The sequence below is a fragment of the Paraburkholderia sp. SIMBA_027 genome (assembly GCF_046535315.1).
GTDB lineage: Bacteria > Pseudomonadota > Gammaproteobacteria > Burkholderiales > Burkholderiaceae > Paraburkholderia > Paraburkholderia tropica.
This window is the reverse complement of the sequence record NZ_JAWRWY010000005.1, coordinates 342972-399750: the sequence shown is the minus strand read 5'-3', so window position 1 is coordinate 399750 and position 56779 is coordinate 342972. Positions and strand designations below refer to the sequence as shown.

54 protein-coding genes and 2 tRNA genes (2 of these 56 only partly in view) are annotated in these 56779 nt (G+C 65.1%); 36 read left to right on the top strand and 20 right to left on the bottom strand.

Going from position 1 to position 56779, the window contains the following annotated elements; translation table 11 throughout:
• Positions 1–347 carry the 3' portion of a hypothetical protein gene (locus SB764_RS12200; RefSeq protein ID WP_156773617.1) on the top strand. The gene continues 10 nt to the left of window position 1, outside the view, so only the last 347 of its 357 coding nucleotides appear in the window; its start codon lies beyond the left edge, outside the window; the stop codon is at positions 345–347.
• Positions 348–447: 100 nt separating this feature from the next.
• On the opposite strand, the gene SB764_RS12195 is transcribed toward SB764_RS12200, so the two are convergent.
• The 4 genes from SB764_RS12195 to SB764_RS12180 all read right to left on the bottom strand — a co-directional run bounded on the left by SB764_RS12195 (position 448) and on the right by SB764_RS12180 (position 4824).
• Positions 448–1566: an ABC transporter ATP-binding protein gene (locus tag SB764_RS12195; protein ID WP_065058155.1), complete on the bottom strand. Its 1119-nt coding sequence runs from the start codon at positions 1564–1566 to the stop codon at positions 448–450.
• An 81-nt stretch (positions 1567–1647) separates the two neighbouring features.
• The gene (locus tag SB764_RS12190; RefSeq protein ID WP_173816816.1) at positions 1648–2505 is read right to left on the bottom strand and encodes a carbohydrate ABC transporter permease; all 858 of its coding nucleotides are present in this window, start codon (positions 2503–2505) and stop codon (positions 1648–1650) included.
• Positions 2495–3436 (bottom strand): carbohydrate ABC transporter permease, encoded by a 942-nt coding sequence (locus SB764_RS12185; RefSeq protein ID WP_065058153.1) that lies wholly within the window; start codon positions 3434–3436, stop codon positions 2495–2497. The genes SB764_RS12190 and SB764_RS12185 overlap by 11 nt, the downstream gene beginning before the upstream one ends.
• Before the next feature lie 140 nt (positions 3437–3576).
• Complete coding sequence (locus SB764_RS12180) at positions 3577–4824, bottom strand: ABC transporter substrate-binding protein (protein ID WP_065058152.1); 1248 nt, start codon at positions 4822–4824, stop codon at positions 3577–3579.
• A gap of 622 nt (positions 4825–5446) precedes the next feature.
• On the opposite strand from SB764_RS12180, the gene zwf reads away from it, so the two are divergent.
• The 3 genes from zwf to SB764_RS12165 all read left to right on the top strand — a co-directional run bounded on the left by zwf (position 5447) and on the right by SB764_RS12165 (position 9632).
• Positions 5447–6913, top strand: coding sequence for a glucose-6-phosphate dehydrogenase (zwf, locus tag SB764_RS12175; RefSeq protein ID WP_065058151.1), 1467 nt, complete (start codon positions 5447–5449; stop codon positions 6911–6913).
• Between the two features lie 120 nt (positions 6914–7033).
• Positions 7034–7735: a 6-phosphogluconolactonase gene (gene pgl, locus SB764_RS12170; RefSeq protein WP_065058150.1), complete on the top strand. Its 702-nt coding sequence runs from the start codon at positions 7034–7036 to the stop codon at positions 7733–7735.
• Entirely contained in the window at positions 7716–9632 is a 1917-nt protein-coding gene (locus SB764_RS12165; protein ID WP_065058149.1) for a bifunctional transcriptional regulator/glucokinase, read from the top strand. The genes pgl and SB764_RS12165 overlap by 20 nt, the downstream gene beginning before the upstream one ends.
• 249 nt (positions 9633–9881) lie before the next feature.
• On the opposite strand, the gene SB764_RS12160 is transcribed toward SB764_RS12165, so the two are convergent.
• Positions 9882–11105: a Bcr/CflA family multidrug efflux MFS transporter gene (locus SB764_RS12160; RefSeq protein WP_065058148.1), complete on the bottom strand. Its 1224-nt coding sequence runs from the start codon at positions 11103–11105 to the stop codon at positions 9882–9884.
• A gap of 400 nt (positions 11106–11505) precedes the next feature.
• On the opposite strand from SB764_RS12160, the gene SB764_RS12155 reads away from it, so the two are divergent.
• From SB764_RS12155 to SB764_RS12135, 5 genes are all read left to right on the top strand, one after another.
• Entirely contained in the window at positions 11506–12156 is a 651-nt protein-coding gene (locus SB764_RS12155; RefSeq protein WP_410863658.1) for a hypothetical protein, read from the top strand.
• A 253-nt stretch (positions 12157–12409) separates the two neighbouring features.
• Positions 12410–13705: a glutamate-1-semialdehyde 2,1-aminomutase gene (gene hemL / locus SB764_RS12150; RefSeq protein WP_410863657.1), complete on the top strand. Its 1296-nt coding sequence runs from the start codon at positions 12410–12412 to the stop codon at positions 13703–13705.
• Between the two features lie 122 nt (positions 13706–13827).
• Positions 13828–14997: a bifunctional diaminohydroxyphosphoribosylaminopyrimidine deaminase/5-amino-6-(5-phosphoribosylamino)uracil reductase RibD gene (gene ribD / locus SB764_RS12145; protein ID WP_410863655.1), complete on the top strand. Its 1170-nt coding sequence runs from the start codon at positions 13828–13830 to the stop codon at positions 14995–14997.
• A 41-nt stretch (positions 14998–15038) separates the two neighbouring features.
• Positions 15039–15671: a riboflavin synthase gene (locus SB764_RS12140; RefSeq protein ID WP_065058145.1), complete on the top strand. Its 633-nt coding sequence runs from the start codon at positions 15039–15041 to the stop codon at positions 15669–15671.
• Between the two features lie 475 nt (positions 15672–16146).
• The gene (locus SB764_RS12135; protein WP_065058144.1) at positions 16147–17976 is read left to right on the top strand and encodes an ABC transporter ATP-binding protein; all 1830 of its coding nucleotides are present in this window, start codon (positions 16147–16149) and stop codon (positions 17974–17976) included.
• 46 nt (positions 17977–18022) lie between these two features.
• On the opposite strand, the gene SB764_RS12130 is transcribed toward SB764_RS12135, so the two are convergent.
• Together SB764_RS12130 and SB764_RS12125 are read right to left on the bottom strand one after the other, a co-directional pair.
• Positions 18023–18331, bottom strand: coding sequence for a HigA family addiction module antitoxin (locus tag SB764_RS12130; RefSeq protein WP_065058143.1), 309 nt, complete (start codon positions 18329–18331; stop codon positions 18023–18025).
• An 11-nt stretch (positions 18332–18342) separates the two neighbouring features.
• The gene (locus SB764_RS12125) at positions 18343–18624 is read right to left on the bottom strand and encodes a type II toxin-antitoxin system RelE/ParE family toxin (protein WP_065058142.1); all 282 of its coding nucleotides are present in this window, start codon (positions 18622–18624) and stop codon (positions 18343–18345) included.
• A gap of 245 nt (positions 18625–18869) precedes the next feature.
• Here SB764_RS12125 and ribBA point away from each other — a divergent pair, with 245 nt between their 5' ends.
• The 4 genes from ribBA to SB764_RS12105 all read left to right on the top strand — a co-directional run bounded on the left by ribBA (position 18870) and on the right by SB764_RS12105 (position 22321).
• Entirely contained in the window at positions 18870–20030 is a 1161-nt protein-coding gene (gene ribBA / locus SB764_RS12120; protein ID WP_065058141.1) for a bifunctional 3,4-dihydroxy-2-butanone-4-phosphate synthase/GTP cyclohydrolase II, read from the top strand.
• A gap of 56 nt (positions 20031–20086) precedes the next feature.
• Positions 20087–20599, top strand: coding sequence for a 6,7-dimethyl-8-ribityllumazine synthase (gene ribH / locus SB764_RS12115; protein ID WP_065058140.1), 513 nt, complete (start codon positions 20087–20089; stop codon positions 20597–20599).
• Entirely contained in the window at positions 20596–21030 is a 435-nt protein-coding gene (gene nusB / locus SB764_RS12110; RefSeq protein WP_065058139.1) for a transcription antitermination factor NusB, read from the top strand. The genes ribH and nusB overlap by 4 nt, the downstream gene beginning before the upstream one ends.
• 97 nt (positions 21031–21127) lie before the next feature.
• Entirely contained in the window at positions 21128–22321 is a 1194-nt protein-coding gene (locus SB764_RS12105; protein ID WP_065058138.1) for a pyridoxal phosphate-dependent aminotransferase, read from the top strand.
• A 135-nt stretch (positions 22322–22456) separates the two neighbouring features.
• Here SB764_RS12105 and SB764_RS12100 read toward each other — a convergent pair whose 3' ends face one another.
• A complete protein-coding gene (locus SB764_RS12100) occupies positions 22457–23674 on the bottom strand; it encodes a transglycosylase SLT domain-containing protein (protein ID WP_065058137.1) in 1218 nt (405 codons plus the stop codon).
• 558 nt (positions 23675–24232) lie between these two features.
• Here SB764_RS12100 and SB764_RS12095 point away from each other — a divergent pair.
• The 3 genes from SB764_RS12095 to SB764_RS12085 all read left to right on the top strand — a co-directional run bounded on the left by SB764_RS12095 (position 24233) and on the right by SB764_RS12085 (position 28329).
• The gene (locus SB764_RS12095; RefSeq protein WP_410863652.1) at positions 24233–25810 is read left to right on the top strand and encodes a UbiD family decarboxylase; all 1578 of its coding nucleotides are present in this window, start codon (positions 24233–24235) and stop codon (positions 25808–25810) included.
• A gap of 255 nt (positions 25811–26065) precedes the next feature.
• On the top strand, positions 26066–27538 hold the full coding sequence (locus tag SB764_RS12090) for an NAD-dependent succinate-semialdehyde dehydrogenase (protein ID WP_074983997.1): 1473 nt from the start codon (positions 26066–26068) through the stop codon (positions 27536–27538).
• 122 nt (positions 27539–27660) lie between these two features.
• Entirely contained in the window at positions 27661–28329 is a 669-nt protein-coding gene (locus SB764_RS12085; protein ID WP_065058301.1) for a LysE family translocator, read from the top strand.
• A gap of 131 nt (positions 28330–28460) precedes the next feature.
• On the opposite strand, the gene SB764_RS12080 is transcribed toward SB764_RS12085, so the two are convergent.
• Positions 28461–28778: a hypothetical protein gene (locus SB764_RS12080; RefSeq protein WP_074983998.1), complete on the bottom strand. Its 318-nt coding sequence runs from the start codon at positions 28776–28778 to the stop codon at positions 28461–28463.
• Between the two features lie 1136 nt (positions 28779–29914).
• Here SB764_RS12080 and SB764_RS12075 point away from each other — a divergent pair.
• From SB764_RS12075 to trmB, 9 genes are all read left to right on the top strand, one after another.
• On the top strand, positions 29915–30235 hold the full coding sequence (locus tag SB764_RS12075) for an EthD family reductase (RefSeq protein WP_065058134.1): 321 nt from the start codon (positions 29915–29917) through the stop codon (positions 30233–30235).
• Positions 30236–30314: 79 nt separating this feature from the next.
• Positions 30315–30878 carry a YggT family protein gene (locus SB764_RS12070; RefSeq protein WP_065058133.1) on the top strand — a complete coding sequence of 188 codons (564 nt, stop codon included), beginning with the start codon at positions 30315–30317 and terminating at the stop codon, positions 30876–30878.
• Positions 30879–30956: 78 nt separating this feature from the next.
• Positions 30957–31031 (top strand) — tRNA-Gly (locus tag SB764_RS12065).
• A gap of 33 nt (positions 31032–31064) precedes the next feature.
• A complete protein-coding gene (locus SB764_RS12060) occupies positions 31065–31577 on the top strand; it encodes an Arm DNA-binding domain-containing protein (protein ID WP_410863649.1) in 513 nt (170 codons plus the stop codon).
• Positions 31475–32578, top strand: coding sequence for a hypothetical protein (locus SB764_RS12055; RefSeq protein WP_410863648.1), 1104 nt, complete (start codon positions 31475–31477; stop codon positions 32576–32578). The genes SB764_RS12060 and SB764_RS12055 overlap by 103 nt, the downstream gene beginning before the upstream one ends.
• Positions 32520–33065, top strand: coding sequence for a hypothetical protein (locus SB764_RS12050; RefSeq protein ID WP_410863646.1), 546 nt, complete (start codon positions 32520–32522; stop codon positions 33063–33065). The genes SB764_RS12055 and SB764_RS12050 overlap by 59 nt, the downstream gene beginning before the upstream one ends.
• A 37-nt stretch (positions 33066–33102) precedes the next feature.
• Positions 33103–33879: an HNH endonuclease gene (locus tag SB764_RS12045; protein ID WP_321890743.1), complete on the top strand. Its 777-nt coding sequence runs from the start codon at positions 33103–33105 to the stop codon at positions 33877–33879.
• 669 nt (positions 33880–34548) lie between these two features.
• Positions 34549–34755: a hypothetical protein gene (locus tag SB764_RS12040; protein WP_074984000.1), complete on the top strand. Its 207-nt coding sequence runs from the start codon at positions 34549–34551 to the stop codon at positions 34753–34755.
• 326 nt (positions 34756–35081) lie between these two features.
• Positions 35082–35945: a tRNA (guanosine(46)-N7)-methyltransferase TrmB gene (gene trmB, locus SB764_RS12035; RefSeq protein WP_410863643.1), complete on the top strand. Its 864-nt coding sequence runs from the start codon at positions 35082–35084 to the stop codon at positions 35943–35945.
• An 81-nt stretch (positions 35946–36026) separates the two neighbouring features.
• Here trmB and SB764_RS12030 read toward each other — a convergent pair whose 3' ends face one another.
• From SB764_RS12030 to SB764_RS12020, 3 genes are all read right to left on the bottom strand, one after another.
• The gene (locus SB764_RS12030; protein ID WP_074984001.1) at positions 36027–36926 is read right to left on the bottom strand and encodes an undecaprenyl-diphosphate phosphatase; all 900 of its coding nucleotides are present in this window, start codon (positions 36924–36926) and stop codon (positions 36027–36029) included.
• 92 nt (positions 36927–37018) lie between these two features.
• Positions 37019–37636 carry a DUF1439 domain-containing protein gene (locus SB764_RS12025; protein WP_065058130.1) on the bottom strand — a complete coding sequence of 206 codons (618 nt, stop codon included), beginning with the start codon at positions 37634–37636 and terminating at the stop codon, positions 37019–37021.
• An 82-nt stretch (positions 37637–37718) separates the two neighbouring features.
• Positions 37719–38015 (bottom strand): YkgJ family cysteine cluster protein, encoded by a 297-nt coding sequence (locus SB764_RS12020; protein WP_065058129.1) that lies wholly within the window; start codon positions 38013–38015, stop codon positions 37719–37721.
• 202 nt (positions 38016–38217) lie between these two features.
• Here SB764_RS12020 and hemN point away from each other — a divergent pair, with 202 nt between their 5' ends.
• Together hemN and SB764_RS12010 are read left to right on the top strand one after the other, a co-directional pair.
• Positions 38218–39603, top strand: coding sequence for an oxygen-independent coproporphyrinogen III oxidase (gene hemN / locus SB764_RS12015; protein WP_065058128.1), 1386 nt, complete (start codon positions 38218–38220; stop codon positions 39601–39603).
• 113 nt (positions 39604–39716) lie between these two features.
• A tRNA-Leu gene (locus SB764_RS12010) sits at positions 39717–39801 on the top strand.
• A gap of 57 nt (positions 39802–39858) precedes the next feature.
• Here SB764_RS12010 and poxB read toward each other — a convergent pair.
• Positions 39859–41577 carry a ubiquinone-dependent pyruvate dehydrogenase gene (gene poxB, locus SB764_RS12005; RefSeq protein ID WP_074984007.1) on the bottom strand — a complete coding sequence of 573 codons (1719 nt, stop codon included), beginning with the start codon at positions 41575–41577 and terminating at the stop codon, positions 39859–39861.
• A gap of 317 nt (positions 41578–41894) precedes the next feature.
• Between poxB and SB764_RS12000 the strand changes: the two genes are divergently transcribed.
• Positions 41895–42602 (top strand): pseudouridine synthase, encoded by a 708-nt coding sequence (locus SB764_RS12000; protein WP_410863640.1) that lies wholly within the window; start codon positions 41895–41897, stop codon positions 42600–42602.
• 155 nt (positions 42603–42757) lie between these two features.
• On the top strand, positions 42758–42946 hold the full coding sequence (locus tag SB764_RS11995; RefSeq protein ID WP_065058126.1) for a hypothetical protein: 189 nt from the start codon (positions 42758–42760) through the stop codon (positions 42944–42946).
• 31 nt (positions 42947–42977) lie between these two features.
• On the opposite strand, the gene SB764_RS11990 is transcribed toward SB764_RS11995, so the two are convergent.
• Positions 42978–43967 carry an NAD-dependent epimerase/dehydratase family protein gene (locus SB764_RS11990; RefSeq protein WP_110327948.1) on the bottom strand — a complete coding sequence of 330 codons (990 nt, stop codon included), beginning with the start codon at positions 43965–43967 and terminating at the stop codon, positions 42978–42980.
• A 92-nt stretch (positions 43968–44059) separates the two neighbouring features.
• Here SB764_RS11990 and SB764_RS11985 point away from each other — a divergent pair, with 92 nt between their 5' ends.
• From SB764_RS11985 to SB764_RS11975, 3 genes are all read left to right on the top strand, one after another.
• Positions 44060–45091 carry a CDP-6-deoxy-delta-3,4-glucoseen reductase gene (locus SB764_RS11985; protein ID WP_321905072.1) on the top strand — a complete coding sequence of 344 codons (1032 nt, stop codon included), beginning with the start codon at positions 44060–44062 and terminating at the stop codon, positions 45089–45091.
• Positions 45092–45477: 386 nt separating this feature from the next.
• On the top strand, positions 45478–46662 hold the full coding sequence (locus SB764_RS11980; protein ID WP_065058123.1) for an acetylornithine transaminase: 1185 nt from the start codon (positions 45478–45480) through the stop codon (positions 46660–46662).
• 30 nt (positions 46663–46692) lie between these two features.
• The gene (locus tag SB764_RS11975; protein ID WP_065058122.1) at positions 46693–47163 is read left to right on the top strand and encodes a GNAT family acetyltransferase; all 471 of its coding nucleotides are present in this window, start codon (positions 46693–46695) and stop codon (positions 47161–47163) included.
• Between the two features lie 122 nt (positions 47164–47285).
• On the opposite strand, the gene SB764_RS11970 is transcribed toward SB764_RS11975, so the two are convergent.
• The 6 genes from SB764_RS11970 to SB764_RS11945 form a co-directional block, all read right to left on the bottom strand.
• A complete protein-coding gene (locus SB764_RS11970; RefSeq protein WP_065058121.1) occupies positions 47286–48002 on the bottom strand; it encodes an ABC transporter ATP-binding protein in 717 nt (238 codons plus the stop codon).
• Positions 48002–48778, bottom strand: a complete 777-nt coding sequence (locus SB764_RS11965; protein WP_065058120.1) for an ABC transporter ATP-binding protein — start codon at positions 48776–48778, stop codon at positions 48002–48004. The genes SB764_RS11970 and SB764_RS11965 overlap by 1 nt, the downstream gene beginning before the upstream one ends.
• A gap of 24 nt (positions 48779–48802) precedes the next feature.
• The gene (locus tag SB764_RS11960; protein WP_065058119.1) at positions 48803–49972 is read right to left on the bottom strand and encodes an ABC transporter permease subunit; all 1170 of its coding nucleotides are present in this window, start codon (positions 49970–49972) and stop codon (positions 48803–48805) included.
• 16 nt (positions 49973–49988) lie between these two features.
• Complete coding sequence (locus SB764_RS11955; protein ID WP_065058118.1) at positions 49989–50939, bottom strand: branched-chain amino acid ABC transporter permease; 951 nt, start codon at positions 50937–50939, stop codon at positions 49989–49991.
• A 1214-nt stretch (positions 50940–52153) separates the two neighbouring features.
• Positions 52154–53134: a 4-hydroxy-3-methylbut-2-enyl diphosphate reductase gene (gene ispH, locus SB764_RS11950; protein ID WP_065058117.1), complete on the bottom strand. Its 981-nt coding sequence runs from the start codon at positions 53132–53134 to the stop codon at positions 52154–52156.
• A 5-nt stretch (positions 53135–53139) separates the two neighbouring features.
• The gene (locus SB764_RS11945; protein ID WP_065058298.1) at positions 53140–53595 is read right to left on the bottom strand and encodes a peptidylprolyl isomerase; all 456 of its coding nucleotides are present in this window, start codon (positions 53593–53595) and stop codon (positions 53140–53142) included.
• Positions 53596–53739: 144 nt separating this feature from the next.
• On the opposite strand from SB764_RS11945, the gene radC reads away from it, so the two are divergent.
• From radC to nadB, 4 genes are all read left to right on the top strand, one after another.
• Entirely contained in the window at positions 53740–54447 is a 708-nt protein-coding gene (gene radC, locus SB764_RS11940; protein WP_231957440.1) for a RadC family protein, read from the top strand.
• Positions 54448–54805: 358 nt separating this feature from the next.
• Complete coding sequence (gene rpmB, locus SB764_RS11935; protein WP_027794135.1) at positions 54806–55039, top strand: 50S ribosomal protein L28; 234 nt, start codon at positions 54806–54808, stop codon at positions 55037–55039.
• A gap of 10 nt (positions 55040–55049) precedes the next feature.
• The gene (gene rpmG, locus SB764_RS11930; RefSeq protein ID WP_027817504.1) at positions 55050–55217 is read left to right on the top strand and encodes a 50S ribosomal protein L33; all 168 of its coding nucleotides are present in this window, start codon (positions 55050–55052) and stop codon (positions 55215–55217) included.
• Positions 55218–55467: 250 nt separating this feature from the next.
• A protein-coding gene (gene nadB, locus SB764_RS11925; RefSeq protein ID WP_065058116.1) for an L-aspartate oxidase crosses the window boundary here: on the top strand, positions 55468–56779 show its 5' portion. The gene runs 290 nt beyond the window's last position; 1312 of the gene's 1602 nt are visible here — the first part of the coding sequence; it begins with the start codon at positions 55468–55470; its stop codon lies off the right edge, out of view.

Here is a 56779-nt window from a genome sequence, read left to right as displayed (position 1 = left end):
TTTTCCTGGGATACCTGAGAGAGTTTGGCGCCTTCGACACGTTGATGGCTGCCATCTGGGTCTTCGCGCGCGTCATGGGGCGCATCGCCGACTTCGACAAGGCCATCCGGCTGCGCACGCGGCTGCAGCGCACGCTCGCGAGCGCCGACTCGCCCGCGAACGCCGAACTCGTCACGCTGCTCGCGCAACTCGCCGAACTCGAAGGCGCCTACACGCTTTCCAAGGCCACCGGCCGCAAGCTTCGGCAAATCGCGCAAAGCCATCGCGCTTACACCGCGCGACTCAGCGAAGCACTGCCCAGCACGTTTCATGAAATCGTCGAACGGCCGTTTATCGTGACCAGCTAGCCATCCAAAGAAAAAAGCCTCACGCGCATGCCACGCGTGAGGCTTTGTATCGGCGCTGCGGTAATGCTGTAATCGCAGCGCCCCCGGCCAGCCGTATCGCTTAAGCGATACGCTCTTCCGTCTTCGGGTCGAACAGCACCGCCTTCGAAACGTCGAACAGCAGGTCCATGTTATTGAGCGGCTGCGGATTCGCACCCGGGTGCACGCGGCTCACCACGCGCTTGCCGTTCACCTGCGCGAACACCAGCGTGTCCGGGCCGGTCGGCTCGATCACGTCCACCTTCACGGTGTGGCGTTGCAGTTCGTGACCGTGACCGTCGTGCGAGCTGCGCGCGTCGGTAATACGCTCCGGGCGCAGGCCCAGCACCACTTCCTGGCCAATGTAGCTACGCAGCTTGTTCGCTTCGAACGGCAGGTTCAGCACGTTGCGCGCCACGCCCGTATCGAGTTCGAGGCCCACGCCCGAGCCCTGCTCCACCAGCTTGCCGTTGATGAAGTTCATCGGCGGCGCGCCGATGAAGCCGGCCACGAACAGGTTCGAAGGCGAATCGTAGATGTCCTGCGGCGCGCCGAACTGCTGAACGATGCCGTCCTTCATCACCGCAATGCGGTCGCCGAGCGTCATGGCTTCGATCTGATCGTGCGTCACGTAGACGATCGTCTTGCCCACGCGCTGGTGCAGCAGCTTGATTTCCGAACGCATCTCGATACGCAGCTTGGCGTCGAGGTTCGACAGCGGCTCGTCGAACAGGAACATGATCGGGTCGCGCGCCAGTGCACGGCCCATCGCCACGCGCTGACGCTGGCCGCCCGAGAGCTGGCCCGGCTTGCGGTCGAGCAGATGCTGGATCTGCAGCATGTTCGACACGCGGTCGACGATCTGTGTCTGCTCGGCCTTCGGCACCTTGCGGATGTTCAGGCCGAACGAGATGTTCTCGCGCACCGTCATCGACGGATAGAGCGCGTACGACTGGAACACCATCGCAATGTCGCGATCCTTCGGCGAGAGGTTGTTCACCACCTTGCCGTCCATGCAGATCTCGCCCTTGGTCACGGTTTCGAGACCCGCGATCATGTTGAGCAGCGTCGATTTCCCGCAGCCCGAGCCGCCGACCAGAATCAGGAACTGGCCGTCTTCGATATCGATATTCACGCCCTTGAGGACGGGCACCCCGTTCGGGTAGGTCTTGTAGACGTCGCGAATGGAAAGGCTTGCCATGCTATGAATCCTTTTGATCACTGCGCGCTATCGCGCATGAGACCAGGGCCGGCGCCATCGCGCCCGCCCTGACCGACAGGTTTAACCCTTCACCGCGCCCGCCGTGAGACCGCGCACGAAGTAGCGGCCGGCGATCACGTAGACGAGCAGCGTGGGCAGCGCGGCGATGATCGCACCGGCCATGTCGACGTTGTATTCCTTCACGCCCGTGGAGGTGTTCACGAGATTGTTCAGCGCCACCGTGATCGGCATCGAATCGACGCCCGAGAACACGATACCGAACAGGAAGTCGTTCCAGATCTGCGTGAATTGCCAGATCAGGCACACCATGAAGATCGGCAGCGACAGCGGCATCATGATGCGCGTGAAAATCATGAAGAAACCGGCGCCGTCGATGCGCGCGGCCTTCACGAGTTCGGCCGGCACGCTCACGTAGAAGTTGCGGAAGAACATCGTGGTGAACGCGATGCCGTACACGACGTGCACCAGCACCAGCCCGCCGATCGTGTTCGACAGGCCGAAGAAGCCTTCGAGACGCGCCATCGGCAGCAGGATCGCCTGGAACGGAATGAAGCAGCCGACCAGCAGCATGGTGAACAGCGCGTCGGCGCCGCGAAAGCGCCAGTGCGTGAGCACGTAGCCGTTGAACGCCCCGATGATCGACGAGATCAGCACGGCCGGAATCACCATCTTCACGGAGTTCATGAAGAACGGCTGCATGCCGTCGCAACGCACGCCCGTGCAGGCCTCGCTCCACGCCTTGACCCACGGCGCGAAGGTCGGGCTGGTCGGCAGCGTCAGCATGTTGCCCGTGTGGATCTGGTCGAGCGACTTGAACGACGTCGACAGCATCACGTACAGCGGGAACAGGAAGTACAACGCGAACAGGATCAGCGCCGCGTACACGAACACGCGGCTCAGCTTCATCTTAGGCTGCATTGCGCGTGCTCCTCGATTCCAGATACATCAGCGGCACGAGCACGGCCACGACGGTGGCGAGCATCATCATCGACGAGGCTGCGCCTACGCCGAGTTGCCCGCGGTTGAACGAAAACGTGTACATGAAGATGGCCGGCAGCGACGACGACGTGCCCGGACCGCCCGCGGTCAGCGCGACGACGAGGTCGAACGTCTTGATCGTGATGTGACACAGGATCAGCAGCACCGAGAAGAACACCGGACGCATGCTCGGAATCACGATCCTGCGATAGATCGTGGGCAGCGTCGCGCCATCCACCTGGGCGGCCTTGAAGATTTCGCTGTCGACGCCGCGCAGGCCCGCGAGGAACAGCGCCATGCAAAAGCCCGTCGATTGCCAGACCGCGGCCACGACGATACAGAAGATGGCCTTGTCCGGGTCGTTGAGCCAGTCGAGCTGGAAGCTCGTCCAGCCCCACTGGTGCAGCACCTGCTGCAGACCCATGTCGGGATTGAAGATCCACTGCCATGCCGTGCCCGTCACGATGTACGAGAGCGCCATCGGATAGAGGAACACCGCGCGCAGCGCGCCTTCCTGGCGGATCTGCTGATCGAGCAGGATGGCGAGGAACAGGCCGAGTGCGACGCAGATGGCGATGAACGGAATGCCGAACCACGCGAGGTTCTGCGCCGATGTCCACCAGACGTCGTTGGCGAACAGTTCGCGGTAGCGTTCGAGGCCCGCGAAGTCGTAGCGCGGCATCAGTCGCGAATTCGACAGCGACAGATAGCCGGTGATCAGAATGAAGCCGTAGACGAAAACGATGCTGATCAGAATGCTGGGCGAAAGCACCAGCTTCGGGATCCAGCGGTCTGCGAGCGCCGCCATCGGCGACGCGCGGCGGGTAGCAGGCGTGGCCGCCTTGCCGTTGCCGCTAAGAGAAGCAGTCACTGCGCAACTCCTGTTACGGTGCGAAAGCGCGCGGGCTTTCACACGATGATGGGGTTCGGGCTGAACCGTCATGTCCAGGGTGTGCCACGCGGGCACACCCTGCTTGCTTCAGGACAGCCAGATGCGGCTGTCGTGCGCCTTTACTTCGTCTTCGCAGCCTTCGCGAGCGCTTCCACCGCGCTCTTCGAATCCTGGTTCGAGTTCATGAACTTCGTGACGACGTCGGTGATCGCGCCGGCCGTTGCGTCGGCTTGCGCCATGCCGTGTGCGAGCGACGGCACGTAGCCGCCGGCCTTGATGGCCGTCTGCTCATCCGCGTACGACTGCTTGCCGCAATCGTCGAACTTGCTCATATCCACGCCCAGACGGACCGGAATCGAACCCTTGTACAGGCTGAACTGCTCCTGGAACGCCGGGCTCATGATGGTCTTCGCGAGCGCGAGCTGGCCCGGCGTCGCCGCCTTCTGGCCCTTCTGCTGGAAGAACACGAACGAGTCGACGTTGAAGGTGTAGGCCTTCGAGGTGCCCGGCACCGGTGCGCAGATGTAGTCCGCGCCCGGCTTCTTGTTCGCGTTCGCGAACTCGCCCTTGGCCCAGTCGCCCATGAACTGCATGCCGGCCTTGCCGTTGATGACCATCGCCGTGGCGAGGTTCCAGTCGCGGCCCGTGCGGCCGTTATCCATGTACGACTCGATCTTGCGGACCGTGTCGAACACGCCGACCATCTGCGCCGACGTCAGCGTCTTCTGGTCCAGATCGACGATGGCCTTCTTGTAGAAGTCCGCGCCTTGCGAGAGAACCACGTCTTCCCACAGCGTCAGGTCTTGCCACGGCTGGCCGCCGGCTGCGACCGGCTGGATGCCCGCTGCCTTCAGCTTGTCGGCGACGGCGAAGAATTCCGGCCAGGTCGTCGGAGCCTTGGCGCCGACCTTGTCGAGCGCGGCCTTGTTGATCCACACCCAGTTCACGCGGTGCACCGAGAACGGTGCGGCGACATAGTGGCCGTCCGCGTGCATGATCTTGTCGATCTGCGGCGGCAGGTTGGCCTTCCAGTCACCCGCGACCGAGTCGATCGGGGCGAGCACGCCCTGTTCCGCCCATTCCTGGATCAGCGGGCCCTTGATCTGGGCCGCGCTCGGCGCGTTACCCGAAATCACCTGGGTCTTCAGCGCGGTCATCGCAGCTGCGCCCGCGCCGCCGGCCACCGCGAAGTCCTTCCACGTGTAGCCCTGCTTCTGCATGTCGTCCTTGAGCACGCCGACGGCCTTCGACTCGCCGCCCGACGTCCACCAGTGCAGCACTTCGATCGACTCGGCCGCCTGTGCCGTAGCCACGCCGCCCATCAGACCTGCGGCGCACAGGGCGCCCATGATCGCTCGGAATTTCATTGCTTATCTCCTCCAGACACCTGAACAAAAAACGGTTGGCCCCTGATGTCGCCAGGGTGCGTGTGGTTCAAACAGGCTTAAAACAGGCAAAACACGGGACGGACGGGCGCCGGAGTACCGCGCGCGCGTATTGTCTTTAGATGCGCGCGGGCCGCGGGCCGGTGTCCGGCCGCTGGACGCTCAAGAGATGAGTGGTTCGGATTGCAAAGACTGTCTCCTCTTTTGATTTTCACCGGCCGCGTCGCAGGGTTGGCGTGCGCGGCCAGTCGAGGCGCCGCACGCGTCACGCGGCCGAACATCCCACGGCCAGGCGTCTGTTGCCGCGCCCGGCTCGTACATGGACGAATCCATTGTCCGTTAACATGAGGGACGTTCCGTCCGCCCGCGAAAAACTGCTGTGCAAAACCACCGCAAACGCGCCGCAAACCCACATCGCGCCGCGCTTCCCAGCACTTTTTTCATCGAATGAACGTTACCTCTTGATTTGGATTGTAGTTAAACTACAATTCAGTGTCAAAAAAAATTTTATCGGACTACGGCCGCTCGACGGAGCCCGCCCGGCATGCCGCCGGCGCCCGCTTCACCCTTGTTCCGCGGCCCCCTCTGGACTGTGACGGAGACTATGCAATTCCCTACCGATTCGGGTTTCACGTTCGTGCTCTTCGGCGCCACCGGCGACCTGGCGATGCGCAAGATCCTGCCGGCGCTGTTCGAGGCGCACCGCTCGGGCATGCTCGGCGAGTCGGGCAAGATCGTGGGCGTCGCGCGCCATGAGGACGACCGCGCCCACTACCTTCAGTGGGTCGAGGAACACGTCAAGCCGCACGTCTCGAAGAACGGTCTGGACGAAGCCGCGTGGGCGAGCTTTCTCGAACGCATCGCCTACGTAAAGCTCGACCTCTCGCGCGCCGAAGACTTCACGCATCTGCGCGACGGCATCGCCGCGCTGCCCGGCATCCGCGTGTTCTATCTGGCCACGGGCCCGTCGCTGTTCGTGCCGATCTGCCGCGCGCTCGCCGCCGTGGGCCTGAACGAAAACGCGCGCATCGTGCTGGAAAAGCCGCTCGGTTACGACCTGAAGTCGTCGAATGCGATTAACGACGCGGTCGGCGAAATCTTCGCGGAAGAACAGATCTATCGCATCGACCACTATCTCGGCAAGGAGCCGGTGCAGAACCTGCTCGCGCTGCGTTTCGGCAATGCGCTGTTCGAACCGCTGTGGCGCCGCGAATGGGTCGAGAGCATCCAGATCACGATCGCCGAGGAACTGGGCGTGGAAGCGCGCGGCGACTTCTACGACAACACCGGCGCGCTGCGCGACATGGTGCAGAACCACTTGTTGCAGCTGCTTTCGATCGTTGCGATGGAGCCGCCGCATTCGATGGATTCCGACTCGGTGCGCGACGAAAAGCTGCGCGTGTTGCGCGCGCTCAAGCCCATCGATCCGAACGAGATCCAGAAGATGGCCGTGCGCGGCCAATATCACGCGGGGGTCATCCGCGGCACGCCGGTGCCGGCCTACGCGACCGAAAAAGGCGTGAAGCCCGACAGCCACACGGAAACCTTCGTGGCGCTCAAGGTCGAGATCGAAAACTGGCGCTGGGCGGGCGTGCCCTTCTTCCTGCGCACCGGCAAGCGTCTGGCCGACCGCGTCGCGGAGATCGTCGTGAACTTCCGCCCCGTGCCGCATTCGGCGCTCGGTCCCACGGCGCTGCGCCCCGGTTCGAACCGCCTCGTGATCCGCCTGCAGCCGAACGAAACGATCCGTCTGTACTGCCTCGCCAAGCAGCCCGGCGAAGGCATGAATCTCGCGAGCGTGCATCTGGATCTCGCGTTCGACCAGTTCTTCCGCGAAGGTCAGATGGAGGCGTATCAGCGTTTGCTGCTCGACGTGATCAACGGGCGCCTCGCGCTGTTCGTGCGCCGCGACGAGCAGGAAGCCGCATGGAAATGGGTCGAGCCGATCCTCAACGAGTGGACCGCGTCCACGCGCGCGCCCAAGCCGTACGCGGCGGGCACGTGGGGACCGGCGGCCGCGAGCGCGATGCTGGCGCAGCACGGCACCTGCTGGCTCGAGGAAGAGAATTGAGGCGAGTGAATTGAGGCAAGAGAATCGACGCGCGCGGCGCGGCCTTGCCGGGCCACGCGCAGGCAGGAACGCACAGATGAATGACCCCGCAGACCTACAAAAAAGCAGCCTGGAGGAGAAGTGATCGAGCTTCACGTATTCGACGACCCGCGCGTCCAATCCGACGCGCTGGCGCGAGCCGTGGGCGACGCGCTACATGCGTCGCTCAGCGCTCTGCAAGCGTCGCCCGGCACCGGTGCGCGCCGGGCGACGCTCGCTGTCTCGGGCGGCACGAGTCCGCGTCCGTTTCTCGAGACCCTGTCGACGCATCGCTTCGACTGGTCGCACATCGACGTCACGCTCGTGGACGACCGCTGGGTGCCGGAAACCGATTCGGCCAGTAACGCGCGCCTCGCGCACGAAACCCTGCTGAAGAACGAAGCCGCCAGCGCGCGCTTCCTGCCGCTCGTCGACGTGTCGCAGGATCTCGACGCGCACGTGGCCGCGCTCAACGCCGATCCGCACCGCCTGCTGCCCAACGTCGCCGTGCTCGGCATGGGCGAGGACGGCCACACGGCCTCGATCTTCGCCGACGCGCCCGAGTGGCACGAAGCCATCACCACGGCGCGCCCGTTCGTGGCGGTGCATCCGCAGGCCGCACCGCACGCGCGCATCTCGTGGTCGATGCAGGCGCTGCGCCAGGTGGACCGCCTGTTCCTGCTGATCGCGGGACAGCGCAAACTCGACGTGCTGCAGCAAGCAGCCGCGACAGAACAGAAAAACGCCATTTCGAAACTGGCGAACGACAAGGGAGTGAGACTCGATGTCTACTGGTGCGCCTAACAAATCCGCCCCTGGCGCGGGCCAGCACGCCGACGGAGCGCGGCTGCTCGCCGATATCGGCGGAACCAACGCGCGCTTCGCGCTGGAAACGGCTCCGGGCGAGATCGGCCAGGTGCGCGTCTATCCGTGCGCGCAGTATCCGGGCGTCGCCGAGGTCATCCAGCAATATCTGAAGGACACGAAGATCGGCCGCGTGAATCATGCGGCCATCGCCATCGCGAATCCGGTCGACGGCGACCAGGTGCGCATGACCAATCACGACTGGACCTTCTCGATCGAAGCCACCCGCCGCGCGCTCGGCTTCGACACGCTGCTGGTCGTGAACGACTTCACCGCGCTCGCGATGGCGCTGCCGGGTCTGACCGACGCGCAGCGCGTGCAGGTCGGCGGCGGCCAGCGTCGTCAGAACAGCGTGATTGGCCTGCTCGGTCCGGGCACGGGCCTCGGCGTCTCGGGCCTGATTCCCGCCGACGACCGCTGGATCGCGCTCGGCAGCGAAGGCGGTCACGCGAGCTTTTCGCCGCAGGACGAGCGCGAAGATGTCGTGCTGCAGTTCGCGCGCAAGAAGTGGCCGCACGTGTCGTTCGAACGCGTGTGCGCGGGTCCCGGCATCGAGCTGATCTATCGTGCGCTCGCCGCGCGCGACAAGAAGAAAGTCGCCGCCGAACTCAACACGGCGGACGTCGTCACGCGCGCGCTCGAAGGCGACGAACTCGCGCTCGAAACGGTCGAGTGCTTCTGCGGCATTCTCGGCAGCTTCGCGGGCAACATCGCGATGACGCTGGGCTCGCTCGGCGGCATCTATATCGGCGGCGGCGTGGTGCCGCGTCTGGGCGAGCTGTTCATGCGCTCGTCGTTCCGCCAGCGCTTCGAGGCGAAGGGGCGTTTCGACACCTATCTCGCGAACGTGCCTACTTATGTGATCACGGCGGAATACCCGGCGTTTCTGGGCGTTTCCGCGATTCTCGCCGAGCAGTTGTCGAATCGCGCGGGCGGCGGCTCGTCGGCCGTGTTCGAGCGCATCCGCCAGATGCGCGACGCGCTCACGCCGGCCGAGCGCCGCGTGGCCGATCTCGCGCTGAATCATCCGCGCTCGATCATCAACGATCCGATCGTCGATATCGCGCGCAAGGCCGACGTGAGCCAGCCGACCGTGATCCGCTTCTGCCGCTCGCTGGGCTGCCAGGGTCTGTCCGATTTCAAGCTCAAGCTCGCGACCGGTCTGACCGGCACGATTCCGGTGAGCCACAGCCAGGTGCATCTGGGCGATACGGCGACGGACTTCGGCGCGAAGGTGCTCGACAACACCGTCTCGGCGATCCTGCAACTGCGCGAGCATCTGAATTTCGAGCACGTCGAACAGGCCATTTCACTGCTCAACGGCGCGCGCCGCATCGAGTTTTACGGGCTCGGCAACTCGCACATCGTCGCGCAGGACGCGCACTACAAGTTCTTCCGCTTCGGCATCCCGACCATTGCGTACGGCGATCTGTACATGCAGGCGGCGTCGGCGGCGCTGCTCGGCAAGGGCGACGTGATCGTGGCCGTGTCGAAGTCGGGGCGCGCACCCGAACTGCTGCGCGTGCTCGACGTAGCGATGCAGGCCGGCGCGAAGGTGATCGCGATCACGTCGAGCAATACGCCGCTCGCCAAGCGCGCGACCGTGGCGCTCGAAACCGATCACATCGAGATGCGCGAGTCGCAGCTTTCGATGATCTCGCGCATCCTGCATCTGCTGATGATCGACATTCTCGCGGTGGGCGTGGCGATTCGCCGTGCCTCGCCCGATAACGAAGTCAGCAGCACGGTGGCGCAGGCGCGCGAACACGCGGACGACGATGCGTCGGCGGTGCTCGACTGGCTCAGTCACGGGGCCTCGTCGTCGCCGCGCGAGTAATCGGCGCGGCCGGCGTGAATCGCGCACGCGCGCAGTGACGCGTAACAGTGACGTGCCACAGTGACGGGTAGCGAGCGCGATCGAAACAAAACGGGACGTCCATGGACGTCCCGTTTTGTTTTGCGGCTGTCTTACTTTCGAGCTTTTCGCAGCTTTCCGGCTTTCCACCTCTCCGGCACGCTCACACGCGCCCGGTCCGCAGACGCAGGGGCGGTTAGTTGCGATTGTCCAACCTGATCGGCAACACGATCACTCCGCCGCCACACCCGGCGCAGGATGCGCGTGCCACTTCACGACGAGGCGGCGTCCGACCCACGTCAGCGCGCCGCACACGCCGATCGTGCAACCCATGCCGAACGGCGACACGCCCGGAAACCAGCCGACCACCGCGCTCGCCAGCGCGCCGAGCCCGAGCTGCGCCGCGCCGAACACGGCAGCCGCCGCGCCCGCGTTCTGCGGATAGCGGTACATCAGATCGGTCGCGCAGTTCGCGCCGAGCAAACCCACCACGCTGACCACGAAGAACAGGCCGGTCACGATCGACCACAGCCCGCCCCACCCCGTCACGCACATCAGCGTGACGAAGAACGACGCGACGACGCTCACCATCGACGCGATCGACACCATGCGCAGCGTGCCCATGCGACCGATGAACCGCGTGTTGAGGAAGTTGCCGAGCATGATGCCGAACACGTTCACGCCGAAGAACAGGCCGTAGTGCTGCGGCGAAACGTGGAAGTACTCGATATAGACGAAGGGCGTCGCCGAGATATAGGTGAACATCGACGCGAACGCCATGCCACCGCACAGCATGTGCCCCCAGACGAGCGGATCGCGCAGCAGACGTCCGTATGCCGCGAACGAGCGCAGCACGGCGGCGCTTTCGCGCTTCTCGGGCGGCCAGGTTTCGGGCACGCGCAGCCACGCGGCCACCGCGCAGACCACGCCGAACAGCGTCAGCGCGACGAACACCACGCGCCAGCCGCCGATCAGCAGCAACTGTCCGCCGATGAGCGGCGCGAGCAGCGGCCCGACCGACGTGACGATGGCGACCATCGAAAGCACCTTGGCGGCGTCCGACGGCGCGTGGGCGTCGCGGGCGATCGCGCGCGCCAGCACCGAGGCCGCGCCCGCGCCGAGCGCCTGCAGGAAGCGCACGATGGTCAGCGAGCCGATCGAGAACGAGAGCCAGCACGCGACGCTCGCGAGCGTGAAGAGCGCGATGCCGCCGAGTAGCACGGGGCGGCGGCCGTAGGCGTCGGAGACCGGGCCGTACAGCAGCATGCCGATCGAGAAACCGGCCATGAAACTCGTGAGCGTGGCCGCCGCGGCGGAGGCCGTCACGCCGAACGACTGCGCGATGGCGGGCAGGCTCGGCAGGTACATGTCGGTGGCGAGCGGGCCGCAGGCGGCGAGCGCGCCGAGCAACAGGATCAACCGGCCATCGGGCCGGCTTCGCGTGGAATGGGACATGGGATCTGGCTGAAGCGGACCGCGCGCGTGGGCGCGGTTTCGGTGTCATGGGCCGCGAGGTCCGACGTCGGCGCCGCGGCGGAGCACGCACGGGGCATGCGCTGAACGACGCGAAATCGACGTAAAAAACGGACGAATCAAACAGCGACGGAGCCGAAGCATTGTAACCGAGCCGCCATTCGCGGCCCTTTCCGTGACTTTCGCGCGCCTTTCGTTCGCTTGCCTCGCGCCCGCTTGCTCGCGCTTTTCCGCCGATTGCCGTGCGCGATATCGCGGCCACGCCGCGCGAGCTTGCGCTAAGCTGCGCGCTTTGCGGGCGGCGCGGCGCCTGTCGTTGCCATGACATCGACGCTCGCCACGCCGTCCGCGTCCGCATGCTGTCTTTCTCTCGTCGCCGTCTATGACTGCCTTTCTGCTGATCTGGAGCCCCAAAAAGTGGCCCTGGCCCGAACTGCCCGACTTCGCGAGCCGCGTGCAGGCGGGCGAGGCCGTCGCCGATACCTGGGGCTGCGGCTTCGCGCGCGGCATCCGGCCCGGCGACCGCGTGTTCCTGCACCGCGTCGCGAGCGAGCCGCGCGGACTGTTCGGTTCGGGCTACGTGACGCGCGCGCCCTACGAGGTGCCCGATCCGGCGTACAAGCGCGGTTACCGGCTGTGCATCGACTTCGTCTATGACTGGCTCGTCGATGCCCAAGAGCAGGTGGCGATCGGGCGCGACGCGCTGCGCGTGCATCCGTTTTCCGTGCAGACGTGGGATGCGCAAAGTTCGGGCACGGTCATCAAGCCGGTCGCCGAGGGACCGCTCGAAAAGCGCTGGGCCGAGCTGACCGGCAAACGGCCGATGCCCCCGGCGGCCATCGCGGCGATGCACGCGTATGAGGCCGCACAAGCAGCGACGCAAGCAGCGATGCAATCAGCGACGCAAAAACCGGCGCGCCTGACGGCGGCGAACGAGCGCCGCGCCGAATTGACGCAATCCGCCGCGCCACGCACCCGCTCACGCCAGCCCCGCGCGCCCCGCACCACGCCGCGCCGCACGCCTTCGCGCTAGCGTTCCGCCGCGCGCCAGGCGCTGCCGCGCAGTGCCGCCAAGCCCCGCGCAGTCGCGCCCGCGCCACCCCGGCACCGGTTCTGGCCCCCGGCCCGTTCGGCGCGACTCCGGTACAATTTCGGGAGAACCGCCCCCTCGCCCGCGCCGCGCGTGACGCATGCCACGCCCGCGACGCCGCCGGGGTCCGTCGACGACGCGCGAGACCACCCGGCCGCGCGATCCGCGCTCTACCACTCTCGCAGGTCCAGCACCCATGTCCAACACCACGAACCAGGCTCTCTTCGAACGCGCCCAGCGCACCATTCCGGGCGGCGTGAACTCGCCCGTGCGCGCATTCCGCTCGGTCGGCGGCACGCCGCGCTTCGTCGAGCGCGCACAAGGCGCGTATTTCTGGGATGCCGAAGGCAAGCGCTACATCGACTACATCGGTTCGTGGGGTCCGATGATCGTCGGCCACGTGCATCAGGAAGTGCTCGAAGCCGTGCAGCGCGTGCTCGCCAACGGCTTCTCGTTCGGCGCGCCGACCGAAGCCGAGATCGAGATCGCCGAGGAAATCTGCAAGATCGTGCCGTCGATGGAACAGGTGCGCATGGTGTCGAGCGGCACGGAAGCGACCATGAGCGCGCTGCGTCTCGCACGCGGCTTCACGAAGCGCGACCGCATCGTCAAGTTCGAAGGCTGCTACCACGGCCACGCCGACAGCCTGCTCGTGAAAGCCGGCTCGGGCCTGCTGACGTTCGGCAACCCGACGTCGGCGGGCGTGCCGGTCGATACCGCGAAGCACACCACCGTACTCGAATACAACAACGTCGCCGCGCTCGAAGAAGCGTTCAAGGCGTTCGGCGACGAGATCGCGGCCGTGATCATCGAGCCGGTCGCGGGCAACATGAACCTCGTGAAGGCCACGCCGGAGTTCATCCACACGCTGCGCGCCCTGACGGCGAAGCACGGCAGCGTGCTGATTTTCGACGAAGTGATGTGCGGTTTCCGCGTCGGTCTGCGCGGCGCGCAGGCGCTCTACGGCGTGGAAGCCGACCTCGTCTGTCTGGGCAAGGTCATCGGCGGCGGCATGCCGGCGGCGGCGTTCGGCGGTCGTCGCGAAATCATGGATCACCTCGCGCCCAACGGCACCGTCTACCAGGCGGGCACGCTCTCGGGCAACCCGATCGCCGTCGCGGCGGGCCTGAAGACGCTGCAACTGATTCAGGCGCCCGGCTTCTACGAAGACCTGAGCGCGAAGACCGCGCGTCTCGCGCAAGGTCTCACGCAGGCCGCGCGCGAAGCGAACGTGCCGTTCGTCGCCGATTCCGTGGGCGCCATGTTCGGCCTCTATTTCGCCGAGAAGGTGCCCGGCAGCTTCGCCGAAGTCACGAAGAGCGACGTCGCGCGCTTCAACCGCTTCTTCCATCAGATGCTGGACGCGGGCGTGTACTTCGCGCCGTCGGCGTACGAAGCGGGCTTCGTGTCGAGTGTGCACGACGACGCGATCCTCGACGAAACGATTGCCGCCGCGCGCCGCGCCTTCGCCGCCGAAGCCGCGGCGAAGTAAGCGCCGCGCACGCGCCGACGCATAGGCCGACACACTAGCCGACGCACAAGCGACCACCCAGCCGAAGGCGGGGCGCACGCCCCGCCCGTCCAACCGACCGCCGCCGCGGAGAAAGCACGACGATGTTCTCGCAAGCCGATTTCGTCCACATGGAACGCGCGCTCGCCCTCGCGACGCGCGGCCTTTACACCACCGATCCGAACCCGCGCGTCGGCTGCGTGCTGGTCAAGGACGGCGCGGTGATCGGCGAAGGATTCACGCAGCCCGCCGGTTTCGATCACGCCGAAATCCAGGCGATGAAGGACGCCCGCACGCGCGGCCACGATCTGCGCGGCGCGACCGCCTATGTGACGCTCGAACCGTGCAGTCATTTCGGCCGCACGCCGCCGTGCGCGAATGCGCTGATCGAAGCGAAAGTCGCGCGCGTGATCGCGGCGATGGAAGATCCGAATCCGCTCGTGTCCGGGCGCGGCCTCTCGATCCTGCGCGACGCGGGCATCGACGTGCGCTGCGGCCTGCTCGCGAAGGAAGCGCGCGAGCTGAACATCGGCTTCGTCTCGCGCATGACGCGCAAGCGTCCGTGGGTGCGCATGAAAGTGGCCGCGACGCTCGACGGCCGCACCGGTCTGCCCTCGGGCGAAAGCCAGTGGATCACGGGCGAAGCCGCGCGCGCCGACGGTCACGCCTGGCGCGCGCGCGCCTCGGCCATTCTCACGGGCATCGGCACCGTGAAGGAAGACGATCCGCGCATGACCGTGCGCGCGATCGACACGCCGCGCCAGCCCAAACGCGTGCTGATCGACAGCCGCCTCGACGCCTCGCCGCTCTCGCAGATCTTCGTGGGCGCGCCCACGCTCGTGTTCTGCTCGAAGCTCGACGCCGCCACCGAGGAACGCGCCGACGCGTTGCGCGCGCGCGGCGCGGAAATCGTCGCGCTCGGCAACGAGCACGGCAAGGTCGATCTGCCCGCGATGCTCACGGAACTCGCAGCGCGCGGCGTCAACGAGCTGCACGTGGAAGCGGGCTACAAGCTCAACGGATCGCTGCTGCGCGAAGGTTGCGTCGACGAACTGCTCGTCTATCTCGCGCCCTCGCTGCTCGGCACGCAGTCGCTCGGCATGGCCGATCTGGCCGCGCCCGCCTCGCTCGATGCGCGCACGCGTCTCGCGTTCCATAGCGTCGAGCGCGTCGGCGACGACCTGCGCGTGCTCGCGCGCGTCGTGCAACCCGAAGCCCACGACGAGCACGGCGAACTGGACACGCAGGACGCACAAGAAGGCGACGCATCATGATTCTCCCGAACACCCTGAACGAACAGCTAGAGGACAGCCAGATGTTTACCGGAATCGTCGCGGCCGTGGGCCGTATCGAATCGATCAAGCCGCTCGGCGGCGAAGCCGACGCGGGCGTGCGCCTGCGCGTCGACGCAGGCAGCCTCGGCCTCGACGACGTGCAGCTCGGCGACAGCATCGCCATCCAGGGCGCCTGCATGACCGTCATCGACAAATCGGCGACCACGTTCGACGTCGACGTGTCGCGCGAAAGCCTGAACCGCACCGTCGGTCTCGCCGACACGGGCGAAGTGAATCTGGAAAAGGCGCTGCGCGCGCACGACCGGCTCGGCGGCCACATCGTCTCGGGCCACGTGGATGGCCTCGGCACGGTCACGCGCTTCGCGCCCGTGGGCGAGTCGCACGAGCTGCGCATTCTCGCGCCCGTCGAGATCGGCCGCTACCTCGCCTACAAGGGCTCGGTCACCGTGAACGGCGTGAGCCTGACCGTGAATTCGGTCGACGATCGCGCGGACGGCTGCGAGTTCTCGATCAACCTGATCCCGCACACGGTGGAAGTCACCACGCTCAAGCATCTCGCGGCAGGCACGAAAGTGAATCTGGAGATCGATCTGATCGCGCGCTATGTGGAGCGCATGCTCTCGGCGGGCGTGTCGGCCAAGCCTTCAGCCTGAGGTTGATCGGCTCGCTTCCGGCACATTCGCGCACCACGACGGCGCGCGAATGTGTCGTGAATGCCACGACGAAAGCGCCCGCGCAAATGGGCCAGCAGAAATTCAGTAGCGCTGATAAACTTCATACCTTACTCGCACGTGCCGTCCGGCGCGTTGCGGTTTTCTCACCCGACTTCGAACAAGGAGGCAAAGATGGCAACGATTGAGTCCACTGCCGTGATGCTGCGAGTTCGGGTGATGTCGTCTCGCGCGACCCTCCTGCTTCCCGCACTGCCGTAGTCCGGCGCAATTCGCGCGGCCCGATTCCGCCGCGCCGTTTTTTCCGCGATTCAGCCTGTTTGCGTCCGGCTTTCAAGCCGGCGCGCGAGACGTTTTTCTCCGCGTCATCCGCTGCTCTTCGCGCTGGCTGCTTTGCGCCGCCCTTTTTCGCATTCTCGATGAAGTCTTCGCGCCACCCGGCACGAAGCGCCATCCCATGGCTGACCAAGACAATCAAAAAGTGACCGGCGGACAGACGTTCCGCCACGTGCTCGGCTTCACGTTCCGGCACTGGATGCTCCAGCCGCTGCGCGTGAGCGCCGTCGCGCTGACCGCGCTGCTTGGCGCACTCGCCGACGTGTTCACGCCGCATTACGCGGGCCAGCTCGTCGACGCCCTCGCGCACGACGCCGCGGGCAGCAACGCCGCCGCGTGGCACGGGGCCGTCTTCGCGTTCTGGGCGCTCACCGCACTCGGGCTCGGCGGCACGCTGATGCGCCAGGCCGCGTTCCAGAACATCATCGTCCTCACGCTGAAGATGATGAGCGGCGTCGCCACGCACGCCTTCCATCGCGTGCAGCGCTTCTCGACCGACTGGCACGCGAACAGCTTCGCGGGCTCGACCGTGCGCAAGATCACGCGCGGCATGTGGGCGCTCGACCTGCTCAACGACACGCTGCTCGTCGCGCTGTTTCCGTCGCTCGTGATGCTGGTCGGCTCGACCGCCCTGCTCGCGCTCCAGTGGCACGTGATGGGCCTCGTGGTCGGCCTCGGCTCGGCGATCTATCTGGCGATCACCGTATCGCTCTCGCTGTTCTACGTCGCGCCGTCCGCGCGGCTCGCGAACCAGTGGGACACGAAGATGGGCGGCGCGCTCGCGGATGCGATCTCCTGCAACGCCGTCGTGAAGGCCTTCGGTGCGGAGACGCGCGAAGAGTCGCGGCTCGCGCGCGTGATCGCCAAGTGGGACAGCCGCACGCGCCGCACGTGGCGACGCGGCACTTTCAACGGCGGCGTGCAGGGCGCGCTGCTGGTGGCGATGCAGGCCGCCATTCTCGGCGCGGCGCTGCTGCTGTGGGCGCGCGGCCTCGCGAGCGTCGGCGACATCACGTTCGCGCTCACGCTGTTCTTCCTGCTGAAAGGCTATCTGCGCGACGTCGGCATGCACGTACGCAATCTGCAACGTTCGGTCAACGACATGGAAGAACTCGTGATGCTCGATACGGAGCCGCTCGGCATCGAGGACGCACCCGGCGCACCGCCGATCGTGATCGACCGCGGCGACATCCGCTTCGAGAACATGACGTTCCGCTACGGCGCGCAGAACGCCGCGCTCTATTCGAACCTGACGCTGCGCATCGCGCCGGGCGAGCGTGTGGGCCTCGTCGGCCACTCGGGCTCCGGTAAAACGACGCTGATCAAGCTGATCCAGCGGCTCTACGACGTCTCGGAAGGCCGCATCACGATCGACGATCAGGACATCGCGCGCGTGCAGCAGGCCTCGCTGCGCTCGCAGATCGCCATCGTGCAGCAGGAGCCGGTGCTGTTCCACCGCTCGCTCGCGGAGAACATCGCTTACGCGCGGCCGGGCGCGACGCACGCCGAGATCGTCCACGCCGCGCAGCAGGCGAGCGCGCACGATTTCATCATGGCGCTGCCGAACGGCTATGACACGCTGGTCGGCGAACGCGGCGTGAAGCTGTCGGGCGGCGAGCGTCAGCGCGTGGCGATCGCGCGCGCGTTCCTCGCGAATGCGCCGATCCTGATCTTCGACGAAGCCACGTCGAGCCTCGACAGCGAAAGCGAGCTGCTGATCCAGCAGGCCATGGAGCGGCTGATGGTCGGCCGCACGACCGTGGTGGTCGCGCACCGCCTTTCGACCGTGCGTGCGCTCGACCGGCTGCTGGTGCTGGAGCGCGGCCGCATTGTGGAGGAAGGCACGCACGATGCGCTCGTGCGGCGCGAAAACGGCCTGTATCGCCGGCTGTTCGAGCGCCAGGCGCTCGAACTCACGAAGGGTCTCGCCGACGACGTGTTGCTGCGTTAAGCGTTTGCTCGACGGAGCGCGCCGTGTGTGTCACGGGGTCGCGGAGTCACGGCGCGGCGGCGGCGCGCGCGTGCGGCTGGATGTTCGCGAGAATGTCGGCGAGCGCCTCGCGCGCGCACTCGGTGTCGTAGTGCGCCTGCAGCTCCATCCAGCTGCGCGCGTCGGTGCCGAAATAGACCGCGAGCCGCACGGCCGTGTCGGCCGTGATGGCGCGCTTGCCGAGCACGATCTCGTTGATGCGCCGCGGCGGCACGCCGATAGCCTTGGCCAGCGCATACTGGCTCACGCCGAGCGGCTTGAGCCAGTCCTCGTTGAGAATTTCGCCAGGCGTAGCGAGCGGGACGTCACGCGTCATGTTGATGTTCCTCAGTGATAGTCGACGATGCGGACCTGCGCCGCTTCGCCCTGCGCGAAATCGAAACCGATGCGCCACTGCGCGTTGACGCGAATGCTGTACGACCCCGCCAGGTTGCCGTTGAACGGCTCCAGCCGGTGGCCGGGCGATGCGCGCAAAAACGACAGCGTGGCGGCGGCGTGGACTTGCTGGAGCTTGCGCACGGCCACCGTTTCGATGGCGGCGAAGCGCGGAATCCGGCGCCCGGCGAAAAGCGCTGCGGTGTCCCGACAGGCAAACGATGTAATGGCCATGATAGTAACGCCTCGCGTTAATAACGTCAAACGTTACCATTGTCGCGACGGCGCCACGCTGCGACCAGCTAGCCGTTCGGCCAATGCCTGCGCGAGCCTGATCCAGACGGGGCCGGGCGCCGGCAGCGCCAGCGCAGGCCCGCCCGCACCGCCCGGCGCCCCAAAACCCGTCGCGTCGTCCCCGTTCAGGGCGACGCGCCCGCCCGCGTGGCGTAAAATGTGCGCTTTCCAGCCAGATTCCCAACATGACGCTCTCCTCCACCCTTGAAATCATTGCCGAGCTCAAAGCCGGCAAGATGGTGATCCTCGTCGACGAAGAAGACCGGGAGAACGAGGGCGACCTCGTCATCGCAGCGGAATTCGTCACGCCGGAAGCCATCAACTTCATGGCGAAGTACGGCCGTGGGCTGATTTGTCTTACGCTCACGCAGGAACGCTGCAAGCTGCTCAACCTGCCGCTGATGACCCAACGCAACGGCACGCAATACGGCACGGCGTTCACGGTGAGCATCGAGGCGGCGGAAGGCGTCACCACGGGCATTTCGGCGGCCGACCGCGCGCGCACGATCCGCGCGGCCGTCGCGCACGACGCGAAGGCCGAGCACATCGTGCAGCCGGGCCATGTGTTCCCGATCATGGCCCAGCCGGGCGGCGTGCTCGTGCGCGCCGGCCACACGGAAGCGGGCTGCGACTTTACGGCGCTCGCGGGCCTCACGCCCGCCTCGGTCATCTGCGAAGTGATCAACGACGACGGCACGATGGCGCGCCTGCCCGACCTCATGGAGTTCGCGCAGGAGCACGGCATCAAGATCGGCACCATCGCCGACCTGATCCACTATCGCAGCCGCACGGAATCGATCGTCGAGCGCGTGGCCGAGCGCACCATGCAGACGGCACACGGCGCGTTCCGCGCGATCATGTACGTCGACCAGCCCACGGGCACGCCGCACATCGCGCTGGTGCGCGGCACGCCGAAGCCGGACATTGACACGCCGGTGCGCGTGCACGAGCCGCTGTCGATGCTCGATCTGCTGGAAACGGGCTCGTCCACGCATTCGTGGACGCTCGACGCCGCCATGCGCGAGATCGCCGAGCGCGATCTCGGCGTGATCGTCATGCTCAACTGCGGCGAGAGCAAGGAACATCTGGTCGACGTCTTCAAGGCGTTCGACCAGAAAGAGCGCGCGGAGGCGCTCGCACGCCGGCCGGTGGACTTCAAGACCTACGGCATCGGCGCGCAGATCCTGCGCGAACTCGGCGTGGGACGCATGCAGGTGCTTTCGAAGCCGCGCCGCCTCGGCAGCATGTCGGGCTACGGTCTCGAAGTCACCGGCTTCGTGCCCATGCCGGGCAGCAGCACGGAAGCGCCCTGCCCGCCGGAAACGGCCGACCGCGCCGCGCCATAAGCGCGGCTCGCATCCCTTCACGCGTCACCACGCTCAATCGAACCTACGGATACCACATGGAAATCGGACAATACCAACCGAACCTGGACGGCGACGGACTGCGCATCGGCATCGTCCAGTCGCGCTTCAATGAACCCGTCTGCAACGGCCTCGCCGACGCCTGCATCGAAGAACTCGAACGCCTCGGCGTCACGGGCGAAGACGTGCTGCTCGTCACCGTGCCGGGCGCGCTGGAAATCCCGCTCGCGCTGCAAAAGCTCGCGGAAAGCGGCCAGTTCGACGCCCTGATCGCGCTCGGCGCGGTCGTGCGCGGCGAAACCTACCACTTCGAACTCGTTTCGAACGAAAGCGGCTCGGGCATCTCGCGCATCGCGCTGGACTTCGGCGTGCCGGTCGCGAACGCCGTCCTCACGACGGAAAACGACGAGCAGGCAGTCGCGCGCATGACCGAAAAGGGTCGTGACGCCGCGCGCGTCGCAGTGGAAATGGCGAACCTGACGGTGGCGCTGGAACAACTCGACGGCGGCGACGACGACGAGGACGAGGAAGACGAAGAGGAACAGCAATGAAGAGCGCGCGCCGCCGCTCCCGCGAACTGGCCACGCAGGGGTTGTATCAGTGGCTGCTGTCGGGGGTGCCCTCCGGCGAGATCGACGCGCAATTGCGCGGTTCGCAAGGCTACGACAAGGCCGACCACGAACATCTGGACGCCATCCTGCACGGCGTGATCCGCGAGTCGGAGGAACTCTCCGCTTTCGTCGCGCCGTGTCTGGACCGTCCGATCGAGCAGCTTTCGCCGGTCGAACGCGCGGTGCTGCTCGTGGCGACCTACGAGTTCAAGCATCACGTCGACATCCCCTATCGCGTCGTCATCAACGAAGCGGTCGAGCTCACCAAGACGTTTGGCGGCTCGGACGGCTACAAGTACGTGAACGGCGTGCTGGACAAGGTGGCGGCGCAACTGCGCGCCACCGAAATCCAGTCGGCCCGCAAGTCGTAAAAGTCGTCTCGCGGCGAGGCGTGGCGCGCGCCGCCGGAGTTTCCGGCAGCGCCGCCCGCCACACGCCGCGCTGTCTGCAAGTACTGGAATCACCCGCATGAACACCGTTGCCGAACCGCTGCTGCGGCTTGCCGCGCGCGTCGACGAGATCCAGCCGTTCTACGTCATGGAACTGGCGAAGGAAGCTGCGCAGCTCGAACGCGCCGGACGCGACATCATCCACATGGGTATCGGCGAGCCGGATTTCACGGCGCCCGAGCCTGTCGTCGAAGCGGCCGCGGCCGCGCTGCGCCGCGGCGTCACGCAATACACCAGCGCGCTCGGTCTGCACGCGCTGCGCGAGTCGATCGCCGCGCATTATCAGCACGCGTATGGTCTGAGCGTCGATCCGGCACGGATCGTCGTGACGGCGGGCGCGTCGGCGGCGTTGCTGCTCGCCTGCACGGCGCTCGTCGACCGCGACGACGAAGTGCTGATGCCCGACCCGAGCTATCCGTGCAACCGCCATTTCGTGGCGGCCGCGGAAGGCAAGCCCGTGCTCGTGCCGAGCGGCCCCGACGCGCGCTTCCAGCTGACGGCCGCCGACGTCGAGCGTCTGTGGACCTCGCGCACGCGCGGCGTGCTGCTCGCTTCGCCGTCGAATCCCACCGGCACCTCGATCGAACCCGCCGAACTCGAACGCATCGTGAAAACGGTGCGCGCACGCGGCGGCTTCACGATCGTCGACGAGATCTATCAGGGCCTGAGCTATGACGCGCCGCCCGTCTCCGCCCTCTCTTTCGGCGACGACGTGGTCACGGTCAACAGCTTTTCGAAGTACTTCAACATGACCGGCTGGCGTCTGGGCTGGCTCGTCGTGCCGCCCACGCTGGTCGGCGCGTTCGAGAAACTTGCGCAGAACCTGTTCATCTGCGCCTCGACGCTCGCCCAGCACGCGGCGCTCGCCTGCTTCGAGCCCGACACGCTATCCATCTACGAAGCGCGCCGGCTGGAGTTCAAGCGCCGCCGCGACTTCATCGCGCCTGCGCTGGAATCGCTCGGCTTCACGGTGCCCGTGATGCCGGACGGCGCATTCTACGTCTATGCCGACTGCACGAACGTCAATCATGCGGCCGCCGGCGACAGCGACGCGCTCACGCGCGCGATGCTGCACGACGCGGGAACGGTGATGGTGCCGGGCATGGACTTCGGCGTGGCCGCACCGCGTCAATATGTGCGTCTGTCTTATGCCACCGCGTACGAGCGGCTCGAGGAAGCGGTCGAGCGCCTGCACACGTTCTTCGGGCGCTGATCCGCGAAATCCGTAGACAGAAGATCTGAGCAAAATGTGAGCAGCAATGGAAAAAGGCACCCGAGGGTGCCTTTTTCGTTTTGTCCGGTCTTTCTCTTGCTGGCTGGAGCTTGGTGAAGCCGCCGGAGACTCGGCCTAAGCGCCGAGTTCAGGCTGAGCGTGCTTCTGGGCCGCCGTGGCGCTGGCGTCGTCCTGTTCGGACGAGCCCTTCACCGAGGTCTTTTCGACCATGGCGTGCTCGCCGTCGAGCGTCACGTGCAGACGCTTGTCGCCGTTGATGCTCGCCACCTTTTGCGGCGCAGGCGAGCTGGCCGTGGTGGTGACGGGCGCCTGCGGCGCGTTGATCGGCACGTTGCGGCCACGGGCCACGTCGCGCAGACGCACCCGCTCGGCCATGACCTTGGCGCCATAGCCGCCGTCGTCCTGCGAGGTCGAACCGACGTACAGACGCAGACCACCCGGCAGCGAACCGCCGCGCGCGATGCAGTCCTTCAACACCAGCGCGCCGACCTTGATGTTCGCGAGCGGATCGAGCGCCGCGCTCTGGCCGCCGAAGTACTGGAACTTGTCCGAGTGCACTTTCGACATGACCTGCATCAGGCCCTGCGCGCCCACGCCACTTTCGGCGTAAGGATTGAAGCCCGACTCGATGGCCATGACCGCGAGCAGCAGCAGCGGATCGAGACCCACTTCGTGCCCCGTGTCGAACGCCGCCTTGACGAGTTCGCCGACCGGCTCCTGCGCCACGCGATAGCGGCGCGAGATATAGGTCGCGACGAGCGCCTGTTCGCGCGCCGACACCAGCACGCGGTCGTCGCGTGCGTCGGGCGTGATGCGCTGCGACGGAATCATGCGCGCCAGCGAGCCCACGCTCGGCAGCGAACGCGGATCGAGGCCGTTGAGCGTGACCGCGTCGAGCGTGGCCATGCCGCCGCTCGAGACGCTATTGGTCACGTGCGCGACCGCGCCGTTCGAACCGGCAGGCGAGACGCTCGCGAGCGCCGCGCTGTTTGCGCCGTTATCGGGCACGAGTGCGGTCGGCAGGTTCGCGCCGTCGGCGGACTCGCCTTCTTCATTGGCGGGAGCGCCGGAAGGCGTGAACGACGGCAGCGGATTGCCCTGCAGCAGGCGTGCGGGACCGGCCTGCACGGCAGCGGTGACGAAGGGCATCATGCGCGCGGCCAGCGTGCCGCGCCACGTGGGCAGCAGCCAGATGGCGAGCGCGAGCAGGACGGCGCAACCGCCCACAATGCTAAACAGGTGATGGCTAAGACGCGTGCCACGCCGCAGCAGCGCACGCAGGCCAAGAGCGAGACGCTCGTCGGCGCGCCACCACGATAACCAGGTATTCATCTACAGATCTCCCCATGTTGCATGATCCGGCGACCGAAGTCGGCGCGAGGCCGATGGCCAATCGCAGGATCAAGACGGCGCGCGCCCTGGCTGGTGCGGCAGCGACGTCGGGAAAAACGGCAACAAAGTACGCCGTTGGTGGAGCTCCTCCGGTACAGCGGGCACGCCTTGGGCGCGCATGGGAGCTCTCACGCGAACAGCCGGCGCGAAGGCGCGCCAGCGAGGACAACCAATCTAGACCGTGGGAAGCCGTGCAGGGAGTCGGCTAAACGGCGACGCGTTGCGTCTGAAGGACCGGGACGGTGGTTAAAAATTGCAAGCCCTGCAACCAGTGTGGACGGATTCTAGCAGGGATTTATAGACCGTCAACACTATAGAATGTCAAAGTTATAACTAATTGTAATAATGAACACCGTTCAATTCGTCAAGAACCGCGCGCCACGCGCTTCTCCAGCCAGTTGGCCGATCGGCTGACAGCGTGCGTCAGCTAACACAGGTAAAATCGACAATCGTTTTGCCCCTGCACTCGCCGCGCGCTGCGGCTCCGACCCTATCCTGATGAAATACAAAGACTTGCGCGACTTCGTCGGTCGCCTGGAGACGCTCGGCGAACTGCGCCGCGTACCGCAGGCCGTCTCTCCGGTACTGGAAATGACCGAGCTGTGCGACCGCGTACTGCGCGCCGGCGGCCCCGCCCTGTTATTCGAGAGCCGCGCAACCCATGCGTTCCCCGTTCTGGGCAATCTTTTCGGCACGCCGCGCCGCGTCGCGCTCGGCATGGGCATCGACGCGCCCGAGAGCGCCGGTGACGGCGCCGCGCTGGAGTCGCTGCGCGACGTGGGCCGCCTGCTCTCCGCGCTCAAGGAACCCGAGCCGCCGCGCGGACTGAAAGACGCGGGCAAACTGCTCACGCTCGCCAAGGCCGTCTGGGACATGGCGCCGAAAACCGTGAGCGCGCCGCCCTGCCAGGAAATCGTCTGGGAAGGCAACGACGTCGATCTCGCGAAGCTGCCGATCCAGACCTGCTGGCCCGGCGACGCCGGTCCGCTCATCACGTGGGGCCTGACGGTCACGCGCGGCCCGAACAAGACGCGCCAGAACCTGGGCATCTACCGCCAGCAGCTCATCGGCCGCAACAAGCTGATCATGCGCTGGCTCGCGCATCGCGGCGGCGCGCTCGACTTCCGCGAATTCGCGTTACGCAATCCTGGCAAACCGTATCCCGTGGCCGTCGTGCTCGGCGCCGATCCGGCGACGATCCTCGGCGCGGTCACGCCGGTGCCCGACACGCTCTCCGAATACCAGTTCGCCGGACTGCTGCGCGGCGGCCGCACCGAACTCGCGAAGTGCCTGACGCCTGGCGTCGAGTCGTTGCAGGTGCCCGCGCGCGCGGAAATCGTGCTCGAAGGTTTCATCTATCCGCAGGATGGCGCTCCGGCGCCCGCGCCCGCAGGCGCGCCGCCGCGTCCCTCGAAGAGTGCGAGCGCCGCTTACGAGCACGCGCTCGAAGGGCCCTACGGCGATCACACGGGTTACTACAACGAGCAGGAATGGTTTCCCGTTTTCACGGTCGAGCGCATCACCATGCGCCGCGACGCGATCTATCACTCTACGTATACAGGCAAGCCGCCCGACGAACCCGCCGTGCTCGGCGTCGCGCTCAATGAAGTGTTCGTGCCGCTGCTGCAAAAGCAGTTTCCCGAGATCACCGACTTCTATCTGCCGCCCGAGGGCTGCAGCTATCGCATGGCGATCGTGCAGATAAAGAAGAGCTATCCGGGGCACGCGAAGCGCGTGATGTTCGGCGTGTGGAGCTTCCTGCGGCAGTTCATGTATACGAAGTTCATCGTGATCGTCGACGATGACGTGGATATTCGCGACTGGAAGGAAGTGATCTGGGCGATCACCACGCGCATCGATCCGGCGCGCGATACGGTGCTTGTCGAAAACACGCCGATCGACTATCTCGATTTCGCGTCGCCGATCGCGGGGCTCGGCTCGAAAATGGGCCTCGACGCCACCAATAAATGGCCCGGCGAAACGAACCGCGAGTGGGGCCGCGCAATCGAAATGACGCAGGACGTGAAGACGCGCGTCGATCGTCTTTACGAAGAGCTGGGGCTCGGCGGCGCGTGAAAAACCGCCGGCGATTCACGCGCGACAACGTGTGAATCGCTGCATGATCCGCGCTCGAGCCGCGCTTGCATCATCCGCGAGCCGCACCGCGACTTGCGTGACGTATGCCGCGCACGCGGCATGCATCTATATATAGAGTGCGCGCGCAACGCAGCGCCCGCGCGCCGACCTTGAAACGCGACGCCGACCGACGCCGCGCCTGACGCGCCGCCGCCCCACCCGGCCGCGGCGACTTCAACCCGAGGAGACACGAAGATGAGCCAGTCCGCATCCGAACGCCTGACCCAGCTGAAGGATCCCGCACTCTTCAAGACGCGCGCCTGGATCGACGGCGAATGGAGCGGCGGCGGCGCGACGTTCGCCGTGCTCGATCCCGCCGACAACGGCGAAATCGCGCGCGTGCCCGACTTCGGCGCCGACGAAGCGCGCCGCGCGGTCAACGCCGCGAACGCCGCGCTGCCCGCGTGGCGCGCGAAGACCGGCAAGGAGCGCGCGGCCGTGCTGCGCCGCTGGTTCGACCTCGTCATCGAACACGCCGACGACCTCGCCGCCATCATGACCGCCGAGCAAGGCAAGCCGCTCGCCGAAGCGCGCGGCGAAGTACTGTACGGCGCCTCGTTTCTCGAATGGTTCGCCGAAGAAGCGAAGCGCGTGAACGGCGACGTGCTCGCGAGTCCCGCGAGCGACCGCAAGCTCGTCGTGCTCAAGCAGCCGATCGGCGTATGCGCCTCGATCACGCCCTGGAATTTCCCGATCGCGATGATCACGCGCAAGGTCGCGCCCGCGATCGCGGCGGGCTGCACGATCGTCGTGAAACCGGCCGAGCAGACGCCGCTGTGCGCGCTCGCGCTCGCCGAACTCGCGCAGCGCGCGGGCGTGCCGAAGGGCGTCTTCAATGTGATCACGGCCGACTCGGCGAACTCGATCGAAGTCGGCAAGGCGCTCTGCGAAAGCGATATCGTGCGTCATCTCTCGTTCACGGGATCGACGCCGGTCGGCCGCATTCTCATGCAGCAATGCGCGCCCACGGTGAAGAAAGTCGCGCTCGAACTCGGCGGCCACGCGCCCTTCATCGTGTTCGACGACGCCGATCTGGACGCCGCCGTTCAGGGCGCCGTGATCTCGAAATATCGCAACGCGGGCCAGACCTGCGTCTGCACCAACCGCTTCTACGTGCACGACAAGGTCTACGACGCGTTCGTCGACAAGCTCGCGGACGCTTCGCGCAAGATCAAGGTGGGCAACGGTTTCGAGGCGGGCGTGAGCCAGGGCCCGTTGATCGACGACGACGCCGTGGCCAAGGTCGCGCAGCATATCGACGACGCCACCTCGAAAGGCGCGAAACTCGTCGCCGGCGGCAAGGTCACGGAGGGCCGCTACGTCGAGCCGACCGTGCTCGCCGACGTCACGCGCGACATGCTGATCGCGCGCGAGGAAACCTTCGGCCCGGTCGCCGCCGTGTTCCGCTTCAGCGAGGAAGCCGAGGTCATCGCGCTCGCCAACGACACCGAATTCGGCCTCGCCTCGTACTTCTACAGCCGCGATCTCGGCCGCGTCTGGCGCGTGGCCGAAGCGCTCGAGTACGGCATGGTCGGCATCAACACGGGGCTGATCTCGAACGAAGTCGCGCCGTTCGGCGGCGTGAAGCAATCGGGACTCGGGCGCGAAGGCTCGAAGTACGGCATCGACGAATACGTCGAGCTGAAGTATCTGTGCATGGGCGTTTGAGCACGCGCTTCAAGCACAGGATGAGTACGTAATCTCGCTACGATCCGCCCGGCGTCCACGATGCGCCGGGCGCGCAGTACACCGCGCATCACGTGCGGTCGAACGACAACAACAACGGTTTTATGCCTCATTTTTCCCTGCTTTCCGACGGCTTTTTCCTTTCGCTGTCGCTCTGTCTCGACATCGGTCTCGTCAACGTCGCGATCATCTCGCTTACGCTTTCGCACGGCTTCCGGCCGGGCTTCTGGCTCGGGCTCGGCTCGTGTTTCGGCGATCTGATCTACGCCGCGCTCGCGCTCGCGGGCATGGCGGCGCTGCTGCAATTCGAATCGGTGCGCTGGGTCGTCTGGATCGGCGGCGCGGCCATCTTGCTGATGCTCACGTGGAAGATGGCGCGCGAGGCGCTCAACCCGGCTGCCGCGCCGCCCGTCGAGGGCGAAGCCGATAGCACCGCGCCGCGGCCCGATCCGTGGCGCAGCTTCGCGCGCGGCGTGCTGCTCGCCGTGTCGTCGCCGAGCGCGATTCTGTGGTTCGCGGCCGTGGGCGGCGCGCTGATCGCCAAGTCGGGCGCAACGAGCGGCGCCTCGGCGGCCGTGTTTCTGTCGGGCTTCTTTCTCGGCGGCCTCGGCTGGACGCTGTTTCTCTGCGGCCTCGCGAGCCACGGGCGCAAGCGCGCCGGCACGGGCTTGCTGCGCGCGTGTCACGTACTGTCGGCGCTGCTGTTCGCGTACTTCTCCTACAGCGTGATCGTGCACGGCTATCGCGACCTGATCGTGCCGCACGCGTCGTAGAAGCAACTACGCGCCGACGCAATCAGGCGTCACCAATGCAAACGGCGCAACGCGGCGTGAGCCGGCGTTGCGCCGTTGTGTGGTCAGTAACGACCTGAAAGCGTGCTGGATGGGCGCTTCAGTTGGCCATTTTAGTGTCGATACCAACCGCCGTGGTAGCCACGATAGCCGCGGTAGTATCCGCCGCCGTGATGCCAGTACGGACGGCCATAGTAGCCATATCCAGGATAGCCGCCGACCACCACGGCGGGCGGCGGTGCGTAGACCACCGGCGGCGGTGCGTAGACGACAGGCGGGGGCGGCGGAGCGTACACCGGGGCGGCGTACACCGGATACGCCGGCGCAACAGGAATCCCGATCCCGATGCCCACCGAAACGTGCGCCTGGGCAGCACTGACGAACCCCACACCCAGCGCAGCGGCAACGATAAACGATACGGTCTTTTTCACTTCTCTTCTCCTGGCGGGCGACGAGAGCGTCGCTCCACATGACGGGCACTGCCCACAGAAGAACTGTATCGAAAACGTATTGCGTCAAAGGTAGCCATTTGTTGCAAATTGCAATTGCGGATAAGGAGGTCCTGGTGCGCGATCAAGGTATGAACGCGTATTTCGTCCTAAGAAAGCGCCTTGGCGCGCGGCATTGGGGCTTGCACGCCTTCGGGCGCCGTCGTCCGGTCAGACTTACCTGAATCGACGATCGTGCGCTGCGCGCCCCGGTAATGTTTGATTACAAATTGGCTGGCGACGCTAACGGCTCTCCAACCGCCGATGACTGCCCAAAACGACGATGCCCGGTCCGAAGACCGGGCATCGTCATGCATCGAAAACAGGACGCAACTGGGCGCATGGCGCCGCAGCCGCTCTATCCGACTTTCACGTAGGTGAATTCGCGTGAGACATTCGGCGGAACGTACGCGCCGCTGATCTGCACGCGTGGCGTGAGACGCTTCTTCTGATCCCACCAGCGACGACGCTGATAAGGCGTGAGAAATCGCAGATGCTTTCTGTAAGAGAAGATGCTCATTGTGAACTCCCGAATCGGACAACTGCCAGAACACAGCCAAATTGCGCGACAGCTACAGCTAAACCGGAGTCATTGAAGACAGTGTGCACAGGTTTGCGAACCGTGACCGCAGTGTTGCGAGATAGCCGCAGTCGTTGCACATATCGCCGGGGATCTGTTCGTCGCGTTCACCCCGTGCTGCATCGCGCCGTGCACGCCTGTCCTGACAGCAGGTTGCGTGCCACGTTCGAGTCCAATTCGGGTCTTTCTCTTACGGTGCCGTCGCGCCTTGCCGCTTTGCGGCCTGTCACGCCAATCAGGCTGCGTCGATGCGCCAGTTTTAACCGCCCTTGGCGGATTGTTTCGTACGAAAGCGAACATTGCGTGGCGCGTTACCGTCAGCCCACTGTAGCCGTTTACGCCGAACGTCGTCGGTATCGTGCTCGTAGAACGTAGGAAGCCGGTGCGCGCGGCCTCCGCGCCCGCATACTGACAAACCGTCAGCCGTGGTAATGTGGCAACGGCGCGCAGGTGCCATCCGCCAGGCGCGCGCTTCGGGATTCATCGACGAGAACGCACAATGATCAAAGTCAGCATCCTCTACCCGTTCCGCGAGGGCGGGCGCTTCGACAGCGAGTACTACGCCACGCATCACATGCCGCTCGCGGCACGCCTCTTCGGGGACGCGTGCAAGGGCTGGTCGATCGATATCGGCATCAACGCGGGGCCGCCGGGCACGCCGCCGCCGTATGTCGCGATCGGCCACTTCCTGTTCGAAACGCTGGACGCTTTTTACGAGGTGTTCAAGCAGCACAACAAGACGCTCGTCGACGATATTCCCAACTACTTCGACGGCGGTAATGGCACGATTCTGATCAGCGAAATCAAGGTTTCGGTCTGATCCGCGCGGCGGCCACACGCTCAGCGACCACCCGCTTGCGCCGCCCTTCGTTAATCCTCAAAAGAAGGAAACACCTCCGATGTTCGGCGATATCGCCCGCTTTCTGCTCAATACGATCTTTACGTTGTTCGGCGCCGCGCTGCTGATGCGCGCGTGGCTGCAATTTGTCCGTGTGCCGCCCTACAACCCGGTGACGCACGCGATCCAGCAAGCGACCAACTGGCTCGTCATGCCGCTGCGCCGCGTGATTCCGGGGGTGCGCGGCATCGACTGGGCCAGCATTGTCGCGGCGCTGATCGCCGCTGTCGTCTTCGTGCTGCTGATGGTCTGGCTCGCGGGCATCGATCCGCTCGGCCTACTGCCCACGCTGCTGATCGTCGCGGTGCTCACGCTCGTCAAATGGGCGCTCAACCTGGTGATCTGGGTGACGATTCTGATGGCGCTGCTGTCGTGGCTCAATCCGCGTTCGCCGGCCATGCCGGTGCTGCTGCAGGTCACGGCGCCGTTCCTGAATCCGCTGCGCCGCATCCTGCCGAACTTCGGCGGACTCGACCTTTCGCCGATCCTGCTGTTCGTGATCGTGCAGGTGCTGCTGATGGTGGTCACGCGCGCGGCCGTCTCGCTCACGATGTTCGGGATTTGATCCACGCCGTTCCCGCGGCATCCGCCAGCGGGGTGCAATTGCGCTCCGGGGCGGATTCCGCGTAAAATGGCGCGCTCTGCGGGTGTCGTATAATGGTTATTACCCCAGCTTCCCAAGCTGGAGACGTGGGTTCGATTCCCATCGCCCGCTCCAAGGAATGAGTTCCATAGATGTCTACTGACGTCTATGGACGCCTCTAAGTCCCTGAGATTTCAGGGATTTTCCTGGACAAAGTCTTCCGCTGACGTCCAGAGAAATCCACCTAAAGCCACGCCGAATAAGTACATTTTTGAGTCCATTCAATACGGCGGGCTCGCGCTTCGCATTGATGCTGGCCGAGGCAGGGCCAGACGACAAAAATGTGGGCCTCCAACTCGTTCAATTTTAGGAGTTGGAAAACACATGGCGCTCTCCAATCTGCGCATTCAGCACGCGAAAGCAACGGGCAAGCCCTACACCCTTGGCGACTTCGATGGTCTTTCTCTTTTCGTGTCGGCCAAAGGCTCCAAAGCCTGGCACTTCCGGTACTACTGGGTAGGCAAGCAGATCAGGATTTCATTGGGAACCTATTCCACTGGCCACTGGCCTTTCCGCAGGTGTTTGCCCAAGGTGGCTTCGACTGCGTGCTGGGCAATCCGCCGTGGGAACGCATCAAGTTGCAGGAAGAAGAGTTCTTTGCCACTCGCCACCGCGACGTAGCCGAGGCACGCAACAAAGCAGAACGCGCACGGCGCATCCAATGGCTCAGCGAGGGCATGCTGGCGCGCCACCTCTATCCCGACCTCGCCCACGCGACGCACGAGGACGAAGCCGAGAAGCGCTTGTACGCCGAGTTCATCGCCGCCCGCCGCACGGCGGAGGCTGCCAGCCTCTTCGCCCATGTGGGAGGCGAAGATGGGGGGCGCTACCCGCTAACAGGCGTTGGCGATGTGAATACATACGCGCTGTTTGCAGAAACCATTCTGCATATTCACGCGCGCGACGGACGCGCTGGTTTCATCGTGCCCACCGGCATTGCGACCGACGACAGCACAAAGGCATTCTTCGGGCACATCACGCAGCAAGGGCGCTTGGTCAGTCTATACGACATTGAGAATCGCGACGCTGTTTTCCCGTCGGTACACCGAAGCTACAAGTTCTGTCTGCTAACCCTTGGGGCAGCGAAGCAGGCCGAGTTTGTTTGCTTTGCCAGCCAGGTAGACCAACTGTCCGACCCCAGGCGCCGCTTCACCCTCAGCCCTGAAGAGTTCCGGCTCATCAACCCCAACACGCTGACCTGCCCGGTGTTCCGTAGCGCGCGCGATGCCGAGCTCACTAAGAAACTCTATCGCGCCGCACCAGTGCTGATTGACGAAACCCGAGAGAATGGAAACCCCTGGCGTTTGACCTTCCACACAAGACTCTTTCATATGGCTGAGGACAGCCACCTGTTTCGTGATCGAGCAGGTTCCGACGTTGTTCCGCTATATGAGGCCAAAATGATCCATCAGTTTGATCATCGATGGGCTACATACGCACCGAACGGTGACAGTCGGGAACTAAGCGAAAGCGAGAAGAAGGACTCTAATTTTTCAATTACCCCTCGGTATTGGGTGGAGGCCGTAGAGCTTGCATCTCGCTTGGAAAAATTAGAATGGCGAAATGGATGGCTTATTGGGTGGCGCGATATTTGTAGAGCGACGGACTCAGCGTCGCCATGATCAGCTTCAAATCCAGCTTGATAAAGAACGTGCAGCGTTGAAGGGCCGCCACCAGGTCATCAGCAGTGCCATGCAGGCCGTTGCAAAGTCACTGCCCTCATTTCATTGGGGCGTGCTCAGTGATGACGACAAGAATCGCAATCGCCCGTTCCAGATGGGGCCCATGCACTCGACAACCTTCAAGGTTCTCGAAATCCTGGCTGGAGACATCGCCTGCCTCCTCGACAGCAGCAACGCGCAAAGTTTTCATCCTGGGTTCCTTTTGCATGACTCGCCCCGAGAGGCGGAAATGAGTGAGTCCATGCTGTGGGCGCTGCTGAGCCATGTGGCATCGGGTGGAAATGATTCATTCCAGTACATCGTCACGACATCGACTGAACCTGTCGAAGTGTTCAGTCCGCTCGTACGCCTCAGGCTCTCCGCTGATAGTGACGACGGCTTTCTTCTTCGTCATCGCGTAGGCGTGGGACAACTGCCATTGACTTGAGGTCTGACGCATGGGATTTCTCCAACAATGTCCACCGATGAACCTGCTGCAACGCGCATTGATTGAAAAAGCGGGCCACGATCACGGCTTCGAGCATGTGGTGGCCAGCAATCCGGATGGGGTAGTACTGGCTTCAGCGAGACACGCGACAAGTGCGCAGGTAGTCGCTCAGCCCGCAGGCGGTTACCTGCTGCGCTTACGCGCAGAAACGCCTGCCCTGCTACCTGAGATGCGCCGTTCATTTTCTCAGCAGGATCGAGCCGACGGCTTTGCTGCCGACACTGTAGTGGGCTTAGCAACCTTGCTGCGCCGCGCCGCTGGCTTGGCGCGTGCTCTGCCTAGCCAAGCTGCCAATGATTATGAGGCAACAGTGGCCAGGCAGTTGGCCCAACTGCCTGCGGACGTGGGCGGAACAGAAGTGGAGCGACTGGTCCGTCAGCGGGTGGGGCAGCAGAAATTCCGGGAGGCCATGCTCGATTACTGGGGCGGGGCCTGCGCCGTGACAGCGGTGGCACTGCCCGAAGTACTTCGGGCCAGCCATGCCAAGCCATGGGCCGAGTGCGCGAGCGATGCCGAGCGGCTGGACGTGTTCAACGGCTTCTTGCTAGTGGCCAACCTAGACGCGCTGCTTGACCGGTTTCTGATCAGCTTTAACGACAGCGGAAATCTACTCGCGTCACCGCAGTTGGGGACGGCTGATATGGCTTGTTTGGGCTTGGTTCCGGACATGACTTTGCGCTGGCTAAGTGATGCCCACCGGGGATACCTGACATGGCATCGTGCACGCTTTGATGCCGTCAACCTGGCTGCGTGAAATGATAGGGAGCAACTTCTCGGTCCGAAATTCGTCATCATTTTTTGGACAGTCGTTCGACTCATGAGTGGCGATTGTGCCGGTGTACGGCAACGCTTTTGATTGCCCTCGAACCCAAGAGTCAGCATAGCTTTAGATGGCCGTCCCTGGACGTCCTTGGACACTCATACAACCCTGCGGCCACACATGTGTAATAATTCAGCCCAGCACGTAGTCCATCGTGGTGGACTCATTGCTATAGAACGTTTTTAAATCAACGGGTTAGGAGTTGGGTACTGTTTCCATCGCCCGCTCCACGTTTTCCGAAGTTTTCTGTTGTTTTCGCATGTTCTCGCGCTTCGACTGAATGCGCGACTGAAAGCACAACGCACAGTCCACGGGCAAACCGCCCGGCCAGCCTGACCATCCCCCCAAGACGTTCCCGGCGCTAACATGCGCGGCGCATATCGCGCACGACGCATGCGGATTCCGCTTCGTTTTTATCCGCGCAAACGGTTGCGCAGCCTCGATTTCGGGCTTTCCGAACCGATCAAGCCGCAGACCTGACTTGCGGACTTAACTGCGGCCTCGCCGCGCGATGCGCTAGCATCACGCCTTGTCCACCCTGCGATGGATCCGCGATTTACCCTGCGCGACGCGCGCGGGCCAGCAACGATGCAACGATTTTTCATGTCCCGCCGCAGCGCCATTGCGCTGATCGTCCAGGCGCGCACCGCCGCGCTGGCTCACCACGAAGACCGCCTGCCGGCCGAAGTCGAGCGGCAGCAGGCGCTGGCCGGCGACCTCACGCGTCTGCTATTCGACGTGCGCGCCGGCCGCGTCAGCGAATTCGAACTCAAGGCGTCGTCGATGCACGTCACCGTGGCCTCGGACTGAGCACGCGCAGCCGCCGTTCCGGGCGGCGGAAGGCCGAAGCCGCGCTGCTATAATGCGCGGCGGCTTCGCACCGGGCGCCGCAAGACGCCCCGCCGCCCGACGTCCGGTCCAGCGAGCGCACGCGCGCCGCGCGTCCGGCGCAGAATGAGCGAACCGCATGAACGACGTGCGCGAACGAAGCGCGCCGCCCGAACATCGACGCTCGAACATCGCCTGTTACCCGCCGCCACGGTCGACCTGCGCGCCGCGACATTCGCCGCGCGAGGCGACCGATCGCGGCATCGAGCGCCGCGACACCCGCTGCCCTCACCTGCCCGTCCTCGAAGATGAACCACGAATCCAACGACGCAGCCCGCCCCGGCTGCACGCCGCCCGCCGAAGCGGACGAATCCGCCACGAAGCTGCCGCAGCACACGGCGACGCCCGACGGCGCCCATGACGACGCGCCCGCCATCGCAGCCGATGAAGACGGCGACGAAGGTGCCGAAGAAAGCGGCGAAGAAGGTGGCGAAGGCCTGCACCGCCGCCGCATCCGCAGCTTCGTCACGCGCGCCGGCCGCGTCTCGACGGGCCAGCGCCGCGCGCTCGACGAGCTCGGTCCGCGCTACGTCGTGCCGTACACGCCCGCTCCCGCCGACTGGGACGCCACCTTTGGCCGCCACGCGCCGCGCGTGCTGGAAATCGGCTTCGGCATGGGCGCGAGCACGGCGGAAATTGCCGCGCTGCGTTCCGGCGATGACTTCCTCGGCGTCGAAGTCCACGAACCGGGCGTGGGCGCGCTGCTCAAGCTGATCGGCGAGCAGGAACTGACGAACATCCGCATCATCCAGCACGACGCCGTCGAGGTGCTCGAGCAGATGATCGCGCCCGACAGCCTCGACGGCGTGCACATCTTCTTCCCCGATCCGTGGCACAAGGCGCGCCATCACAAGCGCCGCCTGATCCAGCCGAAGTTCGTGCAGTTGCTCATCTCGCGCATGAAGCCCGGCGCGTATCTGCATTGCGCGACCGATTGGCAGAACTACGCCGAACAGATGCTCGAAGTGCTCGGCGCCGAGCCCGCACTCGAAAACACGGCCGCCGATTACGCGCCGCGCCCCGACTATCGTCCGGTGACGAAGTTCGAGCGACGCGGGCTGCGTCTCGGCCACGGCGTGTGGGATCTGGTGTTCAAGCGCCGCGCGGTCTGATCCGCCGGACACGCGCGATTTTTCTCGCGCAAATGAAAAACGGGCACCGGTGCCCGTTTTTTTATGGCGAGTACGCCACGCTCAATTCCAGTCGAGGCCGCCGCCATAGCCGATCAGCAGGATCACGAGACCGAACGCGATGCGATACCACGCGAAGGCCGTGAAATCGTGCGAGGCGACATAGCGCAGCAGCCAGCGCACGCAGGCGAACGCGCTCACGAACGCGGCCAGAAAACCGACGCCGAAGAGGCCGAGCCAGTCGACCGACAAGGTCTGCCACGTCTTGTGCAGTTCGTAGAGCGTCGCGCCGAAAATCACCGGAATCGCGAGAAAGAACGAGAACTCGGTGGCGACGCGCCGTTCGAGACCGAACAGCATCGCGCCGATGATGGTCGAGCCCGAGCGCGACATGCCGGGAATCAGCGCGAAGCATTGCGCACAGCCGACCTTGAACGCGTCGAGCACGGTGATTTCGTCGAGGGAGTTCACGCGCGCGGGCGTCGCGGTGCTTGCCGTGGTCGCCCCGCTCGCGCCGTCCGCTGCGGCGACGCTCAAGCGCCCACCCGAAGCCGCCGCCGCGCGCCGCCGCCCTTCCACCCACAGAATGATCACGCCGCCCGCGACGAGCGCGAACGCCACCGGCACGGGCGAGAACAGCATCGACTTGATCGCCTTCTCGAACATCAGGCCGAGCACGACGGCCGGAATGGTCGCCACGATCACGTTGAGCGCGAAGCGGCGCGCGTCCGGCCGCGAAGGCAGACCGACGACGACGCTGCCGATCTTGCGGCGGAATTCCCAGCACACGGCGAGGATGGCGCCGAACTGGATCACCACGTCGAAGGTCTTTTCGAACTCGCCGTCGAAGCCGAGCACGCTGCCCACCACGATCAGGTGGCCGGTGCTCGACACCGGCAGAAACTCCGTGAGTCCCTCGACGATGCCCAGAATCAGGGCCTTGCAGGTTATCAGCCAGTCCATCCGTTCTCCTCGCCATTGAGTGCGCCGGACGGGCCGCCAGTCGACTTGTCGAAGCGCGCCCGCCGACGGCTGTGCGGCGGGCGTTTCGTCGCTTATTTCTCGACGATCTGCACGCGTATGCCGTTTGTAAGGATGGTGATTGTACCGGGTTCGTAGTTCACCCCGGCAAACTGGAGTTGATCCGGCTTGAAGGTGTAGACCGGATAGTTGGTCAGCAACTGCGTCGCCGCCAGCGCGGCCACCGCATTGACCTGCTGCGCGTAGCCGGCGGCGTTGCCCTGCATGTCGACGCTGTCGACCGACGGCGCGCGCAGCAGCACCGAGCGGCTCGCCGCGTCATAGACCATTTCGCTCGACAGCGTGAACGCGCCGTCGACCGGCTGCTGCATCAGCGGGCTGGCCAGATGCGCGTCGACACGAATGGCGACGCGGTTGCGGTCCGGCAGCAAGGTCACGACCGGATTCGTCAGCGCAACCTCGAAAAGCTGCTGCACCGAACGGTGATACGGGAACTTGCGCTGCACCGCTTCCTGCACCTGCTCGCGCGAGAACGTGTAGTGATCGGGGATGAACGGAAAGGTGCCGGTCGCGCAAGCGCCGAGCGACATGGCCGCGCCGGCAGCGGCGCAGGCCGCAAGCAGAAAGGCTCGCCGCGTGGCGCGCGCGGCGCCGGGCGTGGAGGACGGGGCGCGCGGCGCGCGTCGGATCATGCGAAATCTCCTTGAGAGACGACTGGGTAACGACTGGTAACGGCTGGGTTACGACTGATACATCGCGCAGTCGTGACGGCATTCAGTGCGCGCCGGGCTGCGTGGCCGCTTCGAGCTGCGCGATCCAGACCAGCGCCTGTTCGCGCGTGTCGCCGCACATGTCCGCCTGCGGTTGCAGCCCGGAGCAGCAGGCGGGGCGCAGCGGCGAACCGAAGATCCGGCACTGCAGATCGTCGTCGAGCTGGATACAGGGCACGCCCGCCGGCTTGCCTTGGGGCATCCCCGGAATCGGGCTCGAAATGGACGGCGCGATACAGCATGCGCCACAACCGGGGCGGCACGCATGTTCGGACGGGGTGACGACAAGACCTGCGCTCAACTCGAATTCCTGAATTTCATAACTGTACGGGGCCAAAGCAAGGAAAACCGGCCGGAAAATCGTGTTCGCATTGTGCCATCGCAAGCTGCGACCTTTTTACACAAACGTCGGCGACGGCGCCCTCTTACACTGGATTCATCCGGCGCTGTAAGACGCCCCTCCGGGGACGCCATCCGGCGCGTCATACCCACGAGAATCTCGCATGAGCGACGCCGACCTGCTCTTCCGCCCCGACCTGCTCGCCAAATACGGCGCAAACGGCCCTCGGTATACGTCCTATCCGACCGCACTTCAGTTCCGCGACGATTTCAATCTCGACGATTACCGCCACGCCGCCGAAGATCCCGGCGCGACCGACACCGACCTCTCGCTCTACTTCCACATCCCCTTCTGCGACACCGTCTGCTTTTATTGCGGCTGCAACAAGGTTGCGACGAAAAACCGCGCCCGCGCGAAACCGTACCTGAAGCAACTGGTGCGCGAGATCGAAATGCAGGCCGCGCTGTTCGACACCAAACGCCCGGTCTCGCAGTTGCATTGGGGCGGCGGCACGCCCACTTTCCTCTCGCTCGACGAAATGAGCGCGCTGATGGCCGCCACGCGCGAGCACTTCGCGCTGCGTCCGGACAGCGAAGGCGAATATTCGATCGAGATCGATCCGCGCGAAGCCTCGGCGCGGACCGTCGCGCACCTGCGCCAGCTCGGCTTCAATCGCCTGAGCCTCGGCGTGCAGGATTTCGATCCGATCGTGCAGGAAGCGGTCAATCGCGTGCAGCCGCTCGACATGACCGTCAACGTGATGAACGCCGCACGCGAGCACGGCTTCGAGTCGATCAGCGTCGACCTGATCTACGGTCTGCCGCACCAGACCGTGCAAAGCTTCCGGCGCACGCTCGACACCATTCTGATGCTCGCGCCCGACCGCCTGTCGGTGTTCGGTTATGCGCACATGCCGCAGCTCTTCAAGATGCAGCGGCAGATCGACGCCGCCGCGCTGCCCACGCCCGCCACGCGGCTCGCGCTGCTGCAACTCGTGGTCGAGCAGCTCACCGACGCGGGCTATGTCTACATCGGCATGGATCACTTCGCGCTTCCCACCGACGAACTCGCCCGCGCCCAGGCAACGCGCACGCTGCATCGTAATTTCCAGGGCTACAGCACGCGTGCGGACTGCGATCTGATCGGTTTCGGCGCTTCCTCGATCGGCAAGGTCGGCGACGTCTACGCGCAGAACGCCAAAGAGCTGCCGGCTTACGGCGCGGCCATCGACGCCGGCCGGCTGGCGATCTCGCGCGGCATCCGCCTCAGCGCCGACGACCGCCTGCGCCGCGACATCATCACCGAGCTGATGTGCAATCTGGAATTGCGTTTCGACGAATTCGAGGCCGCTTACGGCGTGCGCTTCCTGAGTGCCTTCGCGCCCGAGCTGGAGCGCCTGCGCGGCTTCGAGGCCGACGGTCTGGTGGCGCGCAGCTCGAACCGGCTCGACGTGCTGCCCGCCGGGCGCATGTTCGTGCGCAACATCGCGATGGTGTTCGACCACTATCTGGGCACGCAGCCGATGGAGCGGTTTTCGCGCACGGTTTGAGGGCGATCTTGCCGCGCCTGACTACGCCTCACGTCAGCAAGTTGCCTGCGGCGCCGATTTGCGTCATAATTTACGGCTACTTCGCGTGTCTGTCCTGCAGACCCCCGAAAACTGCCTCGGTGGTGAAATTGGTAGACGCGCCGGACTCAAAATCCGGTTCCGAAAGGAGTGCCGGTTCGATTCCGGCCCGAGGCACCAGAATCCACGCACAAAGCCCCGCTCTCGCGGGGCTTTGTCGTTTCTGCGGCGACGCGTTCAGCGCAGATTCGTCTGCGCCAGTTCCACGACTTCGTCGCCACGGCCGCTCAGCACCGCGCGCAACATGTACAGACTGAAGCCCTTCGCCTGCGCCCATTGCAGCTTGGGCGGCATCGCGAGCTCGTGCTTCGTCGTCACCACGTCGACGAGCGCCGGGCCGTCGTGCGAGAACGCCGCGCGCAGCGCGTCGTCGAGCGCTTCCGAGGTTTCCACGCGCACGCTGAAAATCCCCGCGCCCCTGGCGATATCGGCGAAATTGGTCGCGATGAGATCGGTGCCCGTTTCCAGATAGCCGCCCGCCTTCATCTCCATCGCCACGAAACCGAGCGAGCTGTTGTTCAGGACAACGATCTTGATCGGCAGATCGAGCTGGCGTGCGGAAAGAATATCGCCCATCAGCATCGAGAGGCCGCCGTCGCCGGACAGCGAAATCACCTGGCGTCCCGCGTGCGCGGCCTGCGCGCCGAGCGCCTGCGGCATCGCGTTCGCCATCGAGCCGTGATTGAACGAGCCGTGCAGACGACGGCGTCCGTTCATCGTCAGATAGCGCGCGGCCCAGAGCGTGGGCGTGCCGACGTCGACGGCGAAGATCGCATCGGGCTCGGCGAGCGCATCGACGCGCGCGGCCACATATTGCGGATGCAGCGGCTTGCCCGCGGGCGCGGGACGCGCGAGGTCGTCGAGACTCTTGCGCGCGTCGGCGTAATGCGCACGCGCACGCTCGAGAAAGCGGCGATCGGTCTTGCGCGTGAGCTTCGGCGCGAGCGCCCGCAAGGTCTCGCGCACATCGCCGACGAGGCCGAGCGTGAGCGGCGCACGCTTGCCGAGCGCCGCGGCGTCGCGGTCGATCTGCACGATGTTCGCGTCGGCGGGATAGAAGTTCCGATACGGGAAGTCGGTGCCCAGCATCACCAGCGTGTCGCACGACATCATCGCGTGATAGCCCGAGCTGAAGCCGATCAGCCCGGTCATGCCCACGTCGAACGGGTTATCCCATTCGACGTATTGCTTGCCGCGCAGCGCATGCACGGTCGGCGCGCCGAGCGCATCGGCGAACGCCACCACTTCGTCGTGCGCGCCCTTGCAGCCGCTGCCGCACAGCAGCGTGACGGCGTCCGAGCGATTGAGCAGATCGGCGAGCCGGTCGATGTCCGCCGACGAGGGCAGCGTCGCGGGCCGCGACGTCTGCGCCCAGGTCGGATCCTCCTCGGGCGCGTCGAGCAGCGCCACGTCGCCCGGCAGCACGATCACCGCGACGCCCTTCTGGTCGATCGCCGTGCGCAGCGCCGTGTCGAGCACGCGGGGAAACTGCGAGGCGTTCGTCACGAGTTCGACGTAGTGCGCGCATTCGCGGAACAGTTCGGTCGGATGCGTTTCCTGAAAGTAGCCGAGGCCGATTTCCGTCGACGGAATGTGCGCGGCGATCGCGAGCACGGGCGCGCGGTTGCGGTGCGCGTCGTAGAGTCCGTTGATCAGATGCAGGTTGCCGGGACCGCAACTGCCCGCGCAGACCGCGAGCCGGCCGGTCGCAGCGGCTTCGGCGCCGGCCGCGAAGGCGGCCACTTCCTCGTGACGCGTGTGCATCCAGCGGATCGTGCCGAGTTTGCGCAAGCTCGCCGACAGCCCGTTCAGGCTGTCGCCGGTGACGCCCCAGATGCGTTCCACGCCGACTGCTTCGAGTGTCTTCGCCAGATGATCCGCGATCGTCTTCGCCATACTGTCCTCCGTATCGGTTGCCGCGCGCAGCGGCCAGCGCGCGGTGCCGGGCGCGCTACGCTCGAGAAAAGGGGGAATGTGAACGGGCCACGGAGGCCGCCGCGCGTGGCGCGGCGCGTACCGGTTCATCGCGGTACGTTACGCCATCCGCGCAAAACACGTCGTTAAGCGAACAGCATCGCAAGCGAATTCGACAGTGGCTGCAAGGCTGTCGTCATCTTCGGGACCGCGTGAGAAAACGGCGCAGCGGCGCGCAGTCGCTAAAATGCTGCGGTTTGCAGCAGCCCTCAGCCGTTTTCCGCCGCCAGCGTCACGTCATGAATCTCGAAAGCATTCTCTTCACCCAGGGCTTCGGCTCGCGCCGCCAGTGCCGCTCGCTCGTCGCGGAAGGACGCGTCGCCGTCGCGGGCGCGCCGTGCGACGACCCGGGCGCCGACTTCGACACCGAAGGGCTCGTGTTCAGCGTCGACGGCGCCGAATGGCCGTTCCACGCGCAGGCGTATGTCGTGCTGAACAAGCCCGCGGGCTACGAATGCTCGCGCGATCCGCAGCATCATCTGAGCGTGTTTCACCTGCTGCCGCCGCCATTCGCCGCGCGCAACCTGCAGTGCGTGGGCCGGCTCGATCAGGACACGACCGGCCTCCTGCTGCTCTCCGACGACGGCCAGTTCGTGCACGCCTTCACGTCGCCGAAGCGCAAGGTGCCGAAGCTCTACATCGCGACCACGAAGCACCCGATCGACGACACGCAGTTGAACGCGCTGCGCGAAGGCGTGCTGCTGCACGGCGAGCGCGAGCCCAGCGCGGCGGTCTCGGCGCAGGCGCGCGGCGAGCACACGCTCGAACTGAGCGTGCTCGAAGGCAAATATCACCAGGTCAAGCGCATGGTGGCGGCGGCCGGCAACCGCGTGGAGGCGCTGCATCGCGAGCGTATCGGCGGCTACGCGCTGCCCGACGATCTGGCGCCGGGCACCTGGCGCTGGCTCGATGCCGCCGCGCTCGACGCACTGCGCAACAAGGGGTAAACCACAGGCGCGCCCGCGCCGCCCCGCCGCTCGGAGCGTTGCCCCGCATGGGCTCGCGAAACGGCCCCTTTTTTGCCGCGCCGCAGCATGCTGTTGCTGACAAAGCGCCCTATACTCGTTTAAACAACGATTACAAGTTGCAAGGAGGGGGCATCATGATCATCAACGGCACATACGACATTCCAATCGTGTTGATGCTTTTCGTGGGACTGGGGGCGATCCTGATCGGTGGCCTGCTGGCGTGGATGCATTTGCGGCATCGCTATCATCCGAACCTGATCGGCGCGCTGATCGGCGCCCTGTTCTGCTTCCTCCTGCTCGAGGCGCTGCCGGCCATCACGTGAACGGCACGCTTGCGCCATGCCGCCCGCCCGCTCACGGGCGCGGCGGTAGCGTGCGCAGGAACGCATCCACGTCGGGGTAACGCAGGCGCACGCGCAATTCGCGCTTCAGGCGCGCATTGTCGAGCCGCCGCGACTCCCGCATGAACGAGAGCAGGACCGGATCGAGCTCGCGCTCCGCCTGCGCGCGGCTGACGCGCGGCGCTCGCGCGAGACCGAACGCATCGGCGACCCGGTCGAAATACGTCCCCATTTTCATTTCGCTATCGTCCGACGCGTGGATCACACGCGCCGAGCGTCCGTGCGTGGCGAGCCGCAGCATGATGGCCGCCAGATCGTCGGCGTGGATGTGGCTCGTGTAGACGTCGTCGGCGTCGAGCAGCGCCGGCGTGCGTTTCTCCAGCCGGGCGAGCGGCAGGCGCGTCGCCGCGTAAATGCCCGGAATGCGCGCGATGGTGGCGCTCAGCGCGCCGCGCGCCGTCGCCCGCCGCAGCAGCCGCTCGGCGGCCACGCGTCGCTTGGCGCGGGCGTTCGCGGGCCGCGGAGCGCGGGTTTCGTCGATGCGCGCGCCGCCGCAATCGCCGTAAACACCGGTCGTGCTCGCGTACACCAGCCGGGGCCGCGCAGGGGTCGCGCGAGAGGCTCGCCCGGTACGCTCGGGTACAATGGAGGTCGCTTGTCCGGCCGTTGCGGGCCGCGCCGCGGAACGTCGCCGCGCCTTGAGCGCCGCGACCAGGCGCCGCGTGCGCAGGTCGCCATCGCCGTCTTTCGGAGGCGGCGCGAGGTGCAGCACGACGTCCGCCAGCCCGGCAAGGCGCGCAAGACTCGCGCGTGCGTCCAGGTCGCCCGCCACGGGTGTGGCACCCGCGGCACGCAGGATGTCGGCGCGCTCGGCGCGACGCGCGAGCGCAAACACACGCGGGCGTGCGGGCCGCGCACGCAACTGGTCGACACAGCGCAGACCGACGTCGCCGCTGCCGACGATGAGAATGCGCGCACGGCGCAGATTTCGTGTGGCAATCATGGTGGAACCATTTTAGCCGCCGAGGCACGGATGCGAGGGCACCGCCCCACTCCACGCTCCGGATTACCGATCACAGACTGGCTTTCTCGAACATGGCATTCAACGTAACGCTCAAGCAAAGCGGCCGGACCTTCCAGGTCGAACCCGACGAACCCATCCTCAACGCGGCGCTGCGTCAAGGCGTCGGCTTGCCCTACGGCTGCAAGAACGGCGCCTGCGGCTCGTGCAAGGGCACGGTCTGCAGCGGCGAAGTCGAGCAGCGCGCGCACGCGGCGTCGGCACTGTCGAACGACGAGCGCACGCGCGGCATGGCGCTGTTCTGCTGCGCGACGGCGCAGACCGACCTCGAAATCGACATCCGCGAAGTGGCGGGCGTCGGCGACATGCAGGTGCGCAAGCTGCCCACCCGCATCGCCGCGATCGAGCGCAAGGCCGACGACGTCGTCGTGCTCAAGCTGCAACTGCCCGCCAACGAGCGCCTTCAGTATCTGGCCGGCCAGTACCTCGAATTCATCCTCAAGGACGGCACGCGCCGCTGCTACTCGATGGCGAGCGCCCCGCACGAGGAAGGTCCGCTCGAACTGCACATCCGCCACATGCCCGGCGGCAAGTTCACCGACCACGTCTTCACGCAGATGAAAGAGCGCGACATCCTGCGCTTCGAAGCGCCGCTCGGCACCTTCTTCCTGCGCGAGGATTCGGACAAGCCCATCGTGCTGCTCGCGTCGGGCACCGGCTTCGCGCCGCTCAAGGCGATCGTCGAGCACGCGGTTCACAAGAACCTGAACCGCCCGATGACGCTCTACTGGGGCGCGCGCCAGAAGAAGGACCTGTATCTGCTGGAACTCGCCGAGCAGTGGGCGAAGGACATCCCGAACTTCCGCTTCGTGCCGGTGCTCTCCGAGCCCGCCGCGGAGGACGCCTGGACCGGCCGCACGGGCTTCGTGCACCGCGCCGTGATCGAGGATCTGGCCGATCTGTCCGGCCATCAGGTCTACGCGTGCGGCGCGCCGGTGATGGTCGAGTCGGCGCAGCGCGATTTCACGCAGCATCACGGCCTGCCCGAAGACGAGTTCTACGCGGACTCGTTCACGAGCGCCGCCGACCTCGCGAATCCGGTCTAAACGCCTGCCGATGCGCGCGTAACGGCTCGTTGCGCGCGCAATTCCGCGCAATCCGGCCCAATCCCGCGGGTCCGGCGGCCCGCCGCCGCGGCCGCCGTCACGAAAAATTCTTCGGCCGATCGGCGAGATTCGGCACATTGATGGTTTACATCGCCGTTCGGCTTGTCGTATTCTTGCGCCCATGAACCGCCTCCTGTCCGCTCTCCGACGTCGCCGCTCGCCCCACCTTTAGGGCCTGGCTTAGTTACGGACGCGCGTTGCATCGTTCAACGCACAGGAAAGTTCGAATCACGAAAGCCACGGCCAGTCCGTGGCTTTTTGTTTTTCTGCCGTTCCATTCACCTGTTCTCAACCCTTTTTGCAGCCCCAGCGCGGAGCCCGTTGCCATGAATTTTTCCGAGTACCCGATCGAGTCGCTGATGTACATCACCAACCGGCCCGAAATCGTTTTCACGCATGGCAAGGGGTCGTGGCTCTACGACAACGAAGGCAAGCGCTATCTCGACTTCATTCAGGGCTGGGCGGTCAACAGCCTCGGCCACTGCAACGACGGCATGATCGAAGCGATGGACAAGCAGGCGCGCCTGCTCATCAATCCGTCGCCGGCCTTCTACAACGAGCCGATGGCGCGTCTCGCGGGCCTGCTCACCGAGCATAGCTGCTTCGACAAGGTGTTCTTCGCCAACAGCGGCGCCGAAGCCAACGAAGGCGCGATCAAGCTCGCGCGCAAGTGGGGCAAAAAGCATCGCGACGGCGCGTTCGAGATCATCACGTTCGACCACAGCTTCCACGGCCGCACGATCGCGACGATGTCGGCGAGCGGCAAGCCGGGCTGGGACACGATCTACGCACCGCAGGTGCCGGGTTTCCCGAAGGCCGATCTGAACGACATCGCTTCGGTCGAGAAGCTCATCAACGCGAAGACGGTCGCCGTGATGCTCGAGCCGATCCAGGGCGAAGGCGGCGTGATCCCCGCTACGCGCGAATTCATGCAGCAGTTGCGCGCGCTCACGCAAAAGCACGGCATCCTGCTGATCGTCGATGAAGTGCAGACCGGCTGCGGCCGCGCGGGCACGCTGTTCGCCTACGAACTGTCGAACATCGAGCCGGACATCATGACGCTCGGCAAGGGCATCGGCGGCGGCGTGCCGCTCGCGGCGCTGCTCGCGAAAAAGGACGTCTGCGTGTTCGAAGCCGGCGATCAGGGCGGCACCTACAACGGCAATCCGGTGATGACGGCCGCCGGCTACTCGGTGATCTCGCAACTGGTCGCGCCGGGCTTCCTCGAAGGCGTGCGCGCGCGCGGCGAATATCTGCGCGAAAAGCTGCTCGAACTGTCGGCGGAACGCGGCTTCGAGGGCGAGCGCGGCGAAGGTCTGCTGCGCGCGCTGATGCTCGGCAAGGACATCGGCCCGGCGATCGTCGACAAGGCGCGCGACATGCAGCCCGACGGCCTGCTGCTGAACGCGGCGCGCCCGAACCTGCTGCGCTTCATGCCGGCGCTGAACGTGACGACCGAGGAAATCGACCAGATGATGGCGATGCTGCGCACCATCCTCGACTCGCTGTAAGCACACGCAGCCCAGCACGGAGCCCATGCGATGACCGTCACGATCCGCGCCTTCGCCGAAGCCGACACCGAAGCGGTGCTCGCGCTCTGGCGCGAGGCGTTTCCCGAGTACAACGATGCGAGCCGTCCGCATCGCGATCCGCGCCGCTCGATCGCGAACAAGCTCGGCACGCAGCCGGAGCTGTTCTTCGTGGCCATCCGGCGCGACGGCGAGGCAGACGGCGCGCTCGTCGGCTCGGCGATGGCGGGTTACGACGGACATCGCGGCTGGCTGTATTCGGTCGCGGTCGCGCCCGAGGCGCGTCGTCTCGGCCTCGGCACGCGGCTCGTGCGGCACGCCGAAAGCGCGCTGGCCGCGATGGGCTGCCTGAAGCTCAACCTTCAGGTGCTCACCGACAAGCCCGAGGTGCTCGCGTTCTACGACCGCCTCGGCTATCGCGCCGACGCCGTAATCAGTCTCGGCAAGCGTCTTGCCGTGCAGGAGTCCGAAGCGCTCGCCTGAGCGCGGCCGGCCTCGCCGTCAGGACTGCCTTCGGCACAAAGAAAAAGCCGCATGGGTTTCGCAACCCATGCGGCTTTTGTCTTATCGGCGCCCGCGCGGAGCGCGTTCGTTCACTCGCCCACTTACTCGCCGAGATACGCCGCGCGCACCTTCGGATCGTCGAGCATCTGCTTGGCCTCGCCTTCCATCGTCACGAGACCGGAGTCCATCACGTAGCCGCGATTCGCCGCCTGCAGCGCGAGACGCGCGTTCTGCTCGACCAGCAGCACCGTGATGCCTTCCGACGAGATCGTGCGCACCACTTCGAAGATCTTCTCGACCATGATCGGCGAGAGACCCATCGACGGCTCGTCGAGCAACAGCAGCTTCGGACGGCTGATGATCGCGCGCGCCATCGCCAGCATCTGCTGCTCGCCGCCCGAGAGCGTGCCCGCGAGCTGCGTGGCGCGTTCCTTCAGGCGCGGGAAGAAGCCGAACATGCGCTCGACGTCCTTCTGGATGCCGTCCTTGTCGTTGCGCAGGTACGCGCCCATCTGCATGTTTTCGAGGATCGACATGCGCGCGAAGATGCCGCGGCCTTCCGGCACCATCGCGAGACCGCGCTTGAGCAGTTCATACGCGGGCACGCCCTTGATCGACTGGCCCATGTACTCGATGTCGCCCGACGCGTACGGCTTCAGGCCGGTGATGGCCTTCATCGTCGTGGTCTTGCCCGCGCCGTTCGCGCCGATCAGCGTGACCAGCTCGCCCGCGCGGACTTCCATGTCCACGCCCTTGACCGCCTGAATGCCGCCGTAGTTGACCTGCAGGCCCTTGATTTTCAGAACCGGTGTAGACATCAGTGAACCCCCGCACCCAGATACGCCTCGATCACCTTCGGGTCCTTCTGCACGTCTTGCGGCAGACCCTCGGCGATCACCTTGCCATAGTCGAGCACTGTCATCCGGTTGCACAGGCCCATCACCAGTTTCACGTCGTGCTCGATCAGCAGGATGGTCTTGCCATCGGCGCGGATCTTGTCGAGCAGGCGCGTGAGTTCGACCTTCTCGGTCGCGTTCATGCCGGCCGCCGGCTCGTCGAGCGCGAGCAGCTTCGGATCGGTTGCGAGCGCGCGCGCGATTTCCAGACGGCGCTGGTGGCCGTACGAGAGATTGCGCGACGTGTAGTCCGCGTATTGCGCGATGCCCACGTATTCGAGCAGTTCGAGCGCGCGTTCCTTGATCTCGCGTTCCTCCTTGCGCTCCGAAGGCGTCTGGAACACCGCGCCCAGCAGGCCGTGCTTCGTGCGCACGTGACGGCCGACCATCACGTTTTCGAGCGCTGTCATGCCGCCGAACAGACGGATGTTCTGGAAGGTACGCGCGATGCCCGCCTTCGCCACCTGATAGACGGCGGTCGGCGTATAGGCTTCGCCGTCGAGCTTGAACTCGCCCGAATCGGGCGTGTAGAGGCCGGTGATCACGTTGAAGAACGTGGTCTTGCCGGCGCCGTTCGGGCCGATCAGACCGTAGATCGTGCCTTCCTCGATCTGCAGGCCCACGTCGGAGAGCGCCTGCAGGCCGCCGAAGCGCTTGTTCACGCCCTTCACGGACAGGCGGATGGATTTATTGCTCATGTTCTGTTCCTCTCCTGTTCGCAATCAGGCGCGCACCGGCTTCTTGCTGCCGCGCTTGGCGATCTTCGCGATCTTGTCTTCGTGCTTCGGCGACGGCCACAGGCCTTCCGAGCGATACAGCATGATCACGACCATGGCGAGACCGTAAAGCAGCTGGCGAATCACTTCCGTATCGACGATTTCATGGCCGAACAGCATGTGCTGGAGCGGGCCCATCGTCGAGCGCAGGAACTCGGGGAAAATCGCGAGCAGCACGGCGCCGAGAATCACGCCGGGGATGTGGCCCATGCCGCCGAGCACCACGCAGGCGAGCACCACGACCGATTCCCAGAACGTGAACGATTCCGGCGACACGAAGCCCTGGAACGCACCGAACATCGCGCCCGACAGGCCGCCGAACGACGCGCCCATCGCGAACGCCAGCAGCTTCACGTTACGCGTGTTGATGCCCATCGCCTTGGCGGCGATTTCGTCTTCGCGGATCGCGGCCCATGCGCGGCCGATACGCGAGTGCTGCAGACGCGTACACACCCAGATCACGAGCAGCGCGCAGATCACGAAGGCGTAGTAATACATATAGACCGACGTGAACGTGAAGCCGAGGAACTCGTGCGGCTGCGCGAGATTGAAGCCGAACACGTGCAGCGGCGCGACGCCGGTAATGCCTTGCGGGCCGTTGGTGATGTTCACCGGACGGTCGAGGTTGTTCATGAAGATACGAACGATTTCCCCGAAGCCCAGCGTCACGATCGCGAGGTAGTCGCCGCGCAGACGCAGCGTCGGCGCGCCGAGCAGAATGCCCGCGATCGCTGCGAACGCCATCGCGCACGGAATCACGATCCAGTACGGCGTATGCAGGCCGCCCGGGAACATGCTGGCGATCCACGCGAACTGCGAGGTCAGGTGCGGCGACGTCAGCAGCGCGGCCGTGTAGGCGCCCACCGCGTAGAACGCGATATAGCCGAGATCCAGCAGGCCGGCGAAGCCCACCACCACGTTCAGGCCCAGCGCAAGCATCACGTAGAGCATCGCGAAGTCGAGCACGCGCACCCAGTAGTTGCCGCCCGTTGCGCCCACCACGAACGGCAGCGCGGCCACGACGATCGCGGTCACGATGCCGATCGCGTACGTGCGCGTCGTGTTCTTCTCGGGGATGAGCGTCGTCGACGGCTCGATCGGTTGAATTGAAGTCATGTTGATCTACTCCCTCTTATGCGCGATCCGCGACACGTTCGCCCAGCAGCCCCGACGGACGGAACACGAGCACCACGATCAGCACGACGAATGCGAACACGTCCTGATAGTTACTGCCGAACACCCCGCCGGTCAGATTGCCGATGTAACCCGCGCCGAGCTGCTCGATCAGACCGAGCACCACGCCGCCGACCATCGCGCCGCCGAGATTGCCGATACCGCCCAGCACCGCGGCCGTGAAGGCCTTCATGCCGGGGATGAAGCCCATGTAGAAGTGCGCGTTGCCGTACTCCGACGCGATCATCACGCCCGCCAGCGCCGCGAGCGCCGAGCCGATCATGAAGGTCGCCGAAATCACGAAGTTCGGGTTCACGCCCATCAGGCTCGCGTTAGCCGGGTTTTCGGCGATCGCACGCATCGCGCGGCCGAGCTTGGTCCGGTGCACGAGGATCAGCAGGCCCGCCATCACGAGGAACGCGACCACGATGATCACGATTTCGGTCGGCGAGATCACGGCGCCCACGCCGGTCTCGGACGGCTTGATGACGTTGATCGGATCGGTCGAGATGAGCTGCGGGAAGGCCAGCGGATTGCGGCCCCAGATGATCATCGCGAGCGTCTGCAGCAGGATCGAGACGCCGATCGCGGTGATCAGCGGCGCGAGACGCGGCGCGCGGCGCAGCGGCCGGTAGGCGACCCGTTCGATGGTGTACCCGACGAACGCGCAGACCACGGCGGCGATCACGAGCGCGATGCACAGCGTGGGGATGTTCCCGAGGCCGGGGAAGTGATTCTGCAGCACCGTAATCGCGGAGAGCGCCACCATCGCGCCGACCATGAGCACGTCGCCGTGCGCGAAATTGATGATGCCCAAAATCCCGTACACCATCGTGTAGCCCAGTGCAATGATGGCGTAGATGCTGCCAAGCACCAGCCCATTCAGGATCTGCTGGACGAAAATATCCATTTAATGCTCCTTAGCCCGTGCGACCGGATTCGCGCTGTCATCGGCCGGTGGGCGATGTTTTACGGAACCGCAACGACACTTTCGGGTACTGAAGTAAAAGACCGGTAACGGTTGGCCGCACCCGGTTCGCGTTGTCGCTGTGTTGCAGCGGCAGGCTCGCCGGAAGCGGATGCAAAAACGGCACCGTCGGATGGTTCGGTGCCGTCGGGTTCAACTACCTGTCACATTCGCTGCGACGCGTGCGCGGCCCGCCTTGAGGCCGGCTGCGCAAACGTCATACGTCATGACTCCCTGGATCGGGCCGAGAATCTCTGCCTCGCCACCGTTTACGGCAGCATCGGCCAGGACCTTTCGGACCGCGACAAAAACCGCTCTCGCGCCGCGGCTATCACATGCAACATGTGTGCCAGCCGCGAGTGCAACGAGCGCGTCTGCCGACCCTGACGACGTCGCGACGCGTGCTTCATTGCGTGCTGCGCCGTTCTGATCGTCGTGTCCCAACTGCGGACAAGCTTCCTCCGGGAGTGCAACGGTCATCGATGTCGCGCCCCTGCCCCGTCGTGCACCGCGGATGTGCCACGCCTTGCGCGGCGCAACCGCAGCCGCGACAGTTGCGGCAACAGCAAACTCGATTTGCATTAAACAGGTCTCCTGCGCCTTCCGAAATGCTTGCCTGATGGGCCTCGCGCTGACGTCCGGCCCTCAGAACGCGCGCATTGTAACTCCAATTATGCAGGCGGCAATATTGTTGAATCGGCAGGGTTTTCCTGCATTGCAACCATTTTCGAGAAGACACTCCAGAGACGGTTGCACCATGGGTTGCGCCGTATTTTCGTGCATCAGTTGCACCAAAAATCGGCAACACTCACATCAAGTGTTGCGACGGCCAGGCGCGGGGCCTTATCGGGCGGGCATCGGCTGCGCCACGATGAACAATTAAATGGCGATTGAGTTCGCGCACGCATTTGGTGCGGATGCTGAAAAATCGTTATTGAGACATCGATTTATCGGGGTCAGATATCCGGCGACGACCCCGCCCCATAGCGAAAACACCTAGTCCAACCGGCCGTGGCGACGTGGTTCACCGCACACTTTTAATTATCGAACCCCATTTATTTACGGGGCGGATTGCGGCGGCGGGACATAAAAAAAGCGCGCCCAAGGGCGCGCTTCTTCATGCAGAGGCTGACTGAATAGTCAGACGCTCGCGGCGATCAGGCCACTTGCCCGAGCCCGCGCGGCAGCGGAAACGCGATGTTTTCCTCGATGCCTTCGAGCGCGCGCACGTTGCGCACGCCCAGTTCGTTCAGACGCTGGATGATCTTCTGTGCGAGCGCTTCGGGCGCCGACGCACCCGCCGTCAGGCCGATACGGCGCTTGCCTTCGAGCCAGGCCGGATCGATCTGGTCGGGCGCATCCACCATATAGGCGGGGATGCCGCGCTTTTCGGCCACTTCGCGCAGGCGATTCGAATTCGAGCTGTTCGGGCTGCCGACCACGATCACGACGTCGCACTGCGGCGCCATGAACTTCACCGCGTCCTGACGGTTTTGCGTGGCGTAGCAGATGTCCTGCTTCTTCGGCTCGCGAATGCCCGGGAAGCGCGCCTTGAGCGCCTCGATGATCTCGGCGGCGTCGTCGACCGACAGCGTGGTCTGCGTGACGAACGCGACGCGCGCCGGATCGCGCAGCGACAGCGCCTCGACGTCGGCGATGTCCTCGACGAGATACATGCCTTCGTGCGCCTGCCCCATGGTGCCTTCGACTTCCGGGTGGCCCTTGTGGCCGATCATCACGATGTCGAGGCCTTCGTCGCGCATCTTCGCGACTTCGACGTGCACCTTGGTCACGAGCGGACAGGTGGCGTCGTAGACGCGCAGCCCGCGCGCCTCGGCGTCGGTGCGCACGGCCTTCGACACGCCATGCGCGCTGAAGATGACGGTATTGCCGGACGGCACTTCATCGAGCTGTTCGATGAAGATCGCGCCTTTCTTGCGCAGGTCCTCGACCACGTACGCGTTGTGGACGATCTCATGGCGCACATAGATGGGCGCACCGTGGATCTGGATGGCGCGCTCGACGATCTCGATAGCGCGATCGACGCCGGCGCAAAAGCCGCGCGGCTGCGCGAGCAGGATTTCGGCTTCGGCGACTTCAGCGCGGTCGACGACAGTAGACGTGTCCGTGGAGGTCATGGGCTTTACAGGATTCCGATGATTTGCACTTCGAACGCAACCGCCTGGCCAGCGAGCGGATGGTTGAAATCGAACAGCGCGGAGGTCTCGTTCACTTCCTTGAGCACACCCGCGTAGCGGTTGCCGTCCGGTGCGTTGAATTCGATGAGATCGCCCGGATTGAACGACTCGCCAATCATGGCGTTGTCGCGCAGCGTCTTGAGCGAGATGCGCTGGATCAAGTCGGGGTTGCGCTGACCGAAGGCGATGCCGGGTTCTAGCTGAAAGGTGGAGTGGTGACCGACCTTCAAACCTTGCAGAATGTTTTCCAGCGGCGGCGCAAGCTGCCCGGCGCCCAGCAGCAGCGTGGCGGGCCGGTCGGCAAACGTGTTGACGATTTCGGTGCCGTCGGCGAGGGAAAGCCGGTAATTCAGCGTGACGTGGGAACCCGGTTTCACCTCGGAAATATCGATGATGCTCATGCGGTACTCGTTTCGTCTGGTCGCGCCCTCGGGCGCCGGTCGGTCGCGCGCAAGCGCGAGCGGAAAAGCCCCATTGTAAGCCACATAGTTCCTGGACGGACGCCACATGCGAGCGGCATCCACGTCCGCAACGAGGAGATTCAATTGGTGAAAATTGCCTGCGATACGCCCCTCTGGAACGACGGGCCCAAGCCGAGGCGCCGCGCCATGCCGCGCGAGCGGCTGCGCGAAGCCGGTCCGGCGGCGCTCTCCGATCTGGAACTGGTTGCGCTGCTGCTCGGCTCTGGCCTGCCGGGCCATAACGTCTTCGACGTGGCGCGCGCCCTGCTCGATCACTTCAAATCCTTACGCGCGATGCTCGACGCGCCGCCCGAGGAGTTCGAAAGCGTGCGCGGGATCGGCCCGGCGAAGGCGGCCATCCTCATGGCCGTGGTCGAGCTGGCGCGGCGCGCGCTCGCCGAGCAGCTGGAAGAAAAGCCGCTCGTCGACTCGCCCGGCGCCGTCGAAGACTACCTGCGACTGATGATCGGCAGCCGCTCGCAGGAGGTGTTCGTCTGCCTCTTTCTCGACGTGCGCCATCGCCTGATCCGTTACGAGGAAATCGCGCGCGGATCGCTCACGCACATGGCGGTGTATCCGCGCGAAATCGTACGGCGCGCGCTGATGCTCAATGCCGCGAGCCTGATCGTCGCGCACAACCACCCTTCCGGCGCGGTCCAGCCGAGCGCGAGCGACCGCCGCCTCACGCGGGTGCTGCGCGACACGCTGGCGCTCGTGGAGGTGCGCCTCGTCGATCACATGATCATCGGCGCGCGGGAGACGTTTTCTTTTGCTCGCCACGGACTAGACTGAAAGCCGGGCCGCCGAACGCCGCGACGCGCGACCAACCCGCACCCTAGCCGCACCCAGCCCGCGCGCGTTCCGGCACGCTTTTATGCGTGTTTGCGGTAGGCGTCGGCGCCGCGACCGTCGTGCATCCGCACGACATGATCTGCAAATCGTGTTTGATTTTCCTGGGCTTTTTCTGCTAGACTCTCGGTTTGCCTATTTCCAACCCTGTTCCGAAGGCCCGTCAAGGCGTTCCGGGGGAAATATGGCCTGGGTTCGAGGTTGTCTCTCATCCATACGTGAGCGCGCTCTTATTCCGGCCATTTCTCGCCTGGGAAACTTAAGCGGCTCTCGAACTCAGAATTTCCGTAGGAGTGTACTCATGGCACGTGTCTGCCAAGTCACTGGGAAAGCGCCGATGAGCGGCAACAACGTTTCCCACGCTAACAACAAAACCAAGCGCCGTTTCCTCCCGAATCTGCAAAATCGCCGTTTCTGGGTTGAAAGCGAAAACCGTTGGGTGCGTCTGCGCATCTCGAACGCAGGCCTGCGCCTGATCGACAAGAACGGCATCGACTCCGTGCTCGCAGACCTGCGCGCACGCGGCGAACTGTAAGGAGTAAGTCATGGCCAAGGGTATCCGCGACAAGATCAAGCTCGAGTCGACCGCAGGCACGGGTCACTTCTACACGACCACGAAGAACAAGCGCAACATGCCGGAAAAAATGTCGATCAAGAAGTTCGACCCGGTTGTTCGCAAGCACGTCGAGTACAAGGAAACGAAGATCAAGTAAATCTTGATCCGAGCCTGACGAAGACATTCAAAGCCCCGCTCTCCAGCGGGGCTTTGTTATTTCTGCCCCGCTTTCGCAGCGGGTTTTTTTGTTTTCCCGGCGCGTCCGTTCACCATCGCGTAACGATCTTTTGATCTCTACCTACACGGTGTAGCTTTTCGTCGGCTCCCCTATCGGAGTATGCTTCCCGCTTCACTCGCCGCCGGCGGCGGCAGAAAGCGCAGAACAAGAGAGACGGAGAGGCAGCACCATGAATTTCGATGTAGCGATCGTCGGCAGCGGGCTGGCGGGACTGAGCGTGGCCCTGAATCTGGCCGAAACGCGCCGCGTGGTGATCATCGCCAAGCGCGCGATGACCGAAGGCGCGAGCGACCGCGCGCAAGGCGGCATCGCCGCGGTGCTCGATTCGGCGGACAGCGTCGAAAACCACGTCGACGACACGCTGGTCGCAGGCGGCGGCCTGTGCGACGAGGCGGCCACGCGCTATATCGTCGAGCATGGCCGCGAAGCGATCGAATGGCTGATCGGCCAGGACGTGCCGTTCACGAAGGACGCCGCCGCCGAACTCGGTTTCCACCTCACCCGCGAAGGCGGCCACAGCCATCGCCGCATCATTCACGCCGCCGACGCCACCGGCCACGCCGTGGTGCAAACGCTGCTCGAACGCGCGCGCCAGCATCCGAACATCACGATCCTCGAAGATCATCAGGCGATCGACGTGATCACCTCGGATCGTCTTGGCCTGCCGGGCCGCCGCTGCCACGGTCTCTACGCGCTCGACCTCAAGAACGACCGCACGGTCACGATCCAGGCGCCGCACACGGTGCTGGCGACGGGCGGCGCGGGCAAGGTTTATCTCTACACGACGAACCCCGACACCGCGACCGGCGACGGCATCGCGATGGCCTGGCGCGCGGGCTGCCGCGTGGCGAACATGGAGTTCATCCAGTTCCACCCGACCTGCCTGTTCCACCCGCACGCGAAGTCGTTCCTGATTTCCGAGGCCGTGCGCGGCGAAGGCGGCGTGCTGCGCCTGCCCGACGGCACACGTTTCATGCCCGAACACGACGCGCGCGCCGAACTCGCGCCGCGCGACATCGTGGCCCGCGCGATCGACTTCGAGATCAAGAAGCACGGCATCGATTGCGTGCATCTGGACATCAGCCATCAGCCGCCCGCGTTCCTCGAAGAGCACTTCCCGACCATCCTCGCGCGCTGCCGCGAGTTCGGCATCGACATCACGAAAGAGCCGATTCCGGTCGTGCCCGCCGCGCATTACACCTGCGGCGGCGTGGTCACCGACCTCGCGGGCCGCACCGATCTCGCGGGCCTCTACGCGGTCGGCGAAACCTCGTACACGGGGCTGCACGGCGCGAACCGCCTCGCGTCCAACTCGCTGCTCGAATGTCTCGTGATCGGTCGCTCGGCGGCGGAAGCGATCGAAGCCGAAGGCTTCGAAGCGGCCGCGCACGCCCCGCTGCCCGACTGGGACGAAAGCCGCGTGTCCGATTCCGACGAGGAAGTCGTGGTCGCGCACAACTGGGACGAGCTGCGCCGCCTGA

Coding starts and splice junctions, on each gene's coding strand:
- SB764_RS12030 (WP_074984001.1), bottom strand. CDS start 36,926: ATGGACTGGCTGATAACCTGCAAGGCCCTGATTCTGGGCATCGTCGAG.
- hemN (WP_065058128.1), top strand. CDS start 38,218: ATGAGCGACGCCGACCTGCTCTTCCGCCCCGACCTGCTCGCCAAATAC.
- SB764_RS12095 (WP_410863652.1), top strand. CDS start 24,233: ATGAAATACAAAGACTTGCGCGACTTCGTCGGTCGCCTGGAGACGCTC.
- SB764_RS12190 (WP_173816816.1), bottom strand. CDS start 2,505: ATGCAGCCTAAGATGAAGCTGAGCCGCGTGTTCGTGTACGCGGCGCTG.
- SB764_RS11985 (WP_321905072.1), top strand. CDS start 44,060: ATGGCATTCAACGTAACGCTCAAGCAAAGCGGCCGGACCTTCCAGGTC.
- SB764_RS12075 (WP_065058134.1), top strand. CDS start 29,915: ATGATCAAAGTCAGCATCCTCTACCCGTTCCGCGAGGGCGGGCGCTTC.
- SB764_RS12165 (WP_065058149.1), top strand. CDS start 7,716: ATGTCTACTGGTGCGCCTAACAAATCCGCCCCTGGCGCGGGCCAGCAC.
- SB764_RS12060 (WP_410863649.1), top strand. CDS start 31,065: ATGGACGCCTCTAAGTCCCTGAGATTTCAGGGATTTTCCTGGACAAAG.
- trmB (WP_410863643.1), top strand. CDS start 35,082: ATGAACCACGAATCCAACGACGCAGCCCGCCCCGGCTGCACGCCGCCC.
- SB764_RS12135 (WP_065058144.1), top strand. CDS start 16,147: ATGGCTGACCAAGACAATCAAAAAGTGACCGGCGGACAGACGTTCCGC.
- SB764_RS12100 (WP_065058137.1), bottom strand. CDS start 23,674: ATGAATACCTGGTTATCGTGGTGGCGCGCCGACGAGCGTCTCGCTCTT.
- SB764_RS12085 (WP_065058301.1), top strand. CDS start 27,661: ATGCCTCATTTTTCCCTGCTTTCCGACGGCTTTTTCCTTTCGCTGTCG.
- SB764_RS11975 (WP_065058122.1), top strand. CDS start 46,693: ATGACCGTCACGATCCGCGCCTTCGCCGAAGCCGACACCGAAGCGGTG.
- SB764_RS11970 (WP_065058121.1), bottom strand. CDS start 48,002: ATGTCTACACCGGTTCTGAAAATCAAGGGCCTGCAGGTCAACTACGGC.
- hemL (WP_410863657.1), top strand. CDS start 12,410: ATGTCCAACACCACGAACCAGGCTCTCTTCGAACGCGCCCAGCGCACC.
- SB764_RS12090 (WP_074983997.1), top strand. CDS start 26,066: ATGAGCCAGTCCGCATCCGAACGCCTGACCCAGCTGAAGGATCCCGCA.
- SB764_RS11965 (WP_065058120.1), bottom strand. CDS start 48,778: ATGAGCAATAAATCCATCCGCCTGTCCGTGAAGGGCGTGAACAAGCGC.
- SB764_RS12140 (WP_065058145.1), top strand. CDS start 15,039: ATGTTTACCGGAATCGTCGCGGCCGTGGGCCGTATCGAATCGATCAAG.
- SB764_RS11945 (WP_065058298.1), bottom strand. CDS start 53,595: ATGAGCATCATCGATATTTCCGAGGTGAAACCGGGTTCCCACGTCACG.
- SB764_RS12000 (WP_410863640.1), top strand. CDS start 41,895: ATGAATCTCGAAAGCATTCTCTTCACCCAGGGCTTCGGCTCGCGCCGC.
- SB764_RS11955 (WP_065058118.1), bottom strand. CDS start 50,939: ATGGATATTTTCGTCCAGCAGATCCTGAATGGGCTGGTGCTTGGCAGC.
- SB764_RS12105 (WP_065058138.1), top strand. CDS start 21,128: ATGAACACCGTTGCCGAACCGCTGCTGCGGCTTGCCGCGCGCGTCGAC.
- SB764_RS12070 (WP_065058133.1), top strand. CDS start 30,315: ATGTTCGGCGATATCGCCCGCTTTCTGCTCAATACGATCTTTACGTTG.
- SB764_RS11995 (WP_065058126.1), top strand. CDS start 42,758: ATGATCATCAACGGCACATACGACATTCCAATCGTGTTGATGCTTTTC.
- SB764_RS12195 (WP_065058155.1), bottom strand. CDS start 1,566: ATGGCAAGCCTTTCCATTCGCGACGTCTACAAGACCTACCCGAACGGG.
- SB764_RS12025 (WP_065058130.1), bottom strand. CDS start 37,636: ATGATCCGACGCGCGCCGCGCGCCCCGTCCTCCACGCCCGGCGCCGCG.
- rpmG (WP_027817504.1), top strand. CDS start 55,050: ATGGCCAAGGGTATCCGCGACAAGATCAAGCTCGAGTCGACCGCAGGC.
- SB764_RS11980 (WP_065058123.1), top strand. CDS start 45,478: ATGAATTTTTCCGAGTACCCGATCGAGTCGCTGATGTACATCACCAAC.
- nusB (WP_065058139.1), top strand. CDS start 20,596: ATGAAGAGCGCGCGCCGCCGCTCCCGCGAACTGGCCACGCAGGGGTTG.
- SB764_RS12050 (WP_410863646.1), top strand. CDS start 32,520: ATGGATGGCTTATTGGGTGGCGCGATATTTGTAGAGCGACGGACTCAG.
- SB764_RS11990 (WP_110327948.1), bottom strand. CDS start 43,967: ATGATTGCCACACGAAATCTGCGCCGTGCGCGCATTCTCATCGTCGGC.
- ribBA (WP_065058141.1), top strand. CDS start 18,870: ATGACGCTCTCCTCCACCCTTGAAATCATTGCCGAGCTCAAAGCCGGC.
- poxB (WP_074984007.1), bottom strand. CDS start 41,577: ATGGCGAAGACGATCGCGGATCATCTGGCGAAGACACTCGAAGCAGTC.
- SB764_RS12160 (WP_065058148.1), bottom strand. CDS start 11,105: ATGTCCCATTCCACGCGAAGCCGGCCCGATGGCCGGTTGATCCTGTTG.
- SB764_RS12040 (WP_074984000.1), top strand. CDS start 34,549: ATGTCCCGCCGCAGCGCCATTGCGCTGATCGTCCAGGCGCGCACCGCC.
- SB764_RS12155 (WP_410863658.1), top strand. CDS start 11,506: ATGACTGCCTTTCTGCTGATCTGGAGCCCCAAAAAGTGGCCCTGGCCC.
- SB764_RS12130 (WP_065058143.1), bottom strand. CDS start 18,331: ATGACGCGTGACGTCCCGCTCGCTACGCCTGGCGAAATTCTCAACGAG.
- ribH (WP_065058140.1), top strand. CDS start 20,087: ATGGAAATCGGACAATACCAACCGAACCTGGACGGCGACGGACTGCGC.
- rpmB (WP_027794135.1), top strand. CDS start 54,806: ATGGCACGTGTCTGCCAAGTCACTGGGAAAGCGCCGATGAGCGGCAAC.
- SB764_RS12045 (WP_321890743.1), top strand. CDS start 33,103: ATGAACCTGCTGCAACGCGCATTGATTGAAAAAGCGGGCCACGATCAC.
- SB764_RS11960 (WP_065058119.1), bottom strand. CDS start 49,972: ATGACTTCAATTCAACCGATCGAGCCGTCGACGACGCTCATCCCCGAG.
- ispH (WP_065058117.1), bottom strand. CDS start 53,134: ATGACCTCCACGGACACGTCTACTGTCGTCGACCGCGCTGAAGTCGCC.
- SB764_RS12125 (WP_065058142.1), bottom strand. CDS start 18,624: ATGGCCATTACATCGTTTGCCTGTCGGGACACCGCAGCGCTTTTCGCC.
- SB764_RS12180 (WP_065058152.1), bottom strand. CDS start 4,824: ATGAAATTCCGAGCGATCATGGGCGCCCTGTGCGCCGCAGGTCTGATG.
- zwf (WP_065058151.1), top strand. CDS start 5,447: ATGCAATTCCCTACCGATTCGGGTTTCACGTTCGTGCTCTTCGGCGCC.
- ribD (WP_410863655.1), top strand. CDS start 13,828: ATGTTCTCGCAAGCCGATTTCGTCCACATGGAACGCGCGCTCGCCCTC.